We start from the raw sequence: 41,573 nt of genomic DNA, 5'->3' as shown, positions 1-41,573 counted from the left end.
GAGCCACCTCGTCGCGGGGGCCGCCCGCCGGGGTGGGGCTGTAGCTCGGCATGGCCGCAGCTTGGAGGACCGGACCCGCCGCTCCGTAGACTTTCGGCTCACGCCGAATCTTCGCAGGGGCCGCCGATGCCGTTCCATCTGCATTTCGAGGAGAGCGATCTGCTCCGCTGCCGGTTCGCCCTCTCCCCGCTCTGGGAGACGCAGGCCGCGGTGCGCACCGTTCTGCGCCCGGGGCAGCACGGCTACCACCAGCCCTGGCTGAGGCGCATCCGGAGCGCCGCCGCGGGCCTCGATCTCGCACCGCTCTGGTTGCTGATGCCGGAGAGCGGGCACAACCCGGACTTTCTCTGCCCGCCGCCGGCCGGGCCCTATACCTCGTTCGAGGAGGAGATCGCCGGTGTGCGCGCCATCGATCCGCTGCTCATCCGTGAGGACCTGGCGCTGGCCCTCACCGACCAGCCGGGGGCGCTGGACTCCCCCGCCGGGCGGGCGATGCTCGCCGATCCCGCGCGGACACTTCGGGAGCTGGCCGCACTGATGGAGCAGGCCTGGCAGGTGCTGGTCGAGCCGGACTGGCCGCGGCTGCGCGCGCTGCTGGAGGCGGATATCGCGTACCACTCGCGCCGCCTCGCCGAGGTCGGCTTCGCCCGGCTGCTGGGCGAGCTGAGCCCCCAGCTGAGCTGGACGGACTCGACGCTCTCGCTGGTCGGGATGAAGGGGCGGCACTCCCGGGTGCTCGGCGGGCAGGGCCTCGTCCTGATGCCGAGCGTCTTCGCCTGGCCGGATGTGGTGAGCGGGTACGAGCCGCCCTGGCAGCCCGCGGTGATCTATCCGGCGCGCGGAATCGGCAGTCTGTGGACGCGGCCCGCGGACCGTACGCCACAGGCGCTCGCGCGGCTGCTCGGGCGAGCGCGGGCCGATGTCCTGTGCGCGCTCGACGAACCGGCCGGGACGAGCGCCCTCGCGCACCGGCTGGGCCTCGCGCCCTCCTCCGTGTCGGAGCATCTGTCGGTGCTGCGCGCGGCGGGGCTGCTCACCTCGCGCCGGTACGGACACCAGGTGCTGTACGAGCGGACGCCGCTCGGGATCGCGCTGGCGGTACCGGAGCACCGCCCGTGGGAGTGACAGAAGCGGGACGAGCCCCCGGCCGTGGGCCGGGGGCTCGTCGGGTCACGCAGTCGGACGGAGCGTCAGTCCGTCTCGGCGAGATACCGCTCGACCGTCTCGACCTTGGAGGTCAGGCCGTCGGTGACGCCGGGGCGGATGTCGGCCTTCAGCACGAGGGAGACGCGTCCGGCGCGGGCCTCGACGGCGGCGACGGCCCGCTTGACGACGTCCATGACCTCGTCCCACTCCCCCTCGATGGAGGTGAACATGGCGTCCGTGCGGTTGGGCAGCCCGGACTCGCGGACGACCCGGACGGCGTCGGCGACGTACTCGCCGACATCCTCACCGACGCCCAGCGGACTGACCGAGAACGCGACGATCACGCGCTGACCACGCCTTCCCGGCGGGCGCGGGCGGCGATGACGCCGTCGGCCTCGTAGCGCTTGAGCACCTTGTCGCCGTACAGCCCGCCGAACGGCAGCAGCGCGAGCAGGAAGAAGAACGCGACGCGCTTCAGCGGCCACTTGGTCTTGGACCAGACATCGAGCAGCAGCACGGCGTAGATCACGAAGAGCACACCGTGGATGATGCCGAGCGGCATCATCAGGAAGTCGATGTCGGAGACCCGGCTGAGGATCGAGCCAAAGATGATCAGCGCAGGGAAGGAGAGCGCCTCGGGAATCGAGATGAGGCGCAGCCGGTGCAGGGCGGTAGCGGTCTTGATGTCCACGAGGGCACCTTCGGTGGGAGGATCGTGACGGCTTGTGAATACAGGCACAAGCGGAACCCATTGTGGCATCGGCACGGGCGGCGCCGGGTGCCGGGGCCCTATGTGTCCGGTCACGTGCCGCCGCCGGGCCCCGGCCCGTTCCGTCGTCGCCCCGTGCGGGATACGTCCCGATTGCGTACGGGTCCCGTACCGGATGCGTATCAGGGGCGGTTCAGGGGGCCCGTTCCTCCCCAGGGCCCTGTCCCGGCCGGGGTCCTGCCGATACCGTCGGTCCGTGGCAATGTTCCGACTCCAAGGCAGCAGAACGCTCGCCGTCGACCTGGCCGGTGACGCCGTCAAGGCGAAGAACGGCTCGATGGTCGCGTACGACGGCCGGATGACGTTCAAGAAGATGACCGGCGGCGGCGACGGCCTGCGCGGCATGGTGACCCGCCGGCTGACCGGCGAGCAGATGACCGTGATGGAGGTGACCGGGCAGGGCACCTGTTACTTCGCCGACCGGGCGAGCGAGATCAGCCTCGTCTCGCTGCACGGCGACAAGCTCTATGTCGAGGCGAGCAATCTGCTCTGCACCGACGCCGGGCTGCGCACCGGAACCACCTTCACCGGCCTGCGTGGCGGGGCGACGGGCAACGGCCTGTTCACCACCACCGTCGAGGGCACCGGGCAGGTGGCGATCATGTCGGACGGTTCGGCCGTGGCGCTGCGGGTCTCGGCCCAGTACCCGCTGTGCGTCGACCCCGGCGCCTACATCGCGCATCAGGGCAATCTGCAACAGCACTTCCAGTCCGGGGTGAACTTCCGGACGCTGATGGGCGAGGGCTCGGGCGAGTCCTTCCAGATCCGGTTCGAGGGCGAGGGACTCGTCTATGTGCAGCCGAGCGAGCGGAACACCATCGGGGGCGATGTCTGATGCCGTTCCGTGAGATCAACTCGAAGATGGTCGAGGCGACGGTGCTCCCCGGCCAGAAGATGTACAGCCAGCGCGGCGCGATGCTCGCCTACCGCGGCGAGGTGTCGTTCACGCCGAACATCCAGGGCGGCCAGGGCGGTGTGATGTCGATGATCGGCCGCCGGGTGGCGAACGAGGCGACGCCGCTGATGACGGTGGAGGGCAGCGGCACGGTGATGTTCGGCCACGGCGGCCATCACATCCAGGTGATCAACCTGTCCGGCGACACCCTGTACGTGGAGGCCGACCGACTACTCGCCTTCGACGGGACGCTGCAGCAGGGCACGATGTTCATGGGTTCGCAGGGCGGAGTGATGGGCATGGTGCGCGGCCAGGTGACCGGGCAGGGCCTGTTCACCACCACCCTCAAGGGGCATGGCGCGGTCGCGGTGATGGCCCACGGCGGGGTGATCGAGCTGCCGATCGCGCCGGGCCGCGAGGTGCATGTGGACCCGCAGGCGTATGTCGCCCACCACGGCGACGTACGCAACAAGCTCTCCACCGCGCTCGGCTGGCGCGACATGGTGGGGCGCGGCTCCGGCGAGGCGTTCCAGCTGGAGCTGAGCGGCAGTGGCGCGGTGTACGTCCAGGCCTCGGAGGAGAAGCTGTGAGCACGCCCGTGGTCTTCGACCCGATGACGCTGCCGTCGGACGACAACGTCAACTCGTACACCTTCTGCGTGGAGCTCAAGGGGAGCCAGTGGTTCCTGCAGAAGGGCAAGATGATCGCCTATTACGGGCGGATCGAGTTCAACGGCATCGGCCACGGCCGCTTCGAGCGGCTGATCCGTACGAGCTTCCACTCGCCGCTGCACGCGAGCGACTGGGTGGTGGCCGAAGGCAGCGGCAAGATGCTCCTCGCCGACCGCGCCTTCGACGTGAACTCGTACGACCTGGAGGACGGGAACCTGACGATCCGGTCCGGCAACCTCCTCGCGTACCAGCCGACCCTGGCACTCAAGCAGTCCATCGTGCCGGGCTTTCTGACACTGATCGGTACGGGAAAGTTCGTGGCCGCGTCCAACGGTCCGGTGGTGTTCATGGAGCCGCCGCTGCGGGTCGATCCACAGGCGCTGGTGGGCTGGGCGGACTGCCCCTCGCCGTGCCACCACTACGACCACGGCTACATGACGGGTGTGATGGGCGGGCTCAGGTCGCTGACCGGGATCGGCGGGACGTCGGGCGAGGAGCACCAGTTCGAGTTCGTCGGGGCGGGTACGGTGCTGCTCCAGTCGACCGAGATCCTGATGCCCGAGCAGCCGACGGGGGCGACGCCGGCGCAGGCCGGGGTGCCGGGTGGTGCGGGTCAACCTGGCTCCGCACCCCGTCTGCCCGGTCAGCTCGGGGACCTCCAACGCCGCTTCGGTTTGTGAACGGTAGTCTGCGGAGTGTGACGTCGAACCGTCTGCACCCCGCACCCGGACCCGTCCACGGGCGAGTGCCGGGCGTCACACTCCCCCACCTTCGTCCGGCTTTCAACTTCTTAGGTAGAATCCATACATGGAGACCGAGACGGCCACACGCTGGCTGAATGACGCGGAGCAGTGCGCCTGGCGCACCCACCTGGACGTCAGCAGGCTGCTGATGCACCAGCTGGAGAAGGATCTCCAGCCGTTCGGCCTGACCAACAACGACTACGAGATCCTGGTGAACCTCTCGGAGTCGGACGACCAGCGCATGCGGATGAGCGACCTCGCCGCCGCGACGCTGCAGTCCAAGAGCAGGCTCTCCCATCAGATCACCCGCATGGAGAACGCGGGACTGGTCCGCAGGGTGAACTGCGAGTCGGACCGCCGCGGACTGTTCGCGGTCCTCACCGATGAGGGTGCGGAGACGATGCGGAAGGTGGCGCCCCACCACGTGGCGTCGGTGCGCAAGCACTTCATGGACCTGTTGACGCCGGAGGCACTGGCGGACCTGCACGCGGCACTGGCGCCGGTCGCGGATCATCTGCGGGGGCGCCGCGGCAAGGTGTGATGCGCGACGGGGGCGGTGTTCAACCGGCGCTCGGCAGCCACAGCTCGAACCGCGCGCCGCCCTCCGGCGCACCGTCCACCGTCAGCCGGCCGCCGTGTCGGGCCGCGACGTCACGGGCGATGGCCAGGCCGAGACCGGCGCCGCCCTCGTCCCGCGTACGGGCGTCGTCCAGGCGCACGAATCGTTCGAAGATCCGCTCGCGCTCGTCCGGCGGCACCCCCGCCCCGTCGTCGGTGACCGCGACGACCACGCCGCCCCGCTCCGCACGCAGCGAGACCGCCACCGCGCGCTCAGCATGACGCTCGGCGTTGTCCAGCAGATTGCCGATCACCCGCGCCAACTGCCCACGCGAACCGGCCACTTCGAACGCACCGGAGTCCGGCACGGACACCGCCACCGGAATCCGGTCGCCGGTGCGCTGCGAGACCTCCTCATGGACCAGCGCGCCCAGATCCAGCGCCGTACGGCCCGGCCGCTCCCCCGCGTCCAGCCGGGCCAGCAGCAGCAGATCGGCCGCCAGCGCCTGCAACCGTACGGTGTCGGCGACGGCGCCCGGCACGTCCAGCAGCTCCGGGTGCGCCGCACCCACCTCCAGCTGGGTACGCAGGGAGGCGATCGGGCTGCGCAGTTCGTGCGAGGCGTCCGCCACGAAGCGCCGCTGCCGGTTCACCGACGCCTCCAGGGCCGTCAGGGTCTCGTTGGTGGTTCGGGCGAGCCGGGCGATCTCGTCGCGCGATCCGGGCTCCGGTACCCGCCGGCTCAGATCCTCGGACGCGGTGATCGCGGCCATCTCGCGCCGGATGCCCTCGACCGGGCGCAGCGCCCGCCGGGTCACCAGCCAGGTGACCCCGGCGACGACGAGCAGCAGCACCGGCAGCCCGATCAGCATCGCCCGGCGCACGGTGCCCACGGCCTCCTGCTCGGCGGCCAGCGGGGCGCCCGCGTGGACGGTCAGGGTCACCCCGGCCGAGGTGGTCGCCCGGACCGACGCGAAGCGGTAGTCGGCCGTGTCCCCGTCGATGGTGGCGGTGCCGTTGCTGAAGTCCGGGTCATCGGAGTCGACTTCACCCCGGCCCGGGATGCCGTGACCGCCGTGGTCGTCGCCGTTGTCGTCGTCGCGTCCGTTGTCATCGCGTCCGTCGTCGCTTCCGTCGTCGCCGGAACCGGTGGAACTTTCCGCGGCCGGTGACGGGGCCGGCCCGACCTGGTCCGTACCGGTGCCGGAGATCGCCCCCAGGTCCTTGGAGACGGCCACCACGCGCCCGTCGTCGTCGGTCACCTGGACCGGATGGTCCTCCTCCTCGCGCATCTCCAGCCGGTCGTACGGCACGTCGAGGGCCAGTTGCCCGGCCACCTCACGGGCCGCCACCTCGGCCTGCAGCCCCGCCTGGTCGGTGAGGTTGGCGCGCAGGACGAGGAGTACGGCGAGCCCGGCGCCGACCAGTGCGACCGCGACCACGACCGTGGCACCGAGTGCGGCCCTGGCCCGTACCGATCTCACAGCGCCTCCAGCCGGTATCCGGCGCCGCGCACCGTACGGATGGCGGCCGCGCCGAGCTTGCGCCGCAGCGCACTGACGTACACCTCGACGATGTTCGGGTCGCCGTCGTAGGCGAAGTCCCAGACGTGTTCCAGGATGTCCGCCTTGCTCACCACCTGCCCGGACCGCAGCGCAAGCTGTTCCAGCACCGCGAACTCCTTGGTGGTGAGGGCGATTTCGGCCGAGCCGAGGTGCACCCGGCGAGCGGCGGTGTCCATGCGCAGGGAGCCGACGGTGACCACCGGCGAGCCGGAACCGCCGCCCCGGCGCCGCAGCAACGCCCGGATCCTGGCCACCAGCACGACGTACGAGAAGGGCTTGGTCAGGTAGTCGTCGGCCCCGGTGTCGAGGCCCTCCGCCTCGTCGTACTCCCCGTCCTTCGCCGTCAGCATCAGGATCGGCACCTCATGGCCGGCGGCGCGCAGGGCGGCACAGACCCGGTAGCCGTTCATCCCGGGCAGCATGATGTCGAGGACGACGAGGTCGTACACGCCCTCGGCCGCCCGGTGCAGCCCTTCGAGACCGTCGTGCACGACATCCACGGCGAAGCCCTCGGCGGTGAGTCCCCCGGCCAGGGACATCGCCAGCCGCTTCTCGTCCTCCACGATCAACAGGCGCATGGGCACAGGGTCCCAAATGGAACCTGAAGACGGCTTCAGGTGGCTTCAGGCTGCGTTCAGCATCACCCCGGCAGTGTGGACCGTGTCGAAACCGGCCACCCGATCAGGGAGGAACCTCATGAAGCGCAAGATCGTCATCGCCGCCGTCACTGCGGCCGTGCTCGTCGGCGGCACAGCCGCCACGGCCGTCGCCTTCGCGGACGGCGACAGCCACGACCGCGGCACCAGGAGCGGCGCGGCGGGCGGCAGCACCGCCCGCGTCGGCGTCGGGGACGCGACCGCGGCCGCCGTCGGGGCCGTCCCGGGCACGGTCACCGAGGCCGAGCTGGACGACGAGGACGGCAGGCCGGTCTGGGAGCTCGATGTGTACGGCTCCGACAAGGTCTGGCACGACGTGACGGTGGACGCGGGCAACGGCAAGGTGCTCGGCAAGCACGTCTCCGACGACGACGGCGATCGCGACCGGCAGGCGCCCAGGTCGGCCCCCGTCTCACTGAAGGCGGCGGTCGACGCCGCGCTCAAGGCGGCACCCGGGACGGTGACATCGATCGAACTGGACGACAGCGACGGCCGGAGCGGCGGAGCGCTGCACTGGGAGGTCGATGTCCGGGGCAAGGACGGAAAGCGGCACGAGCTGAACGTCGACGCCAGGACGGCCGAGGTCACGGCGGACCGGTCGGACGACGGCCATGACCGTCATGACGACGACCACGGGGACGACCGGGACGACCACGACGAAGACTGACGCCCGGGTCCGCCGGACCGTCAGGGCGCGTAGGACAGGACCGTCCCGTCCTCGAAGGCCAGAAAGGCGACGTTCCCCCGCGCGACGAGCGAGACGTACGCCGGATCGACCGACTTGCCCTCGGGCCAGCCGGTCGACGGGTTGCCGGTCCAGCCCGGATCCCCCTCGGCGGCCATGTCGATGACCTCCACCTTGCCCCCGCCCACGACGAGGGCCCTGTCGCCGACCACGGACGGCCTGCCGACGGTTTCCATGCCCTGGCCGCCTTCGTACGTCGCCCAGTACTGCCGCCCGTCGGACAGGCCGAACGCGTACGTCCTCGTCCGGCTGCTCACCACGACCTTGCCGTCATGTGAGAGTGCGGGCCGGTAGGCGATGTCCACGCCCGCGGCGATCGACCGGCGGTTCTGCGGGGCCGTCACGTCGACGACCGTCAGGCCGTTCGAGCCGGAGCAGAGGAGGTCCTTTCCCTTCAGGACCGGCATACGGCACAAGACGTCACCAGCCGCGATGCCACTCAGCCGCGTGCCGTCCGCGCCCTTCAGGACGGTGATGCCGTCGCCTGCCGCGACGAGCCGGCCGTCGGCGAAGGCCAGTGCGGCCTCGGCGGCCGGGTCGTCCCACGTCTTGCGCCACTTGAGTGCGTGCTTGCCGGTGAGTTCACGGGCGAGGATCCGGGCGCCGCCCGTGCCGGTGGCCTTCGTCGCGTAGTAGAGAACTCCACCGGACTGGACGGAATCGGTCACCCGGGTGTCGCCGGGCAGCGGTTCCCGCCACTGCTCGGCCCCGTCGGCGAGGCCACGTGCCAGCAGGGCACCGTCCTGGAAGGCGTACACGGTTGTACCGATGACTGCGGCCACCGAGGCCGGGCCGGTCCCCGTCCTTCCCGGTGGGGTCTGCCAGCGCCGCTCTCCGTTCGCCGCGTCCAGCACGGTGATGCCGCGTGGACCGCCGCAGACCAGTGACGAGTCCGCGAGTACGCACTCCGCCGGACCGTCCTCGATGCTGGTCGCCCATGCCTTCCAGCCCGCCGGCCTGGTCGCGAGATCCGCGGCGGCCGCTCCGAAGTCGCCGGTGTGCCCCGCATCCGCGCCCGGAATGACGACGGGCCCGGCCTTGGTCCGCGCCGCGTCCGAGGCGGAAGCGGTCGGATTCGCCGCGCCACCGCCGGTTCCTCCCGCGTTGTCGTCGCCTCCGCCGTCCCCGCCGAAGAGCCCCGGCAGCAGTACCGCCCCGAGCACCACGCACACCGCGACGGCGGCTGCCGCCAGCCCGATCCACAGTCCCTTGTTCCCCCGACCGTCACCCGGCACGGCCACTGGCACAACGGGGGTCGGGGCGAGGGCGGGCCCACCGCGGTCCGGGGCATGGAACGGGACCGGTGGTGCGGCAAACGACGGCACAGCCGCCTCCGCGGCGGCGCGCGCCCCGGCCGCGTGCGCGGCGAGCAGTCCGCGTATCGATTCCGTCCAGGGAAACGGCCCGTCGGCGGCATCGCCCGCTCTGCCTCCCGGCAGCAGCATCTCCACCAGCTGCCGAGGAGTCGGCCGGGCCTCGGCGTCGCTGTTCAGACACTTCTCGATCACGGCACGCAACTGCGGCGGTACGCCGGACAGTTCGGCCTCGCCCTGGGCGATCCGGAAGATCACGGCCGCCATGTCCGAGTCGTCGAACGGCCCCCGTCCGGTCGCCGCGAAGGCAAGCACCGCGCCGAGACAGAACACATCGGACGCCGGTACGAGAGCGCGTGAGCCGTTGACGTGCTCGGGCGAGATGTAGCCGGGGCTGCCCACCACGACACCGGTCCGGGTCAGCTGGGTGGCGTCAAAGGCCTGGGCGATCCCGAAGTCGATCACCTTCGGACCGCCGGCGCCGAGCAGCACGTTGCCGGGCTTGAGGTCGCGGTGGAGTACGCGTACGGCGTGCATGTCGGCGAGCGCGCGGGCGAGGTCGGCGCCCATCTCCCGTACGACCTGCTCGGGCATCGGCCCGCCTCGGGTCACCGCCTCGGCGAGCGAGGGACCGGGGACGTACTCGGTCGCCAGCCAGGGCAGCCGACCGCTCGCGTCGCCGCCGACGAGGGCCGCGGTGTACGGACTGCGTACGGCACCCGCCGCGTCGATCTCCCTGCGGAAGCGGATCCGGAAGCCGTCGTCGAGGTCGAGATCGGGGCGCACGGTCTTCAGCGCGACCAGCCCGGCGAAGGTGTCCCGCGCACCGGCCGGCCGGGCCAGGTACACCTCGCCCATACCGCCCGCGCCCAGCAGTCCGAGAAGCTGGTACGGGCCGATCAGTGCGGCCCGGCCGGGTGGAAGCGGCTCGATCACTGCGCGGTCCCCTCCATCGTGCGACGGTTCACCTGGGCAGCGGCACCGAGACCGCGGTGCCGTCGTCGTACACGACATGCACGACACCGCCGACCGGCAGCACCTGCGGGTCGAGCAGTTCCTGCTCCAGATCGACGCCGTTGGTGACGGAGTCGTACGTCGGTGTCCTGGTCGGGCCCGGAGCGCCCGGAATCCGGGTCCTGATGAGTGAGCCCAGGGTGCCGTCGGAACGGATCGGGACCGTGTACAGCGTCGTGCTGTCCGCCCACACCACCGTGTCCGCGACGATCAGCGGGTCGGAGACCGGGTTGCTCATCCCCTGCGCCACCTTCCCGCCGAGCGGGAACCGGCCGAGTGCCCGGCCGCCGTCGTGGCCCACGACGACGAGCTCGTCCGGCACGTCCGACTCGTGCTCACTGCTGCGCCGCAATGTGATCACCCGGTCGCCGAGTGCCGTCAGCGTCGCGCCGGCGACGAGCGAGGAGTCCACCGGCACCCGCCCCTGCGCCTGAAGCGTCCCGGCTGCGAACCGCAGCACGGCCACGTCGTTGCCGAAGCGGGAAGGGTCGTCGTTGATGACGTACGTCGCGCAGAAGGCGAAACGACCCCGCACCCGGAGCGAACCGCATCCCGAGTTCGTCCTGTCACCGGCCCCCTGCACAGCCTCGCCTCCGGCCGTGCCCAGCACTGAGCCGTCCTTCGGCCGGAAGGCCTTCGGTGCGTCCTCGCCGACCGCGTACACCACTGTGCCGTCGGTGGCGACCGGCCAGAAGTTGCCCTTCTGGGCGCTGGAGATGTCCTGCGGGGCCAGCGGCTTCTGCCACGTGCGGGCGCCGGTCCTCAGGTCGTACGCGGCGAGCGCCGCGCCCTCGGGCGTCGATGTGGTGGCGGCGAAGACCAGGCCGTCGACGACGACCGGCGCGCTGTCCGGGTCGTGCGCGCCGCCGGACCGGGTCTCCCAACGGACCGTACCGGTCTTCGCGTCCAGCGACTGCAGCCGCCCACCCGCGGCGAGCAGCACGGTGTCGTCGTACACGGTGGGCCGGGTGGCATTGGCCGGCATGAAGAACTGGCCACGGGGGCCCCCAGCCCGCCTTGCCCGTGGTCTGCCCGGTGTCGAGCGTCCACATCCGATGACCGTCGGCCGCCGACACCGCCTCGTACGTACCGTCGACCAGTCGGCAGACCACCACGTCACGGCCCGCGGAACAGCCGAGCGGGGCCGCGGAAAACTTGCCCTGCCAGGACTTCTTCCACCCCGTCGGCCGGACCTCGCGTCCGTACGGGACCGTGCCCGAGCCGTCCGGGCCGCCGTTCTCGTCCACACCGGCCACGATCTCGGCGACCGCTGGTGAACCGCCGCCGGGAGAAGCCTCGTTGGGCGTGGTGCGGTTGTTGCGCCAGGCCAGGATGCCTCCGGTGGCCGCCCCCAGCACGATCAGCGCGGCGAGGACCGCGCCCAGGGCGCGGCGGGAGCGGCGCGGCGGCTGGGCGAGGCCGGGGCCCTGGGTGGGCGCGATGTGCAGTCCCGGGACGAAATCGGTTCCCTGGGTGGGCAGTTGGTGGGGCGCGGCATGGCTTCCGGCGGCCGCTTCGGTCGGTGTGTACCCGGGCAGAAGCGGGGCGCCCAGCGCCATGACCCGGACCAGTTCGCGCTCGTACTCGGCGATGTGCTGCTCCACCGGCTCCGGCCACCGTGCGGCCGCGTCGGGGGTGAGCCGTTGTGCGAGTTCCGCAGCGGTGGGGCGGGAGGCGGGGTCGGCGACCAGGCAGTCCGCCAGGACGGCACGGAGCGCCTCGGGCACATCGCCGAGATCGGCCTCGACGTACTTGACCCGGTAGAGCACGGCGGCGACCGGGCCGTCCCCGAAGGGATCGCGTCCCGTGGCCGCGTAACAGAGTACGGAGGCGAGGCAGAACACATCGGAGGCGGAGACGACGCGTCCGCTGCCCGCCACATGCTCCGGGGACATGAAGGCGGGGCTGCCGACCATGCGGCTGGTGGTGGTGAGCGGGGTCGCGCCCGCATCCCGGGCGATACCGAAGTCGATGAGCCGCGGACCGTCCGACGCGAGCATCACATTGCCGGGCTTCACATCGCGGTGGACGATCCCTGCCGCGTGGACGGCCGCCAGGGCCCGGGCGAGTCCGGCGCCGAGCATCCGGACCTCGGCCTCGTCCATCGCACCCGCCCTGCGGACGGCGGCGGACAGAGTCGGACCGGCCACGTATCCGGTGGCGAGCCAGGGCACTTCGGCATCGGCGTCCCCGTCGAGCAGCAGGGCGAGATGGGGGCCGGCGACGGACCGGGCGACGGTGATCTCCCGTCGGAAGCGGTTGCGGAAGCCGGGGTCCCGGGCCACGTCGCGGCGGACCGTCTTGACGGCGACCGGTTCGCCGCCTCCGTCCCGGGTGCCGAGGAAGACCTCTCCCATGCCGCCCGCGCCGAGCCGGGCCCGTATCCCGTAGGGACCCATCCGTCTGGGCGAGTCCTCCCGCAGCGGACCCAGCATGCGCCACTCCCCCCGTCGGCACGCATGAAACGCCGGACACTCAGTTCACGTATCCGGCCGCAATCCTGCCACGGACACGTCACCGATCGCAGCGCCGGCCGGCACCGAAAGCGCGCCCCCGGACCACAACTGACGCATCTTCAGCAGTGAGGGGCGGAGACACCTGGCGCGACGGTTCCGCACGGGCGACGTACAGACGTCTCCGGACGGTCCGGGAGCGGCCCGCACGCCGCTCCCGGACCCGTCCGGACGGGGATCAGGCCCCGGTGAGTCCTGCCACGAGCTCGTCCGCCGCCGCGTAGGGGTCGAGGCTCCCCGCCACGATGCGTTCGGCGAGCGCGCCGATATGGCGGTCGCCGTGCAGATCGCCGATGCGCTCACGCAGCCGCGTGACGGCGATCGTCTCGACCTCGCGGGCCGCACGGGCCATGCGCCGCTCGGCGAGCACTCCGTGCTCCTCCATCCACGCCCGGTGCTTCTCCAGCGCCTCGACGACCTCGTCGATGCCCTCGCCCCGGGCGGCGACCGTCTTCACGATCGGCGGCCGCCAGTCGCCCGGACCGCGGGACTCGCCGAGGCCCAGCATGTGGTTGAGCTCGCGCGCGGTGGCGTCCGCGCCGTCCCGGTCGGCCTTGTTGACGACGTATACATCGCCGATCTCCAGGATTCCGGCCTTCGCCGCCTGGATGCCGTCGCCCATGCCGGGCGCCATCAGGACGACGGAGGTGTCGGCCTGGGAGGCGATCTCCACCTCCGACTGGCCGACGCCGACCGTCTCCACCAGGATCACTTCGCAGCCCGCAGCGTCCAGCACCCGGATCGCCTGCGGTGCCGACCAGGCGAGACCGCCCAGGTGTCCGCGGGTGGCCATGGAGCGGATGTAGACGCCCGGGTCGGAGGCGTGCTCCGACATCCGGACCCGGTCGCCGAGGAGCGCCCCGCCGGAGAACGGCGAGGACGGGTCGACGGCCAGGACGCCGACCCGCTTGCCTGCCCGCCGGTACGCCGAGACCAGCGCCGACGTCGATGTCGATTTGCCGACACCGGGCGAGCCGGTCAGGCCGACGACGTACGCGTTGCCCGTCAGCGGCGCCAGGGCCGCCATCACCTCGCGCAGCTGCGGCGACGCCCCCTCCACCAGGGAGATGAGCCGGGCCACGGCCCGCGGCCGGCCCGCACGGGCCTGCTCGACCAGGGTGGGGACGTCCACCATCACCGCTCCGTTCACTCGCTGAGTGCTCTACGTGTAGTACGTACTGCTTGCCCGGGCCGTTCCTACTTCGGGACGCGGATGATCAGCGCGTCGCCCTGGCCGCCGCCGCCGCACAGCGCCGCCGCACCGGTGCCGCCGCCGCGCCGCTTCAGTTCCAGCGCGAGGTGCAGCACCACACGGGCGCCGGACATGCCGATCGGGTGACCCAGCGCGATGGCGCCGCCGTTGACGTTCACCTTTTCCGGGGTGACGCCGAGGTCCTTCATCGACTGGACGGCGACCGCGGCGAACGCCTCGTTGATCTCGATGAGGTCGAGGTCCGCGACCTCCAGCCCGTCCTTCTTCAGGGCGTGCTTGATGGCGTTGGACGGCTGCGACTGGAGCGAGTTGTCCGGGCCCGCCACATTGCCGTGGGCGCCGATCTCGGCGATCCAGTCCAGGCCCAGCTCCTCGGCCTTGGTCCTGCTCATGACGACGACCGCGGCGGCGCCGTCGGAGATCTGCGAGGAGGTGCCCGCGGTGATCGTGCCGTCCTTGGTGAAGGCCGGGCGCAGCTTGCCGAGGGACTCCGCGGTCGTCTCCGGGCGGATGCCCTCGTCCTTGGAGAAGAGGACCGGGTCGCCCTTGCGCTGCGGGATCTCGACCGGGGTGATCTCGGCCTCGAAGATGCCGTTCTTCTGGGCGGCCGCGGCGCGCTGGTGGGAGAGGGCGCCGATCTCGTCCTGGTCGGCGCGGTTCAGGCCGAGGCGGGTGTTGTGCTTCTCGGTGGATTCACCCATCGGGATGTTCTCGTAGGCGTCGGTCAGACCGTCGTACGCCATGGAGTCGAGCATCTCGATCGCGCCGTACTTGTAGCCCTCGCGGGACTTCGGGAGCAGGTGCGGGGCATTCGTCATGGACTCCTGGCCACCGGCGACGACGACATCGAACTCACCCGCGCGGATCAGCTGGTCGGCGAGCGCGATCGCGTCGAGCCCGGACAGACACACCTTGTTGACGGTGAGCGCGGGGACGTTCATCGGGATGCCCGCCTTGACCGCGGCCTGGCGGGCCGGGATCTGGCCCGCACCGGCCTGCAGGACCTGGCCCATGATCACGTACTCGACCTGGTCGCCGCCGATACCGGCGCGGTCCAGCGCGGCCTTGATGGCGATGCCGCCGAGATCGGCCCCGGAGAAGCTCTTCAGCGAGCCGAGAAGGCGGCCCATGGGCGTACGCGCGCCCGCGACGATCACTGAGGTGGTACCGGTCGTTCCTGACATGAGCCGCAGCCCCTTGGGATTAGGAGTGAACGAGGGTTTACATGAATGTACTGAGCGGTACCTCGCCCGTCATCCGGCAGCCGGTGTGATCGCGCGCACGTTGCGTAACCATCGGTGTCACGCTGCACTGGTTGCATGCTGACGCGAATCGACCACATCGGGATCGCCTGTTTCGACCTCGACAAGTCCGTCGAGTTCTACCGTTCGACCTACGGTTTCGAGGTGTTCCACTCCGAGATCAACGAGGAGCAGGGCGTCCGGGAGGCCATGCTCAAGATCAACGATACGTCCGACGGCGGTGCTTCCTACCTTCAGCTGCTGGAGCCGACCCGGGAGGACTCGGCCGTGGGCAAGTGGCTGGCGAAGAACGGGGAGGGTGTCCACCACATCGCCTTCGGCACCGCGGACGTCGACGCCGACGCGGCGGACATCCGGGAGAAGGGGGTCAGGGTGCTGTACGACGAGCCCAGGACCGGTTCGATGGGGTCCCGGATCACCTTCCTGCACCCCAAGGACTGCCACGGAGTCCTCACCGAACTCGTCACCTCCGCAGCGGAGCACTGACCTCCGGATACCTGGCCCGGTAGAGTGGGCTGTTCCGGGCCGGGGCCGGGTCGGGGCCGCGCCGCGTCCCCAGCCGTGATCTGTCACCATTCCCCGGGGGACCGTTCACCGGCGAACGGTACTCGCTGGAGAGTTGCGACCAGGGTTGGGGTCTCCCCTGCTCAATGGGGCATCCCCTGCTCGAACGAAGTTGAGAGCTTGGGGAAGAAGTTGAGAGCTCGGGGAAGGATGGGACCGCGCAGTGCGGGGCTACGAACGCCAGGAGAGCCACCGAGCTGAAGACGACCATCTCTCGCGGTTCGAAGCCGAGATGGACCGGCTGAAGACCGACCGGGAGAAGGCCGTTCAGCACGCCGAGGACCTCGGTTACCAGGTCGAGGTCTTGCGCGCCAAGCTGCACGAGGCTCGGCGCAATCTCGCGACCCGTCCCGCATACGACAGCGCGGACATCGGCTACCAGGCCGAACAGCTGCTCCGTAATGCCCAGATCCAGGCCGAGCAGCTGCGGACCGACGCGGAGCGGGAGCTCCGTGACGCCCGGGCGCAGACGCAGCGGATCCTGCAGGAGCATGCCGAGCACCAGGCGCGGCTCCAGGCCGACCTGCACAACGAGGCCGTGCAGCGGCGCCAGCAGCTCGACCAGGAGCTGGCCGAGCGCCGTCAGACCGTCGAGTCCCATGTCAACGAGAACGTCGCCTGGGCCGAGCAGCTCAGGGCCAGGACCGAGTCCCAGGCACGTCGGCTGCTGGAGGAGTCCAGGGCCGAGGCCGAGCAGTCCCTGGCGGCCGCGCGCGCCGAGGCGGGCCGGCTGGCGGACGAGACCCGGCAGCGGCTCGGCTCCGAGGCGGAGTCCGCCCGTGCCGAGGCGGAGTCGATCCTGCTGCGCGCCCGCAAGGACGTCGAGCGGATGCTGAACGCAGCCTCCAGCCAGGCGCAGGAGGCCACCAGCCACGCCGAGCAGCTGCGTACGTCGACGACTGCCGAGACCGAGCAGACCCGGCAGCAGACCGCCGAACTGAACCGGGCCGCCGAGCAGCGCATGCAGGAGGCCGAGACCCAGCTGCGCGAGGCCCGCCTCGCGGCCGAGAAGGTCACCAGCGAGGCGAAGGAGGCCGCCGTCAAGCGACTGGCCGCCGCCGAGTCGCAGAACGAGCAGCGCACCCGTACGGCCAAGTCGGAGATCGCCCGGCTGGTCGGGGAGGCCACCAAGGACGCCGAGTCGCTCAAGGCCGAGGCCGAGCAGGCGCTCGCCGATGCCCGCGCCGAGGCGGACCGGCTGAAGTCCGAGGCGGCCGAGAAGGCCCGCACGGCGGCCGCTGAGGACGCCGCTGCCCAGCTCGCCAAGGCCGCCAGGGCCGCCGAGGAGGTGCTGACCAAGGCATCCGAGGATGCGAAGTCCACCACCAGGGCGGCGAGCGAGGAGGCCGACCGGATCCGCGGCGAGGCGGAGGCCGAGGCGGACCGGCTGCGCGGCGAGGCCGCCGAGCAGGCCGATCAGCTCAAGGGCGCGGCCAAGGACGACACCAAGGAGTACCGGGCCAAGACGGTCGAGCTGCAGGAGGAGGCGCGCAGGCTGCGCGGCGAGGCCGAGCAGCTGCGCTCCGAGGCGGTCGCCGAGGGCGAGCGGATCCGTGGCGAGGCCCGCCGCGAGGCCGTCCAGCAGATCGAGGAAGGCGCGAAGACCGCCGAGGAGCTGCTGTCCAAGGCGAAGGCGGACGCGGAGGAGCTGCGCACCACCGCGGGCACGGAGAGCGAGCGGGTCCGCACCGAAGCGGCCGAGCGCGCCACCGCGCTGCGCAAGCAGGCCGAGGAGGCCCTGGAGCGCGCCCGCGGCGAGGCCGAGCAGCTGCGCACCGAGTCCGAGGAGCAGGCCCGGTCCACCACCACCGCGGCCGAGCAGGCGGCGGCGGAGCTGCGCGAGGAGACCGAGCGTGCGGTCGCGGCCCGGCAGGCGGAGGCGGCCGACGAGCTGACCCGGCTGCACACCGAGGCCGACACCAGGGTCACCACCGCCGAGCAGGCGCTCACGGACGCGCGCGCCGAGGCGGAGCGCATCCGGCGTGAGACGAACGAGGAGTCCGAGCGGCTGCGCGCGGAGGCCGCCGAACGGCTGCGAGCGCTGCAGGAGCAGGCGGAGACCGAGGCGGAGCGGCTGCGCGACGAGGCCGCGGCGGATGCGTCACGCTCGCGTGCGGAGGGCGAGTCCGCCGCCGTACGGCTGCGCAGCGAGGCGGCCGCCGAGGCGGAGCGGCTCAAGTCCGAGGCACAGGAGAGCGCCGACCGGGTGCGTTCCGAGGCAGCCGCTGCCGCGGAGCGGGTGGGCACGGAGGCCGCCGAGGCGCTGGCCGCCGCGCAGGAGGAGGCGAACCGGCGTCGCCGGGAGGCCGAGGAGACCCTCGACGGAGCACGCACCGAGGCGAACCAGGAGCGCGAGCGCGCCCGCGAGCAGAGCGAGGAGCTGCTCGCCTCCGCCCGCAAGCGGGTCGAGGAGGCGCAGGCCGAGGCGCAGCGTCTGGTCGAGGAGGCGGACAGCCGGGCGACGGAGCTGGTCTCCACGGCCGAGCAGACGGCCCAGCAGGTACGGGATTCGGTCAGCGGGCTGCAGGAGCAGGCCGAGGAGGAGATCGCCGGGCTGCGCTCCGCCGCCGAGCACGTCGCGGAACGGACGAAGTCCGAGGCGCAGGAGGAGGCGGACCGGGTCCGCGCCGATGCGCACGCGGAGCGGGAGCGGGCCGGCGAGGACGCGGCCCGGATCCGCCGGGAGGCGCAGGAGGAGTCCGAGGCCGCGAAGGCGATGGCCGAGCGGACCGTCTCCGACGCGATCACCGAGTCGGAGCGGCTGCGCGCGGACACCGCGGAGTACAGCCAGCGGATGCGTACCGAGGCCTCCGACGCGCTGGCCTCGGCCGAGCAGGACGCGGCCCGCAGCCGGGCCGAGGCCCGCGAGGACGCCAACCGGATGCGTTCCGATGCCGCGACCCAGGCCGACCGGCTGGTGGGCGAGGCGACGAGCGAGGCCGAGCGGATCCGTACGGAGTCGACGCAGCAGGCCCGCGAGCTCGTCGACGAGGCGACGCAGCAGGCGGCCCGGGTGGGCGACGAGGCCGCGGACGCGGCCGAGCGGATGCGCGCGGAGGCGGCGGCCACCGTCGGCGCCGCGCAGGAGCACGCGGCCCGCACCCGCGAGGAGTCGGAGCGGGTACGAGCCGACGCGGAGGCGGCGGCCGAGCAGATGCGTGCCGAGGCCCGTCAGGAGGCCGACCGGCTGCTCGACGAGGCGCGGGAGGCCGCGGCGAAGCGCCGTGCCGATGCCGCCGAGCAGGCGGACCAGCTCATCAACAAGGCCCAGGAGGAGGCGCTGCGCGCCGCCACCGAGGCCGAGGAACAGGCCGACACGATGGTCGGCGTGGCCCGCAAGGAGGCCGTGCGGATCACCTCGGAGGCGACCGTCGAGGGCAACTCCCTGGTGGAGCGCGCCCGTACGGACGCGGACGAGCTGCTGGTCGGCGCGCGCCGGGACGCCACGGCCATCCGGGAGCGTGCCGAGGAGCTCAGGACCCGGATCGAGAGCGAGATCGAGGAGCTGCACGACCGGGCCCGGCGGGAGACCTCCGAGCAGATGAAGACGGCGGGCGAGCGCGTCGACAACCTGATGAAGGCGGCGACCGAGCAGCGCGACGAGGCGGCGGCCAAGGCCAAGGAGCTGCTGGCGGACGCCAATTCGGAGGCGAGCAAGGTCCGGATCGCGGCGGTGAAGCGGGCCGAGGCGCTGCTGAAGGAGGCCGAGCAGAAGAAGGCCACGCTGGTCCGTGAGGCCGAGAAGCTGCGGGCCGACGCCGAGGTCGAGGCGAAGCGTACGGTGGACGAGGGCAAGCGCGAGCTCGATCTGCTGGTGCGTCGGCGCGAGGACATCAACACCGAAATCTCCCGTGTCCAGGACGTGCTGGAGGCATTGGAGTCGTTCGAGACGCCTGCGGCCGGCGGCAAGGGTGCGGGTGGCGGCTCCGCCGGTGGCGTCAAAGCCGGTGCCTCAGCAGGCACTCGATCGGGTGGCAAGTCGTCCGAGAGCTAGTCGCCCTGTCATCTCCCGTGCTTCGTCAAGGACGTTCAACCCTCCGAGTGGCAAGAGTTGCGGCGGTTAGCCACTCAAAAGGGGTGTCATTCTCCAGATCAAACGGGCATCCGCTCGATGACACGCCGCTCGGGCCCCTAGGATTCCCTCTAACACCTCACCGGTCTCATTCGACAGGAACCTCATGAGCGACCCTTCCTCCCCCTTCGGCTTCGAGCTCGTGCGACGTGGATACGACCGCGGTCAGGTGGATGACCGCATTACCAAGCTCGTCGCCGACCGTGATAGTGCTCTCGCCCGCATCACGTCTCTGGAAAAGCGCATCGAGGAGCTCCACCTCGAAACGCAGAACGCCCAGGCCCAGGTGAACGACGCGGAGCCGTCGTACGCCGGTCTCGGCGCGCGCGTGGAGAAGATTCTCCGCCTGGCCGAGGAGGAGGCGAAGGACCTGCGCGAGGAGGCCCGTCGCGCCGCCGAGCAGCACCGTGAGCTCGCCGAGTCGGCCGCCCAGCAGGTACGCAACGACGCCGAGTCGTTCGCCGCCGAGCGCAAGGCGAAGGCCGAGGACGAGGGCGTCCGCATCGTCGAGAAGGCCAAGGGTGAGGCCGGCTCGCTGCGTACGGAGGCCCAGAAGGACGCCGCTCAGAAGCGCGAGGAGGCGGACGCCCTCTTCGAGGAGACCCGTGCCAAGGCCGCCCAGGCCGCCGCGGACTTCGAGACCAACCTCGCCAAGCGCCGCGACCAGTCGGAGCGCGACCTCGCGTCCCGTCAGGCCAAGGCCGAGAAGCGCCTCGCCGAGATCGAGCACCGCGCCGAGCAGCTCCGCCTGGAGGCCGAGAAGCTCCGCACGGACGCCGAGCGCCGGGCCCGTCAGACGGTGGAGACCGCGCAGCGCCAGTCCGAGGACATCGTGGCCGACGCGAACGCGAAGGCCGACCGGATCCGCAGCGAGTCGGAGCGCGAGCTGGCGGCGCTCACCAACCGCCGCGACTCGATCAACGCTCAGCTGACCAACGTCCGCGAGATGCTGGCGACGCTGACCGGTGCCGCGGTGGCCGCCGCCGGCTCCCCCGCCGACGACGAGCCGGTCACCCGCGGCGTCCCGGCTCAGCAGACCCGCTGACCCCGCAGTACCGCAGTTGTACCTCTTGCGCGCCCGGTTCCGCCCTTGTGGTGGCGCCGGGCGCGCGGCCGTTCTAGCGTGAACGCATGATCGAGCTTGATGGTCTCACCAAGCGCTTCGGCAACAAGATTGCGGTCGACCGGCTTTCGTGCAGCGTCAGACCTGGAATGGTGACGGGCTTTCTGGGCCCCAACGGTGCGGGCAAATCCACGACAATGCGGATGATGCTCGATCTCGACAACCCGACCAGCGGTTCGGTGCGCATCGACGGCAAGCACTACCGCGACCTGGAAGAACCCCTCAAGTACATCGGGGCGCTGCTCGACGCGAAGTCGATGCACGGCGGGCGCAGCGCGTACAACAACCTGCTCTGTCTCGCGCAGAGCAATCGCATCCCGGAGAGCCGCGTCGCGGAGGTCCTGGACACCGTCGGTCTGAGCGCGGTGGCGAGGAAGAAGTCGAAGGGCTTCTCCCTCGGCATGAGCCAGCGGCTCGGCATCGCGGCGGCGCTGCTCGGCGACCCGCAGGTGCTGCTCTTCGACGAGCCCGTCAACGGTCTCGACCCCGAGGGCATTCACTGGATCCGCAATCTGATGAAGGCGCTCGCCGCGGAGGGCCGGACGATCTTCGTCTCCTCGCACCTGATGAGCGAAATGGCCCTCACCGCGGACCATTTGATCGTGATCGGCCAGGGCCGGCTCCTCGCCGACACCTCGATGGCCGACTTCATCCACCGGAACTCCCGCAGTTATGTACGTCTGCGCTCCCCGCAGCAGGAGCGGCTGCGCGATGCGCTGCACGAGGAGGGCCTGATCGTGGTCGAGACGGGCAACGGCACGCTGGAGATCGACGGCGCCACCACCGAGGCGCTGGGGGAGCTCGCCGCCCGGCATCAGATCGTGCTGCACGAACTGAGTTCCCAGCGGGCCTCCCTGGAGGAAGCGTTCATGCAGATGACGGCGGACTCCGTGGAGTACCACGCGCACTCGGAGCTCAGTGAGGCACCGCCGCCCGTGGCCCCGCACTGGGGTGACGAGTGGAACCAGCAGACCGCCGCCCGCACGGCCGGGAACGGCACGCCGGGCGTACCCGGCACCTCCGGCACCGGCAAGGGGGCGTGACGACGATGGCATCGGTACCCGCGGTCCTGACCTCCGAATGGACCAAGATCCGTACGGTTTCGTCGACCGTCTGGACCCTGATCTCCGCGTTCGTCGTCACCGTCGCGATGAGTGCGGCACTCTGCGCCCTGATGAACGCCCAGTTCGACGACCTCCCGCCCGCCGAGAGGGCCACCTTCGACCCGACCCTCATCAGCTTCTCCGGCATGGTCCTCGGCCAGCTGGCCATGGTCGTCTTCGGTGTGCTGGTGGTCGGTACGGAGTACAGCTCGGGCATGATCCGCACCTCGCTGGCGGCCGTGCCCCAGCGCGGTTCGTTCCTCTTCAGCAAGGTCGCGGTGGCCGGCGTACTGGCCCTGGTGGTCGGCATCGCCACCAGCTTCGTCTCGTTCTTCCTCGGGCAGTCCCTCCTCGGCGACCATCACACGGACATCGGTGCGGAGAATGTCCTGCGCGCGGTCGTCGGCGGCGGCATCTACATGGGCCTGATCGGGATCTTCTCCATGGGTGTGGCGACGATGCTGCGCAGCTCCATGCTGTCGCTCGGCATCCTGATGCCGTTCTTCTTCCTGGTCTCCCAGATCCTGTCGGCGGTCCCGGGTACGAAGAAGGTCGCTCGCTACTTCCCCGACCAGGCCGGATCCAAGATCATGCAGGTTGTTCCGGATGCCATGAACAGCAACCCCGCTCCGTACGGGCCGTGGGGCGGGCTCGGCATTCTGATCGCCTGGGTGGCTGCCGCGCTGGTAGGCGGCTATCTCGTGCTGAAGAAGCGGGACGCATGACCGGTGGACGGGACCCATGGCCGGTGGGTGGACGCAAGACCTGATCGTCCCGGAAGCGCTCCGTCCGCTCTGCCGGGAAGGCGATGCGCTCTCATGACTACTTGGCCGGAACCGTCAAGGCCTGGATATCCTCCTAACTCTTACGGGGGGCGTGCGGCCGGACGGCCTGGGCCCCGACGACAGACGAAGTCGATGGGGCTGAAGCATGATCGAGGCAGTCGGCCTGACCAAGCGCTACGGCGCGAAGACGGCCGTGTACAACCTTTCCTTCCAGGTGCGGCCGGGGGCCGTCACCGGATTCCTCGGTCCCAATGGGTCGGGCAAGTCCACCACCATGCGCATGATGCTGGGCCTGGACCGACCGACTTCCGGCCATGTCACGATCGGCGGCCACCCCTTCCGCAGTCTGCCGAACGCTCCGCGGCAGGTGGGTGCGCTGCTGGACGCGAAGGCGGTGCACGGCGGGCGCAGCGCCCGTAATCACCTCCTCTCGCTCGCCCAGCTCGCGGGCATCCCGGCCGCCCGCGTCGACGAGGTGCTCGGTGTCGTCGGTCTCCACGACGTCGCGCGGAAGCGGTCCAAGGGCTTCTCGCTCGGTATGGGCCAGCGGCTCGGCATCGCGGCGGCGCTGCTCGGCGACCCGCAGGTGCTGCTCTTCGACGAGCCCGTCAACGGTCTGGACCCCGAGGGCATCCTCTGGGTCCGCAATCTGATGAAGATGCTCGCGTCGGAGGGCCGTACGGTCTTCGTGTCCAGCCATCTGATGAGCGAAATGGCACTCACCGCCGACCATCTGATCGTGATCGGCCGCGGGCAGCTGCTCTCCGACATGAGCGTCAAGGACTTCATCTCCGCCAACTCGGCCGACTTCGCCCGGGTACGGGTCGCGGACGGTGCGCAGGAGCAGCGGGAGAAGCTGACCGCCTCGCTCACCGAGGCGGGCGGCCAGGTCATGTCGGAGCCGGACGGGGCCCTGCGGATCACCGGTCTGCGGCTGCCGCGGATCAGTGATCTGGCACACGAGTCGGACGTCCGGCTGTGGGAGCTCTCGCCGCACCAGGCCTCGCTCGAGGAGGCGTACATGCGGATGACGCAGGGCGCCGTGGACTACCGCTCGACGGTGGACCAGAAGGCCGGGCTGCAGCAGCCGGTGCACGGAGGGTACGGGCAGCAGCCCGGTCACGGGGCGCCGCAGCCGCCGGTGCCGGAGATGCCGCAGCAGGGCTGGTACGCCCCGCCGCCGCCCGGACAGAACCCGTACGCGGGAGCTCCGGCGGCGCCCGCCACCCCGGCCCCTGCAGCCCAGGCGGCGCCCGCCGCAGCCCCCGCAGACCTGACCAAGCGCGAGACCAGCGAGGACGCCCGATGACCACACCGCCGACCCCGCAGGCGCCGTACCAGCAGCAGGCCCCGGTCCCGCAGCAGACCCGGCAGGACGCCCCGGCCGGGCTCTACGCCTCACCGATCCCGGTGCGCCGCGCGACCCTCGGCGACGCCCTCGCCTCCGAGTGGACCAAGATCCGTTCGGTGCGTTCCACCATGTGGACGCTCGGCGTCATGATCGTGTTGCTCCTCGGCCTCGGCCTGCTTGCGGCGATCGCGGTCAATACCGCCGACGCCAACGTCGGCGACACGCCGGTGCTCAGCTTCGGCTTCTTCGGGGTGCTGCTCGGTTCGATCTGTGTGATCACGCTCGGCGTGATGACCATCGCCTCCGAGTACGGCACCGGCATGATCCGTACGACGCTGACGGCCTGCCCCAGCCGTGCTCGGGTGCTGACCGCGAAGGCGATCGTCTTCTTCCTGCTCACCTTCGTCATCACGACCGTGACGACCGCGGTGGTCGGCGCGTTGCACACGGCCATGCTCGACGGCAAGGCGCCCACCGGTGACGCCTGGCTGCGCGCCACTGTCGGCGTCGGCCTCTACATCGCGACGCTGGGCCTGCTCTCGCTCGCGATCGGCGCTCTCATCCGGCACTCCGCGGGTGCGATCACGATCATGATCGGGGTGGTACTGCTGCCGCTCGTGCTGGCCATGTTCATGTTCTCGGACTCGCTCAGCGACCTGCGGCAGGCGCTCTTCGAGTACTCCATTCCCAGCCAGCTCAGCGCGTTCTACGACACCTCGGTCACCGGGTCGGGGCCGTCCGGCTGGGATCCGCTGTGGATCATGCTCGGCGTCACGGCCGTGGCTCTGGCCGGTGCCTATGCGTCGCTGGAGAAGCGCGACGTCTGACCGGTCACCAGCAGCCGGAGCTCAGTAGCGAGGCGCGTTCCTGGACCGCTGCACCTGCGTGGTGCGGCGGTCCTTCGCGTTCCAGCAGGCCTTGTGCCAGTGCCTGCGGTCGTCGATCCCGCCGTACTCGGACCAGGCCACCATGTGCGGGACGCCGGACGGGATCTCCTGGTCGCAGCCGGGGCAGCGATACCGCTTGCCGGCCGCGCTCGCGCCGCTGACCGGGCGGACCGACCACTCCTCGCCCTGCCACTGTTCGGTGCGTCCACCGCCGCCGTAGCGGGCCCCCGGCTCCGTCGGGCTGTCGTGGGGACTCTCGCCGCCTCGGGGGCGGTTGCGGCGCGGGGACACGTGACACCTCACGGGGCAGGCTGGGCAGTTCCCGTCAAGCGTAGGGCCATTTGGCCGAGCGAGGTGTCCCGCACTGCACAGGACGGCGTCCCGGACGGGGTGAGTTACCGGAAAATCGCAACAACCTGCCCCCGGACCGTGCCTTTGGCACGTGTCAGGCGTTGTTGCCGGTAGGGGAGAGCCGCGTCGGCCGCAAGGAGGTAATTGGCGATGCGTGTGGGAACGTTCGTACTGGCAGCCCAGTTTCCGGGACAGGGGCCGGGAGAAGCGCTGCATCGCGCGATCCGGTCCACCGAGGTCGCGGAGGAATCCGGGCTCGACTCGGTCTGGCTGGCAGAACATCATTTCGTGCCGTACGGGGTCTGCCCGTCCGCCGTCACCCTGGCCGCGCTGCTGCTCGGCCGCACCCGGAGGATCCGGGTGGGTACGGCTGTGAGCGTGCTGCCGACCCAGCACCCGGTCGCGCTGGGCGAACAGGCCGCGCTGCTCCATCTCACCAGCGGCGGCAGGTTCACGCTCGGCGTCGGCCGGGGCGGCCCCTGGGTGGATCTGGAGGTGTTCGGAGGAGGCCTGGAGGCGTACGAGAAGGGCTTCCCGGAGTCCCTGGAACTGCTGCTCGACTGGCTGGGCAAACCCCGCGTGGCGGGGAGCGGGGAGCGGTACGGCTTCCGCGAGGTGGCGGTGGTCCCCCGGGCCGACGAGCTGCTCGACGTGGACGGCGGCGAGAGCCCCGGCGGTCCCGAGGTCATCGTCGCGTGCACCTCGCCGAAGACGGTGCGGCTCGCCGCACAGAACGGTCTGCCGATGCTGCTCGGTATGCATTGCGGGGACGAGGAGAAGGCCGAGATGGTCGCCCTGTGGCGCTCCGCCGCCCTCGCCGCGGGCCGCTCGCCCGAGAGCGTCCGGGAGGCCGGACACGTGTCTGCCGGAGTGGCCCAGATCGCCGACCGTGCCGAGGACGCCGTGGAGACGCTCGTGAAGGCGATGCCGGGCTGGCTGCGACAGGGCCTGGACGCCCATGTGACGGTCGACGGCCGACACCGGGTGATGCGCGACCCGGTCGCCTATACGGAGCTGCTGTGCGGCCTTCACCCGGTGGGACCGCCCCGGCTCGCGGCCGACCGGCTCGCCGCCACCGCCGAGCGGACAGGCATCACCCGCTTCGCGCTCCTGGTGGAGGGTTCGGGAGATCTGGCGGCCACGGAGGAGAACGTAGCGCGGCTGGGCACCGAAGTACTGCCGCTGCTCACACAAGCAGTCGTAAGAGGTACGGGGGCTGCCGTCCCGGAGCCAGTTGCACCTCCTGCGGCCCGGAACGGCAGCAGAAGCGTTTAGCAGTCCCGTAGTTCGGGCGACTGATTGAGCAACTGGCCCCTCACCGAGGTGAAGCGGGCCAGACGCTCGTCGACCGAGGCGTCCAGCGGGAACACCGCGACGCGGTGGCAGTTCTGGAATGCCAGACGCACCCCGAAGTGCCGCTGCAGAGCGCCACGTATCGCATCACTCGCGAGCGCGCGCAGCAGCTGACCACGTGCCTGCTCGTCCGGCGGGGGCGTCTGGTTGTCGGCGAACTGTCCGCCGTCGACCTTCAGCTGAGCCACCAGAGAGCTGATCATCTCCCATGCGTAGGGCAGGGAGGTCCGGACGCAGTCGACGAAGTCGGCTTCGTCGACCTCGCCTCGCTCGGCCTGTTCCAACAGCGCCGGTGAGACGTCGAGCGACATGGGTTCTCCTCTCGCGACCCCGACGCCGGGCCGGGGCCTTACGGGCAGGGAAGGAGGACGGCGACGCAGCGTGCACAGACGGCGACCTCCTGCTTCCACGGTAAGGGTGCAGTCCTGGCCGCACCAGGAGATTGGGAACACAACCGGCCAATAACGAAGGGGAGCAAAGAGGGGCAAGCCCCTGGGACCCCGGTCCGGGGCCCGGAAGGGCGGCGGAGGGAGAATCGCGTGGAGCACCCGTCGTCGAGTAGCGTTGCCGACCATGCGTCTCGTCATCGCCCGCTGCTCCGTGGACTACGCCGGCCGGCTCACGGCCCACCTGCCCTCCGCTCCCCGTCTGATCCTGGTGAAGGCGGACGGGAGCGTGTCGATCCACGCCGACGACAGGGCGTACAAACCCCTCAACTGGATGTCACCGCCCTGCACCCTCAAGGAGGGCGCCGACGACACCGCGGGCGTCTGGACCGTGGTCAACAAAGCGGGCGAGAAACTGATCATCACGATGGAGGAAATCCTCCATGACTCGTCCCATGAGCTGGGTGTCGACCCGGGCCTCATCAAGGACGGCGTCGAAGCACATCTGCAGGAACTCCTCGCTGACCGGATCGAGACACTCGGCGAGGGCTACACCCTCATCCGCCGTGAGTACTTCACCGCCATCGGACCGGTCGACATCCTGTGCCGGGACGCCGACGGCCAGACCGTGGCCGTGGAGCTGAAGCGGCGCGGCGACATCGACGGCGTGGAGCAGCTGACCCGCTATCTGGAGCTGCTCAACCGCGATCCCCACCTCGCCCCCGTGAAGGGCATCTTCGCGGCGCAGGAGATCAAGCCGCAGGCGCGGGTGCTGGCGACGGACCGCGGGATCGGCTGTGTGGTGCTCGACTACGACGCGCTGCGCGGCATCGAGGACGACAAGCTGCGCCTGTTCTGACGTTCGGCGGGCGCCGGACGTGCATGGCCCGTCCGGCGCCCGCAGTGCTCCGTTCAGGCCACGGTCGGACTGCTGTCCGCACTGGCCGCCGCTGACGACGAAGAAGGCCCGCTCGCCGAGTCGGAGGTGTTCGGCGACGTAGGCGGGGTCTCGGTTGCCGAGTCCGTCGGGTCCGGGGAGTCGGTCTCCGTCGGAGTGGGGCTCGGGCTGCTCGACTTCGTCGGCGTGGACGACTTCGTCGGGCTGGACGACTTGGTCGGCTTGCCCGACGACGGCTTGTCGCTGGACGGTGTGTCCGACGACGGCGTGTTGCTCGGCCCCGTCGAGTCCGTGGACGGCGTACCGCTCGCGCCTGGCGTGGCCTGGCTGCCCGACGGACCCGGCGTCACCGCGCTGCCGCCGGACGCCGTGTCTCCGGGGGTCGAGCCGTCCGTCGGTCCGTCGGCCGGGCCCCCGTCCACGCTGTCGTCCTGGCCCGCCGGCTGCTCGGTCGTGACACCCGGATTCCCCTGGGCGTCGCCCGATGGCATCCCCAGCACCACCACGGTGCCGAGCACACCGGCCAGGAGGACGCCCACGCCCGCCGCGACCAGATTGCGCCGGGCCCCGCCCAGCGCTCCGAAACGGCCTCCCCGCGCACCTGAGGCGGCTGCGGGGGCGCCCTGCCGGGATATCACCGCGGTGGCGTCCTCGTACGGCCGTGACAGCGTCTGCGTCACGGCCGCCGTCGGGCCGACGGGCGGCGGCACCGGCTCCTCGTACCGCGCGGCCGGCACGTCATCGCCCACCGGGACAGGTCCGCCGGGCAGCGGACCGCCGGAGCGGTCCTCGACCAGGGCGAGCGCGCGTCGTCCGGCCACCGCGCCCGACTTGTCGGCGAGCGCCCCGCGCATGCTGATCGAGGTCTCCAGCTCCGCCCTGGCCCGGTCCGGATTGCCGGTGCAGAGTGCGAGGACGCCCAACTCATGGTGGAAGTACGCCTCTTCGGCGACCTCTCCGGCGATCCTGGCCGCCTCCTGGCCGATCCGCAGGACCCTCTCCCAGGCACCCCAGTGGAGTCCTGCCGCGAAGGCCGGGGAGGCGCTGCGGGCCAGCAGCACGGCCACGCTGGTCTGCCCCGCCCCGTCGCCGGGGACGAGCTGTGCCATCGCCGCGACGACCGCGTCGGCCTCTGCGGTCGCCCGTGCGGGGGTGACCGAGGGGTGCCCGGTCCACCAGGCATAGTGCTGGGCCGCCGTCCGGGCCCGGTCGATGCTGTCGTCGCCGTATCCGGCGGCCTCCAGCTGGGCGAGGACTCCGGCGGCCAGCCGGTAGCGGGGACCGGCCGGGGACAGCAGTCCGCAGCCGGCCAGTTCACCGAGCGCGGCATCGGCGTGGGTGTCCCCCACGAGCGCGGGCAGATGTGCCTGGTGCGGCACCTCGCCGCCGAGCGCGACCGCGAAGCGCAGGGTGTCGCGGGCGGGCCCGCTCAGCCGTGAGGCGAGCAGCGCTGCGGGCGCCGCGCCCTCGCCGAGGCTGGGCAGCGGTATATGGACTCCGTCGACGTCCTCGTCGTGCCCGAAGGGTGCGTCGAGGGACCGGATTTCGAGGCCGCTGTACGCGTCGGGGTCGGTGCGCAGCATGTCGCGCTGGCGCAGCAGGGCGCCCGCCTGGACGAAGCGCAGCGGCAGCCCTTCGGACTCGAACCAGAGGTCTCCCGCCCAGTTCGCCTCCTCCTCGGTGAGCGGACGCTCGACGACCCGCTCCAGCAGGTCGACGGAGGAGCTGCGGCCGAGGCCCGCGAGGAAGACCTCTTCGAGGTGCGAGTCCGGGGTGGGTGCGGCGACATCCGGAGTCGTCGCGAACAGGAAGGCGCACTCCGGAGTGGCGTCGAGCAGCTCGTCCAGGGCGGCCCCGCCGAATTCCAGGTCGTCGAGTACGACGACGGCGCCGATGCTCCGGACCTTTTCGAGGAGACCCGCGCGGTCGGGCCGGTGCAGCTGCGCGTCATGGACGGCCTCGAAGAGCCCGTACAGCAGGTCGGTGACGGTCCGCTTGTAGCCGGAGAGCCGTACGACTCCGTCCGGTGCGAGGTCCGCGCAGTCGGCGGCGACGGCGTTCAGCAGTGCCGTACGGCCGGATCCGGCCGGTCCGGTGAGCCGCACCGAGCGGCCGCGGGCCAGCAGGCGTGCCAGCCGTTCACGCTCTTCCGCCCGCTCCAGGAGGGGCAGCTGGGGGCGGGCGGCCCCGGCGGCACGGGCGGTGCGGTGGCGCGTTCGCGGTCGGCGCGCTCGGCCGCGGTGCGCCGGACCGGCGGATCGGGCTGCTCCCCCGGCGGGCACAGCTCGACCTCGCTGCCGTCGACCGGGTTGACGGTGAGGAGGTAGTCACCCGATATGAGCCGGACGACGCGCGCCTGTTGTGACGTCTGCTGACCGAACTCCGGAGTGATGGGGCCTCCCCTGCTCGAACGGAGCTGAGAGCTCGGGGACGGGTCGCTGGACGGCCGCCGTCGGCCGGTTCCCTCACCGAAGCTGTCGTTGTCCCGGCCGTACTCTTCCGGCCCCCGGTGTGTCGGGTCCATCGCCAAAGCCCCCAGACGCGTCGCGCACGATTGCCCCTCCCGGCCTCGCACGCCCCGCTGTCGCTTCTGGTCCGGTGTCCGCCTGGTGGGATCGTCAATCGGCGGACGGCCGAACCCTAGACCGTCGCGCGGTGCCCGCACACAGTCGGGGGGCCAAGCCGTCCGAAGCGCACTTTCTCGTGCGGATTGTGCACCTTCGGCCGCGCCACACGGTCAGAGCCCGCCCACCGGGTCGGGGCCGGACAAGCCCTACACGCGCGGCAGGGAATCTGCGGCGATTCCGCCCTCGATGGCCAGAATGCGGTGCAGCCGGGTCGCCACCAGCAGGCGCTGCATCTGCGGCGGCACGCCACGGAGGACCAGCCGCCGCCCGGCCCGACCGGCCCTGCGGTGTGCACCCATGATGACGCCGAGCCCGGTGGCGTCCCAGGAATCCAGCTCGGTCAGGTCGAGCACCAGGTCACCGACGCCGTTGTCGAGGGCCGCGTGCAGGGCCGTACGGGCGTCCGCCGCGCTTCGGACGTCGAGGCGGCCCCCGACGACCAGCTCGGCGTGGTCGCCCCTGATGTGCATATGCGCTCCCCGGAATCGCTCCGTAGCAAGGTTCGTCTGTCTGTTCTGTCTCTCCCACAACTGACTGCGGCAGAGACAGGGAAGTTGCCGTCTGTAAGCGAACCGATACCGAAATCACCCCGCGGAGTGACCAAGGCCCGGCCAGGACCCATACGGATCCACCGATTCCGGGAGACTCCCCCCGGGCCTCCCGGCCTGACCGACGACAGATCAGGCAACCGGAGGTCCGAAAAACGATCAGTACGTGTAGAAGCCCTGCCCGCTCTTGCGGCCGATGTCACCTGCATCCACCATCCGGCGCATCAGCTCCGGAGCGGCGAACTTCTCGTCCTGGGACTCGGTGTAGATGTTGCTCGTGGCGTGCAGCAGGATGTCGACACCGGTCAGGTCCGCCGTGGCCAGCGGCCCCATGGCGTGCCCGAAGCCCAGCTTGCAGGCGATGTCGATGTCCTCGGCCGTGGCGACGCCCGACTCGTACAGCTTGGCGGCCTCGACGACGAGCGCCGAGATCAGCCGGGTGGTGACGAAGCCGGCCACGTCACGGTTGACGACGATGCAGGTCTTGCCGACGGACTCGGCGAACTCCCGTGCGGTGGCGAGGGTTTCGTCACTGGTCTTGTAGCCGCGCACGAGTTCGCAGAGCTGCATCATCGGGACCGGCGAGAAGAAATGCACACCGACGACGCGCTCGGGGCGCTCCGTCACGGCCGCGATCTTGGTGATCGGGATCGCGGAGGTGTTGGAGGCGAGGACGGCGTCATCCCGGACGATCTTGTCGAGGGCCCGGAAGATCTCGTGCTTGACCTCGAGCTTCTCGAAGACGGCCTCGACGACCACATCCGCGTCGGCAACCGCGTCGAGGTCGGTGGTGGTGATGATGCGGGCCAGCGCGGCATCGGCATCGGCCGCCTCCAGCTTCCCCTTGGAGACGAACTTGTCGTACGAGGCCTTGATGCCGTCACGACCACGGGTCAGGGCCTCGTCGGTGACATCACGCAGCACGACGTCCCAGCCCGCCTGGGCGGAGACCTGCGCAATGCCGGATCCCATGAGTCCGGCTCCGATGACGGCGAGCTTCCTGGCCACGTCTGCACCCCTTGGTTTCTGTTCGCCTCTGCAGCTGGTCCCTGCACGGCCGGTCCTAACGGTTGTTCACATGCTCTCCGGCGGAGATTAGTACCCGTGAGGGGCCCTGTGACCGCGAAGAGATGCGCGTCACGTCTCACATGACGGACATCACACCGCCGACAGCACTCGCGTGCCCGTACGACTCACCCGTCGCCGCGCAGGGCGTAGTTGAGGACCTTCTCACTCAAGAGGTCCTCCATGTCGTCGAGTAGGCCGAGGGCCTCGCGGGAGACCTCGTCGAGGGGACGGCCGGCCATCACCTCGCGCCCGATGAGTGCCAGAAGGGTGGTGTGGACCCAGTTGATCTGCCCGGCCATCAGCGACGGCAGCGGGTCGTCCGGCGGCGCGCCGGTCTCCTCGCGCAGGGTCTCCTCAAGGAGCACCAGGCTCTCCTGCTGCATGTGCCACAGCCGGGCCCGGAGCCCGGCCGCCCCCTCCACGACCTTCATGAAGCGGTCGTAGCCGTCGATGAGGCCCACCTGGGCCGACACCGCCTCCACCTCGCCCCGCAGCTCGCGCAGCACCGCGACGGCCGCGGATTCGCCCTTGTCGCGGGCGCGTACGAAGCGCGAGAGGCGGGCGACGCCGCCCTTGGCCCGGTCGAGGAAGAGGTCCTCCTTGGCCTGGAAGTAGTTGTAGACCGTGTTGACGGAGACATCGGCCGCCTCGGCGACCTCGGCGATCGTCACCGCGTCGAACCCGCGCTCCAGGAACAGCCCCGTGGCCACATCCGAGATGTGCTGTCTGGCCTGCCGCTTCTTTCGCTCCCTGAGCCCCTCTGCCATGGCCACATCGTAGGCGGCGCGGGCTCATTTTGGCGTGACTGAATTTTTGGTGTCATTGCAAAATTTCAGTCACTCTGTTTTTCTGGGCGCATGACCATCATCAGTACGGCCGGTCTGGCCCGTACCTTCCAGACGAAACGCGGCCCGGTCGAGGCGGTGCGCGGCATCGACCTGACCGTCGCGCCGGGCGAGATCCTCGGCTTCCTCGGCCCGAACGGGGCCGGAAAGACCACGACCCTGCGCATGCTCGCGACCCTGCTGCCGCCCACCGGCGGCGCGGCCACCGTGGCCGGCTGCGATCTGGCCGCCGACCCCGTCGGAGTGCGTCGAGCCGTCGGCTACGTGGCGCAGTCCGGAGGTGTCGACCCGAATGTGACCGTGCGGGAGGAACTGGTCACCCAAGGGCGGCTCTACCGCCTGACAAAGCCCCGAGCGATCGAGCGTGCCGAGGAGTTGGCACGCGACCTGGATCTGGCGGACCTGCTGGACCGCAGGACCGCGGCGCTCTCCGGCGGCCAGCGGCGCCGCCTCGACATCGCCCTGGGGCTCACGCACCGCCCCAGGGTCCTGTTCCTCGACGAGCCGACGACGGGTCTGGACCCGGCGAGCCGGGCGGACCTCTGGGACCTGGTCCGCCGACTGCGCGACGAGCACGGCACCACGGTCTTCCTGACCACGCACTACCTCGACGAGGCGGACGTGCTCTCCGACCGGCTCGTGATCGTCGACAGGGGCGTCGTGGTGGCCGAGGGCACGTCGAGCGCGCTGAAGCTGGCGCACGGCGGCTCGATCGACGCGACCCTCCAGGACACGTTCCTTGCCATCACCGGCCGCGGCCCGGCGCCGGTGGACTCCACCCCCGTAGCCGTATAGGACGTTGAGAGACATGCTTCTGCAGGACACCGCGCTGATCTTCGGGCGCTACGCCCGCCAGACCCTGCGCTCCAGGTTCCAGATCCTCTTCGGCGTGCTGATGCCGCTGCTCTACCTCCTGCTGTTCGGACCGCTCCTGACCAACCTGCCCTTGGGATCGCGCGGCAGTTCCTGGCAGGTGCTCGTGCCGGGGCTGCTGCTTCAACTCAGCTTGTTCGGCGCCCTGTTCTCGGGGTTCTCGATCATCATCGAGAAGAACTACGGGGTCGTGGAACGGATGCGCGTCACGCCCGTCAGCCGCCTCGCGCTGCTGCTGGGCCGGGTGCTGCGGGATGCCGCTCTGTTCGTCTTCCAGGCGGTGCTGCTGGTTCTTGCCGCGCTGCTCATGGGTCTGCGGGCGCCGCTTGCCGGAGTGCTCGTCGGGTTCGCGTTCGTCGCCCTGCTGACCATCTCCCTCGGCTCCCTCTCGTACGCGATGGCGCTGAAGGTCGAGCGGCCGCAGGAATTCGGCCCGATCGTGAATTCGGTCTCCATGCCGTCGATGCTGCTGTCGGGCCTGATGCTGCCGATGGCCCTCGCGCCCGGCTGGTTGGACGTCCTCTCCCACTTCATGCCGCTGCGCTATCCGGCGGACGCGATCCGGGACGCGTACATCGGTCGGTACGCCACCGCCTCCATGCTGTACGGCGTCCTGGTCGCCCTCGGCTTCGCGGCACTCGCCGTGACGGTGGGCACACGTGTATTCCGCAGGGCCGGTGCATAACTAGGCTGGCCACATGGTCCATCTGACACGTATCTACACCCGCACCGGCGATCAGGGCACCACCGCCCTCGGCGACATGAGCCGGACCGCCAAGACCGATCTGCGGATCTCCGCGTACGCCGACACCAATGAGGCCAATGCCGTCATCGGTACGGCGATCGCGCTCGGGCAGCTCTCCGAGGAGGTCGTGAAGGTCCTCGTCCGCGTGCAGAACGACCTGTTCGACGTGGGCGCGGATCTGTCGACACCGGTCGTCGAGGACCCGAAATATCCACCGCTGCGGGTCGAGCAGAGTTACGTCGACAAGCTGGAGGCGGACTGCGACCACTTCCTGGAGCAGCTGGAGAAGCTGCGCAGCTTCATCCTGCCGGGCGGTACGCCCGGGGCGGCGCTGCTGCACCAGGCGTGCACGGTGGTCCGGCGTGCGGAGCGGTCCACGTGGGCGGCCCTGGAGGTGCACGGCGAGGTGATGAACGCGCTGACGGCGACGTATCTCAACCGCCTCTCCGACCTGCTGTTCATCCTCGCGAGGACGGCGAACAAGGAGGTCGGCGACGTGCTGTGGGTACCTGGCGGCGAGCGGTAGCGGTTGTTGCCCTCAGACGGCGGACGGGCTTGAAGATCAAGCCCGTCCGGCTTCTCAGCGCCCCGCCCCCTCCCGCTTCGGGAACACCGTGTAGCTCCCCGCGATGACCACGTTGATCCCGATCACGAACAGCATCTTCTGCTGCCACGACTGCAGTGACGTCACATCCCCGTCCCCGCCCACGTACCAGATCGCCGCCTGCAGCAACGCCAGCGCCGTCACGGCCGCGACCGTCCAGCGCGCCGCGACCTTCCACTCGTGCGCCGCGCGCTCCATGCCGTACTTGGGCGGCTTCACCGGCGGCGGCCCGCCCGCGAAGCGGTGGGCGACCCGGGCGTCGACCCAGCGGATCGTGGAGTGGCCGAGCCCCACCGTGAAACCGATGTAGACCGCCGCGAGACCGTGCTTCCAGTCCGGCTCGGCCCCGTTCTTCAGGTCGATGGCCGTCACCACCAGCAGCACGACCTCCAGCAGCGGCTCGCACAGCAGCACGGCCGCACCCAGCCGCGGCCTCCTCGCCGGGTACCGCAGGGCGAGCCCCGCGGCCAGCAGCACCCAGAAGGCGACTTCGCAGAGCACGATCAGCGTGACGATCACGACACCTCTCCTTCCCGTTCCCTCCAGCCTCCCGGCCGATGCGCCCGGGATCGTCGTCGCCAGTGACGAACCGTGACTGCATACTTCGATGTACTCGTACCTCGCCCCCGGTACGGAGGTCCGCAGGGAAGCCGCCGTGTTGGATAGGGGGGTGCTCCCCAACGCCCGCCCGCACCGCCACGACGTGCTCATCGCTGCCATCGGTCTCTGCGGCGGTCTTTCCCTGTGGCTGCTCGGGCTGCACACGCAGGGCAACCGGACCTTCGTCGCCCCCTGGCTCTCCCTGCTGCCGCTCGCCGTCGTCTCGGTGCTCGAACTGGTCCGCCGGACCGCCCCGCAGACGGCGCTGGTCATCGGCACACTCGCCCTGGTCGCCGACCAGTTCACGGTCGGGAATCTGGCGACGGTCCTGATGTTCACGGATCTGATGTACGCGGCCGTGCTGTACGGGACACCGGCAGCCGCCCGCCGCATCCCGGTGACCACCTTCCTGATCACGGTCGCGGTCACGATCGGGTTCCTGGCGTGGTTCCGCAATCCCCAGGCGCTGCTCATCGGCGTCATCACCGGCGTGGTCTCGTTCGGGCCCGCCATCACCGGGGTCAGCGTCCGCAACCACCGCGACGCCGCCGAGACCGCCAGGCTGCGCGCCGATCAGACCGCGCTGCTGGCCGAGATGGACCGCACCCAGGCGGTGACCGCCGAACGCACCCGGATGGCCCGTGAGCTGCACGACATGGTGGCGAACCACCTCTCTGCGATCGCCATCCACTCCACCGCCGCCCTCTCCATCGACGACCCGGACACCTCGCGCGAGGCTCTGGCGGTGATCCGGGAGAACAGCGTCGACGGCCTCGCCGAGATGCGCCGGCTGATCGGGCTGCTCCGCACCGGCGGCGCCAACCCGGAGCCGACCGCCTCGCCGACGCTCGCCTCGCTGGACGCACTGGTCGAGCAGACCCGCACGAACGCCGCGTCGAGCGGACTGACCTGCACCTTCGAGGACAGCCGCGGCGATCAGGGCCCGCTGCCCGCGCCGGTCGAGCTGGCCACCTTCCGGATCGTCCAGGAATCCTTGACGAACGCGCTCAAGCATGCCGCGCCCGGCCCGGTCGTGGTACGGCTCGGGCGGGCCGGGCCATTGCTCACCGTGGAGGTCAGCAGTGTGCTCGGCGACCGTCCCGGGCCGCGCGCACCCGGGTCGGGGGCCGGCCTGGTGGGGATGCGGGAGCGGGTGGCACTGCTGGGCGGAGAGATCGAGGCGGGCCCGGTCTGCGCCGGCGACGGGACGAAGATCTGGCGGGTACGGGCCGAACTGCCCGTGAAGGAAGGAACCGTGAGGGCATGACGATTCGGGTTGTGGTCGCCGAGGACCAGTCGGCCGTCCGTGCGGGGCTGGTGCTCATTCTGCGCAGCGCGCCGGACATCGAGGTCGTCGGCGAGGCCGGGGACGGCGAGGAGGTGGTGCGCCTGGCCCGCGAACTGCGGCCGGATCTGGTGCTGATGGATATTCAGATGCCGCGTCTCGACGGGGTTTCGGCGACCGGGCAGGTGGTGGCCGAACAACTCGCGGATGTGCTGGTGCTGACGACGTTCGATCTGGACGAGTACGTCTTCGGCGCACTGCGGGCCGGAGCGGCGGGCTTTCTGCTGAAGAACACCGATGCGCACGATCTGCTCGAAGCAGTACGTACGGTGGCGCGCGGCGAGGGGCTGATCGCCCCGGCCGTGACGCGCCGTCTGATCGCGGAGTTCGCCGGGACCACTCCCGTACGGCCTGCGAACGCGCCCGACCCTGCGGTACTCCATGCACTCACCCGGCGAGAGCGGGAGGTGCTCGGCTGCCTCGGCGCGGGGCTGTCGAATGCCGAGATCGCGGTACGGCTCTCGATGGCCGAGGCAACCGTCAAGACGCACGTCAGCAGGTTGCTGGGCAAGCTGGACCTGCGCAGCCGGGTCCAGGCGGCAGTACTTGCACAGGAGTTGGGCATCTGAGGTTTAGCTCCGAACTTTGGTCTGGACCTCTTGACGATTGGTCCAGACCTTCCTAATCTCACCGAGCACACTGCGGTGAGCGCGCCATGACAAGGCGTGCTCAGGGCGGCGCAGGGTTTGCAGTCCACGGACCACCCCCGTTTGTCCGGACCTCACCCGAGGAGCACCGTTGAGCACTGAAACCCCCCTACGCCGGCCCCGATTCAGACTCGGGACCGGAAGAGCCACCAGATCCAGAGCGGTCGCGGGCCTCACCGCACTGCTTCTCCCCCTGGCCGCGATGGTCGGCCTGGCCTCCCCCGCCGAAGCCGCCACCTCGGCAACCGCCACGTACCTCAAGAAGTCCGACTGGGGCAGCGGCTTCGAGGGCCAGTGGACGGTGAAGAACACCGGCACCACCGCCCTCTCCTCCTGGACCATCGAGTGGGACTTCCCCTCGGGCACCGCGGTCAGCTCCGCCTGGGACGCCACCGTCACCAGCTCCGGAACCCACTGGACCGCCAAGAACGTCGGCTGGAACGGCTCGGTCGCACCGGGCGCCAGCGTCTCCTTCGGCTTCAACGGCACCGGCTCCGGCGCCCCCACCGGCTGCAAGCTGAACGGCGCCTCCTGCGACGGCGGCAGCGTCCCCGGCGACAACGCCCCCTCGGCGCCGGGCACCCCCACCGCGAGCTCCATCACCGACACCTCGGTCAAGCTGAGCTGGACCGCCGCGACCGACGACAACGGCATCAAGAACTACGACGTCCTGCGCGACGGCGCCGTCGTCGCCACGGTCACCGGTACGACGTACACCAACACCGGTCTCACCGCGGGCACCGACTACTCGTACACCGTGCAGGCCCGTGACACCGCCGACCAGACCGGTCCGGTCAGCGGCGCGGTCAAGGTCCACACCACCGGTGGCGGCGGCAACCCCGACCCCGGCACCGGCGGCAAGGTCAACCTCGGGTACTTCACCGACTGGGGCGTCTACGGCCGGAATTACCACGTCAAGAACCTGGACACCTCGGGTTCGGCCGCGAAGATCACGCACATCAACTACGCCTTCGGCAATGTGACCGGCGGCAAGTGCGCGATCGGTGACGCCTACGCCGACTACGACATGGCGTACACCGCCGACAAATCCGTCGACGGCGTCGCCGACACCTGGGACCAGCCGCTGCGCGGCAGCTTCAACCAGCTGCGCAAGCTCAAGGCGAAGTACCCGAACATCAAGGTCCTGTGGTCCTTCGGCGGCTGGACCTGGTCCGGCGGCTTCGGTGAGGCCGCGAAGAACCCGGCCGCGTTCGCCCAGTCCTGCTACGACCTGGTCGAGGACCCCCGATGGGCCGATGTCTTCGACGGCATCGACATCGACTGGGAGTACCCCAACGCCTGCGGTCTGACCTGCGACACCAGCGGCCCGGCCGCCCTGAAGGGCATCACCTCCGCGCTGCGCACGAAGTTCGGCAGCAACAACCTGGTGACGGCCGCCATCACCGCCGACGCCTCCGCCGGTGGCAAGATCGACGCCACCGACTACGCAGGCGCCGCCCAGTCCCTGAACTGGTACAACGTGATGACATACGACTTCTTCGGGGCCTGGGCCGCGAAGGGCCCGACCGCTCCGCACTCCCCGCTCACCTCCTACAGCGGCATCCCGCAGGCCGGCTTCAACTCCGCCGACGCCATCGCCAAGCTGAAGGCCCAGGGCGTACCCGCCTCGAAGCTGCTGCTCGGCATCGGCTTCTACGGCCGCGGCTGGACCGGTGTCACCCAGGACGCGCCCGGCGGCACCGCCACCGGAGCAGCCCCCGGTACGTACGAAGCGGGCATCGAGGACTACAAGGTCCTGAAGACCAGTTGCCCGGCCACCGGCACGATCGCCGGAACGGCGTACGCACACTGCGGCACCAACTGGTGGAGCTACGACACCCCGGCCACGATCGCGTCCAAGATGACCTGGGCGAAGGGCCAGGGCCTGGGAGGCGCGTTCTTCTGGGAGTTCAGCGGTGACACCGCCAACGGCGAACTCGTCGGCGCGATCAACAACGGTCTGAAGTAACCCCCACTCAGTACCGCGCACAACCCCGGAAAGCAGCCGGGGAGACAGGTCCGCCCCCTGTCTCCCCGGTTTTTCGTCGACTGCGACACGGGCCGAACGGACTTCGGGCTCAGGCCACGTTCACCCTCTGCCCGGGCGGGGCCGCCTCCAGCCAGGCGAGGAACCCGGTCAGCGCGTCCTCGCTCATGGCCAGCTCCAGGCGGGTCCCACGATGGAGACAGCCGAGCACCACGGCGTCGGACAGGAGCGCCAGTTCCTCCTCGCCCTCGGGCAGCCGACGAGCGACCACCTCGATCGCGGAACGCTCCAGGACCCGGCGTGGGCGGAGAGCATACGAGAAGACCCGGAACCAGTCGATACGGTCGCCGCTGTACCGGGCGACCCCGTACACCCAGCCCTTGCCCGAGAGATCGGGCTCCTCCGGCACATTCCATCGCAGGCTGCAGTCGAAGGTCCCACCGGAGCGCTGAATCAGCCGCCGGCGCAGACCGAAGACGAAGAGACCAACCGCGATCAGTGCGACGACCAGCCCGCCCACCCACAGCGCGAGGTACATCTCCACCGACCTCCTCGCGTCGTCGAGTAACGGATACCGCCAGAACCGCACCTGCACCTGCATCGCCTCAGCCGCGGCACGGTCTGGAGAGGTCTCCAGCTCGGGCCGCGGCTGAGGGTAAAGCTACGTTGTCGCGGTGCGCTAGCGCACCGCCACCGCACGCAGTCGCACTTCGGCGCGCCGCTCGGAGGCGGCGTCCGTGTCCGACTTCGCACGCTCCAGCGCACGCTCGGCGCGCTGGACATCGATCTCGTCCGCCAGCTCCGCGATCTCCGCGAGCAGCGAGAGCTTGTCGTCCGCGAACGAGATGAAACCGCCGTGCACAGCGGCGACCACGGTCCCGCCATCGCTCGTACGGATCGTCACCGGGCCCGATTCCAGCACACCCAGAAGCGGCTGGTGACCGGGCATGACGCCGATGTCGCCGGACGTGGTGCGCGCGACGACCAGGGTGGCCTCGCCGGACCAGACACTGCGGTCCGCGGCGACCAGCTCGACGTGCAGCTCAGCAGCCAAGGGTGGCTCCTCGGGTCACCACCCGGCCGTTCATGCCGGGTGTTGGGTCAATTCTACGGGGCGTGGTGAGGGGGACGGGACGCACCCCGCCCCCCTCGGTGAGCCATGGGCTCAGGAGACGCCGAGCTCCTTGGCGTTGGCCTTGAGGTCCTCGATGCCACCGCACATGAAGAACGCCTGCTCCGGGAAGTGGTCGTACTCACCGTCGGCGATCGCGTTGAACGCGGCGATCGACTCGTCGAGCGGAACGTCCGAACCGTCCACGCCGGTGAACTGCTTGGCGACGTGGGTGTTCTGGGACAGGAAGCGCTCGATGCGACGGGCGCGGAAGACCGTGAGCTTGTCCTCCTCGCCGAGCTCGTCCATACCGAGAATGGCGATGATGTCCTGGAGGTCCTTGTACTTCTGCAGGATTCCCTTGACCCGCATGGCGGTGTCGTAGTGGTCCTGCGCGATGTAACGCGGGTCCAGGATCCGGGACGTGGAGTCCAGCGGGTCCACGGCCGGGTAGATGCCCTTCTCGGAGATCGGACGGGAGAGAACCGTCGTCGCGTCGAGGTGGGCGAAGGTGGTGGCCGGGGCCGGGTCGGTCAGGTCGTCCGCGGGGACGTAGATCGCCTGCATCGAGGTGATCGAGTGACCGCGGGTCGACGTGATGCGCTCCTGCAGCAGACCCATCTCGTCGGCCAGGTTC

At 70.5% G+C, this 41,573-nt stretch carries 36 protein-coding genes and 5 pseudogenes; 21 read left to right on the top strand and 20 right to left on the bottom strand.

Annotated elements, in window-relative coordinates; translation table 11 throughout:
• Nucleotides 1-126: 126 nt before the first annotated feature.
• Entirely contained in the window at nt 127-1,125 is a 999-nt protein-coding gene (locus GA0115254_RS30840; RefSeq protein WP_093898566.1) for an ArsR/SmtB family transcription factor, read from the top strand.
• Nucleotides 1,126-1,190: 65 nt separating this feature from the next.
• Here GA0115254_RS30840 and GA0115254_RS30835 read toward each other — a convergent pair whose 3' ends face one another.
• Both GA0115254_RS30835 and GA0115254_RS30830 read right to left on the bottom strand, forming a co-directional pair.
• On the bottom strand, nt 1,191-1,490 hold the full coding sequence (locus tag GA0115254_RS30835; protein ID WP_093898565.1) for an MTH1187 family thiamine-binding protein: 300 nt from the start codon (nt 1,488-1,490) through the stop codon (nt 1,191-1,193).
• Nucleotides 1,487-1,837, bottom strand: coding sequence for a DUF3817 domain-containing protein (locus tag GA0115254_RS30830; protein ID WP_093898564.1), 351 nt, complete (start codon nt 1,835-1,837; stop codon nt 1,487-1,489). Before GA0115254_RS30830 ends, GA0115254_RS30835 begins: the two co-directional genes overlap by 4 nt.
• 280 nt (nt 1,838-2,117) lie before the next feature.
• On the opposite strand from GA0115254_RS30830, the gene GA0115254_RS30825 reads away from it, so the two are divergent.
• The 4 genes from GA0115254_RS30825 (at nt 2,118) to GA0115254_RS30810 (ending at nt 4,765) form a co-directional block, all read left to right on the top strand.
• Complete coding sequence (locus tag GA0115254_RS30825; protein WP_093898563.1) at nt 2,118-2,750, top strand: AIM24 family protein; 633 nt, start codon at nt 2,118-2,120, stop codon at nt 2,748-2,750.
• Nucleotides 2,750-3,400 (top strand): AIM24 family protein, encoded by a 651-nt coding sequence (locus GA0115254_RS30820; protein WP_093898562.1) that lies wholly within the window; start codon nt 2,750-2,752, stop codon nt 3,398-3,400. Before GA0115254_RS30825 ends, GA0115254_RS30820 begins: the two co-directional genes overlap by 1 nt.
• Nucleotides 3,397-4,161, top strand: a complete 765-nt coding sequence (locus GA0115254_RS30815) for an AIM24 family protein (RefSeq protein WP_093898561.1) — start codon at nt 3,397-3,399, stop codon at nt 4,159-4,161. The genes GA0115254_RS30820 and GA0115254_RS30815 overlap by 4 nt, the downstream gene beginning before the upstream one ends.
• A 127-nt stretch (nt 4,162-4,288) precedes the next feature.
• Complete coding sequence (locus GA0115254_RS30810; RefSeq protein WP_093898560.1) at nt 4,289-4,765, top strand: MarR family winged helix-turn-helix transcriptional regulator; 477 nt, start codon at nt 4,289-4,291, stop codon at nt 4,763-4,765.
• A 19-nt stretch (nt 4,766-4,784) separates the two neighbouring features.
• On the opposite strand, the gene GA0115254_RS30805 is transcribed toward GA0115254_RS30810, so the two are convergent.
• Complete coding sequence (locus GA0115254_RS30805; RefSeq protein WP_093898559.1) at nt 4,785-6,266, bottom strand: sensor histidine kinase; 1,482 nt, start codon at nt 6,264-6,266, stop codon at nt 4,785-4,787.
• Nucleotides 6,263-6,925: a response regulator transcription factor gene (locus tag GA0115254_RS30800; RefSeq protein ID WP_093898558.1), complete on the bottom strand. Its 663-nt coding sequence runs from the start codon at nt 6,923-6,925 to the stop codon at nt 6,263-6,265. Before GA0115254_RS30800 ends, GA0115254_RS30805 begins: the two co-directional genes overlap by 4 nt.
• A 118-nt stretch (nt 6,926-7,043) precedes the next feature.
• Between GA0115254_RS30800 and GA0115254_RS30795 the strand changes: the two genes are divergently transcribed.
• Nucleotides 7,044-7,670 (top strand): PepSY domain-containing protein, encoded by a 627-nt coding sequence (locus GA0115254_RS30795; RefSeq protein WP_093898557.1) that lies wholly within the window; start codon nt 7,044-7,046, stop codon nt 7,668-7,670.
• Nucleotides 7,671-7,690: 20 nt separating this feature from the next.
• Here the strand turns inward: GA0115254_RS30795 and GA0115254_RS30790 are convergent, their stop codons facing one another.
• From GA0115254_RS30790 to GA0115254_RS30770, 6 genes and pseudogenes are all read right to left on the bottom strand, one after another.
• Nucleotides 7,691-9,997: a protein kinase domain-containing protein gene (locus GA0115254_RS30790; RefSeq protein WP_093898556.1), complete on the bottom strand. Its 2,307-nt coding sequence runs from the start codon at nt 9,995-9,997 to the stop codon at nt 7,691-7,693.
• 28 nt (nt 9,998-10,025) lie between these two features.
• Nucleotides 10,026-10,610: a hypothetical protein gene (locus GA0115254_RS30785; protein ID WP_141720943.1), complete on the bottom strand. Its 585-nt coding sequence runs from the start codon at nt 10,608-10,610 to the stop codon at nt 10,026-10,028.
• A gap of 174 nt (nt 10,611-10,784) precedes the next feature.
• Nucleotides 10,785-11,060: pseudogene (locus tag GA0115254_RS46720) on the bottom strand (PQQ-binding-like beta-propeller repeat protein); the annotation flags it as partial.
• A gap of 664 nt (nt 11,061-11,724) precedes the next feature.
• A pseudogene (locus GA0115254_RS46715) lies at nt 11,725-12,474 on the bottom strand (serine/threonine-protein kinase); the annotation flags it as partial.
• 292 nt (nt 12,475-12,766) lie between these two features.
• Nucleotides 12,767-13,723: a methylmalonyl Co-A mutase-associated GTPase MeaB gene (gene meaB, locus GA0115254_RS30775; protein WP_176740366.1), complete on the bottom strand. Its 957-nt coding sequence runs from the start codon at nt 13,721-13,723 to the stop codon at nt 12,767-12,769.
• Nucleotides 13,724-13,785: 62 nt separating this feature from the next.
• Nucleotides 13,786-14,985 carry an acetyl-CoA C-acetyltransferase gene (locus GA0115254_RS30770; RefSeq protein ID WP_093898552.1) on the bottom strand — a complete coding sequence of 400 codons (1,200 nt, stop codon included), beginning with the start codon at nt 14,983-14,985 and terminating at the stop codon, nt 13,786-13,788.
• 135 nt (nt 14,986-15,120) lie between these two features.
• On the opposite strand from GA0115254_RS30770, the gene mce reads away from it, so the two are divergent.
• The 7 genes from mce (at nt 15,121) to GA0115254_RS30735 (ending at nt 24,888) form a co-directional block, all read left to right on the top strand.
• Nucleotides 15,121-15,549, top strand: coding sequence for a methylmalonyl-CoA epimerase (mce, locus tag GA0115254_RS30765; RefSeq protein ID WP_093898551.1), 429 nt, complete (start codon nt 15,121-15,123; stop codon nt 15,547-15,549).
• A gap of 241 nt (nt 15,550-15,790) precedes the next feature.
• Nucleotides 15,791-19,621, top strand: a complete 3,831-nt coding sequence (gene scy, locus GA0115254_RS30760) for a polarized growth protein Scy (protein WP_093898550.1) — start codon at nt 15,791-15,793, stop codon at nt 19,619-19,621.
• A 184-nt stretch (nt 19,622-19,805) separates the two neighbouring features.
• Complete coding sequence (locus tag GA0115254_RS30755) at nt 19,806-20,744, top strand: coiled-coil domain-containing protein (RefSeq protein WP_093898549.1); 939 nt, start codon at nt 19,806-19,808, stop codon at nt 20,742-20,744.
• 86 nt (nt 20,745-20,830) lie between these two features.
• Nucleotides 20,831-21,865, top strand: a complete 1,035-nt coding sequence (locus GA0115254_RS30750; RefSeq protein WP_093898548.1) for an ABC transporter ATP-binding protein — start codon at nt 20,831-20,833, stop codon at nt 21,863-21,865.
• A gap of 5 nt (nt 21,866-21,870) precedes the next feature.
• Nucleotides 21,871-22,650 carry an ABC transporter permease gene (locus GA0115254_RS30745; RefSeq protein WP_093898547.1) on the top strand — a complete coding sequence of 260 codons (780 nt, stop codon included), beginning with the start codon at nt 21,871-21,873 and terminating at the stop codon, nt 22,648-22,650.
• Between the two features lie 205 nt (nt 22,651-22,855).
• Nucleotides 22,856-24,019: an ABC transporter ATP-binding protein gene (locus GA0115254_RS30740; RefSeq protein ID WP_093898546.1), complete on the top strand. Its 1,164-nt coding sequence runs from the start codon at nt 22,856-22,858 to the stop codon at nt 24,017-24,019.
• Nucleotides 24,016-24,888, top strand: coding sequence for an ABC transporter permease subunit (locus GA0115254_RS30735; RefSeq protein ID WP_093898545.1), 873 nt, complete (start codon nt 24,016-24,018; stop codon nt 24,886-24,888). Before GA0115254_RS30740 ends, GA0115254_RS30735 begins: the two co-directional genes overlap by 4 nt.
• A 21-nt stretch (nt 24,889-24,909) precedes the next feature.
• Here the strand turns inward: GA0115254_RS30735 and GA0115254_RS30730 are convergent, their stop codons facing one another.
• Nucleotides 24,910-25,239 carry an ATP/GTP-binding protein gene (locus GA0115254_RS30730; protein WP_093898544.1) on the bottom strand — a complete coding sequence of 110 codons (330 nt, stop codon included), beginning with the start codon at nt 25,237-25,239 and terminating at the stop codon, nt 24,910-24,912.
• A 210-nt stretch (nt 25,240-25,449) separates the two neighbouring features.
• Here GA0115254_RS30730 and GA0115254_RS30725 point away from each other — a divergent pair.
• Nucleotides 25,450-26,487, top strand: a pseudogene (locus tag GA0115254_RS30725) (LLM class flavin-dependent oxidoreductase); the annotation flags it as partial.
• Nucleotides 26,488-26,570: 83 nt separating this feature from the next.
• Here GA0115254_RS30725 and GA0115254_RS30720 read toward each other — a convergent pair.
• Nucleotides 26,571-26,963 (bottom strand): SCO5389 family protein, encoded by a 393-nt coding sequence (locus GA0115254_RS30720; protein ID WP_014154035.1) that lies wholly within the window; start codon nt 26,961-26,963, stop codon nt 26,571-26,573.
• A gap of 262 nt (nt 26,964-27,225) precedes the next feature.
• On the opposite strand from GA0115254_RS30720, the gene nucS reads away from it, so the two are divergent.
• A complete protein-coding gene (nucS, locus tag GA0115254_RS30715) occupies nt 27,226-27,897 on the top strand; it encodes an endonuclease NucS (protein WP_093898543.1) in 672 nt (223 codons plus the stop codon).
• A 53-nt stretch (nt 27,898-27,950) separates the two neighbouring features.
• Here nucS and GA0115254_RS30710 read toward each other — a convergent pair.
• From GA0115254_RS30710 to GA0115254_RS30695, 4 genes and pseudogenes are all read right to left on the bottom strand, one after another.
• Nucleotides 27,951-30,460, bottom strand: a pseudogene (locus GA0115254_RS30710) (ATP-binding protein).
• 249 nt (nt 30,461-30,709) lie between these two features.
• Nucleotides 30,710-31,033 carry an STAS domain-containing protein gene (locus tag GA0115254_RS30705; protein WP_093898542.1) on the bottom strand — a complete coding sequence of 108 codons (324 nt, stop codon included), beginning with the start codon at nt 31,031-31,033 and terminating at the stop codon, nt 30,710-30,712.
• Nucleotides 31,034-31,270: 237 nt separating this feature from the next.
• Nucleotides 31,271-32,119, bottom strand: a complete 849-nt coding sequence (locus GA0115254_RS30700) for a 3-hydroxyacyl-CoA dehydrogenase family protein (protein WP_093898541.1) — start codon at nt 32,117-32,119, stop codon at nt 31,271-31,273.
• Nucleotides 32,120-32,304: 185 nt separating this feature from the next.
• Nucleotides 32,305-32,946, bottom strand: coding sequence for a TetR/AcrR family transcriptional regulator (locus tag GA0115254_RS30695; RefSeq protein WP_093898540.1), 642 nt, complete (start codon nt 32,944-32,946; stop codon nt 32,305-32,307).
• A gap of 90 nt (nt 32,947-33,036) precedes the next feature.
• Between GA0115254_RS30695 and GA0115254_RS30690 the strand changes: the two genes are divergently transcribed.
• The 3 genes from GA0115254_RS30690 to GA0115254_RS30680 are packed head-to-tail and all read left to right on the top strand — an operon-like array spanning nt 33,037 to nt 35,168.
• Nucleotides 33,037-33,819, top strand: a complete 783-nt coding sequence (locus tag GA0115254_RS30690) for an ABC transporter ATP-binding protein (RefSeq protein ID WP_093898539.1) — start codon at nt 33,037-33,039, stop codon at nt 33,817-33,819.
• A gap of 13 nt (nt 33,820-33,832) precedes the next feature.
• Nucleotides 33,833-34,582 (top strand): ABC transporter permease, encoded by a 750-nt coding sequence (locus GA0115254_RS30685; protein WP_093898538.1) that lies wholly within the window; start codon nt 33,833-33,835, stop codon nt 34,580-34,582.
• Nucleotides 34,583-34,595: 13 nt separating this feature from the next.
• Nucleotides 34,596-35,168: a cob(I)yrinic acid a,c-diamide adenosyltransferase gene (locus GA0115254_RS30680; RefSeq protein WP_093898537.1), complete on the top strand. Its 573-nt coding sequence runs from the start codon at nt 34,596-34,598 to the stop codon at nt 35,166-35,168.
• 54 nt (nt 35,169-35,222) lie between these two features.
• Here the strand turns inward: GA0115254_RS30680 and GA0115254_RS30675 are convergent, their stop codons facing one another.
• Nucleotides 35,223-35,765: a hypothetical protein gene (locus GA0115254_RS30675; RefSeq protein WP_093898536.1), complete on the bottom strand. Its 543-nt coding sequence runs from the start codon at nt 35,763-35,765 to the stop codon at nt 35,223-35,225.
• Between the two features lie 151 nt (nt 35,766-35,916).
• Between GA0115254_RS30675 and GA0115254_RS30670 the strand changes: the two genes are divergently transcribed.
• From GA0115254_RS30670 to GA0115254_RS30660, 3 genes are all read left to right on the top strand, one after another.
• Nucleotides 35,917-37,113, top strand: a complete 1,197-nt coding sequence (locus tag GA0115254_RS30670; RefSeq protein WP_093898535.1) for a sensor histidine kinase — start codon at nt 35,917-35,919, stop codon at nt 37,111-37,113.
• Entirely contained in the window at nt 37,110-37,760 is a 651-nt protein-coding gene (locus GA0115254_RS30665) for a response regulator (protein ID WP_093898534.1), read from the top strand. Before GA0115254_RS30670 ends, GA0115254_RS30665 begins: the two co-directional genes overlap by 4 nt.
• A gap of 169 nt (nt 37,761-37,929) precedes the next feature.
• Nucleotides 37,930-39,807 (top strand): glycoside hydrolase family 18 chitinase, encoded by a 1,878-nt coding sequence (locus tag GA0115254_RS30660; RefSeq protein WP_093898533.1) that lies wholly within the window; start codon nt 37,930-37,932, stop codon nt 39,805-39,807.
• A 109-nt stretch (nt 39,808-39,916) separates the two neighbouring features.
• Here GA0115254_RS30660 and GA0115254_RS30655 read toward each other — a convergent pair whose 3' ends face one another.
• From GA0115254_RS30655 to GA0115254_RS30645, 3 genes and pseudogenes are all read right to left on the bottom strand, one after another.
• Nucleotides 39,917-40,363, bottom strand: a complete 447-nt coding sequence (locus GA0115254_RS30655; protein WP_093898567.1) for a DUF2550 domain-containing protein — start codon at nt 40,361-40,363, stop codon at nt 39,917-39,919.
• 141 nt (nt 40,364-40,504) lie between these two features.
• On the bottom strand, nt 40,505-40,879 hold the full coding sequence (locus tag GA0115254_RS30650) for a F0F1 ATP synthase subunit epsilon (protein WP_093898532.1): 375 nt from the start codon (nt 40,877-40,879) through the stop codon (nt 40,505-40,507).
• Nucleotides 40,880-40,990: 111 nt separating this feature from the next.
• Nucleotides 40,991-41,573, bottom strand: a pseudogene (locus GA0115254_RS30645) (F0F1 ATP synthase subunit beta); the annotation flags it as partial.

The sequence above is a fragment of the Streptomyces sp. Ncost-T10-10d genome (genome assembly GCF_900091955.1).
Lineage (GTDB): Bacteria > Actinomycetota > Actinomycetes > Streptomycetales > Streptomycetaceae > Streptomyces.
The sequence above is the reverse complement of the archived record's forward strand: the minus strand, read 5'-3'. Positions and strand labels throughout refer to the sequence as shown.

Bases quoted from the DNA above. Each gene is read 5' to 3' on its own strand.
- GA0115254_RS30770 (WP_093898552.1), bottom strand. From the start codon at position 14,985: ATGTCAGGAACGACCGGTACCACCTCAGTGATCGTCGCGGGCGCGCGT.
- GA0115254_RS30750 (WP_093898548.1), top strand. From the start codon at position 20,831: ATGATCGAGCTTGATGGTCTCACCAAGCGCTTCGGCAACAAGATTGCG.
- GA0115254_RS30810 (WP_093898560.1), top strand. From the start codon at position 4,289: ATGGAGACCGAGACGGCCACACGCTGGCTGAATGACGCGGAGCAGTGC.
- GA0115254_RS30795 (WP_093898557.1), top strand. From the start codon at position 7,044: ATGAAGCGCAAGATCGTCATCGCCGCCGTCACTGCGGCCGTGCTCGTC.
- GA0115254_RS30690 (WP_093898539.1), top strand. From the start codon at position 33,037: ATGACCATCATCAGTACGGCCGGTCTGGCCCGTACCTTCCAGACGAAA.
- GA0115254_RS30840 (WP_093898566.1), top strand. From the start codon at position 127: ATGCCGTTCCATCTGCATTTCGAGGAGAGCGATCTGCTCCGCTGCCGG.
- GA0115254_RS30680 (WP_093898537.1), top strand. From the start codon at position 34,596: ATGGTCCATCTGACACGTATCTACACCCGCACCGGCGATCAGGGCACC.
- GA0115254_RS30705 (WP_093898542.1), bottom strand. From the start codon at position 31,033: ATGCACATCAGGGGCGACCACGCCGAGCTGGTCGTCGGGGGCCGCCTC.
- GA0115254_RS30825 (WP_093898563.1), top strand. From the start codon at position 2,118: ATGTTCCGACTCCAAGGCAGCAGAACGCTCGCCGTCGACCTGGCCGGT.
- mce (WP_093898551.1), top strand. From the start codon at position 15,121: ATGCTGACGCGAATCGACCACATCGGGATCGCCTGTTTCGACCTCGAC.
- GA0115254_RS30755 (WP_093898549.1), top strand. From the start codon at position 19,806: ATGAGCGACCCTTCCTCCCCCTTCGGCTTCGAGCTCGTGCGACGTGGA.
- GA0115254_RS30655 (WP_093898567.1), bottom strand. From the start codon at position 40,363: ATGTACCTCGCGCTGTGGGTGGGCGGGCTGGTCGTCGCACTGATCGCG.
- GA0115254_RS30695 (WP_093898540.1), bottom strand. From the start codon at position 32,946: ATGGCAGAGGGGCTCAGGGAGCGAAAGAAGCGGCAGGCCAGACAGCAC.
- GA0115254_RS30665 (WP_093898534.1), top strand. From the start codon at position 37,110: ATGACGATTCGGGTTGTGGTCGCCGAGGACCAGTCGGCCGTCCGTGCG.
- GA0115254_RS30800 (WP_093898558.1), bottom strand. From the start codon at position 6,925: ATGCGCCTGTTGATCGTGGAGGACGAGAAGCGGCTGGCGATGTCCCTG.
- GA0115254_RS30720 (WP_014154035.1), bottom strand. From the start codon at position 26,963: ATGTCGCTCGACGTCTCACCGGCGCTGTTGGAACAGGCCGAGCGAGGC.
- GA0115254_RS30735 (WP_093898545.1), top strand. From the start codon at position 24,016: ATGACCACACCGCCGACCCCGCAGGCGCCGTACCAGCAGCAGGCCCCG.
- meaB (WP_176740366.1), bottom strand. From the start codon at position 13,723: ATGGTGGACGTCCCCACCCTGGTCGAGCAGGCCCGTGCGGGCCGGCCG.
- GA0115254_RS30740 (WP_093898546.1), top strand. From the start codon at position 22,856: ATGATCGAGGCAGTCGGCCTGACCAAGCGCTACGGCGCGAAGACGGCC.
- GA0115254_RS30820 (WP_093898562.1), top strand. From the start codon at position 2,750: ATGCCGTTCCGTGAGATCAACTCGAAGATGGTCGAGGCGACGGTGCTC.
- GA0115254_RS30745 (WP_093898547.1), top strand. From the start codon at position 21,871: ATGGCATCGGTACCCGCGGTCCTGACCTCCGAATGGACCAAGATCCGT.
- GA0115254_RS30685 (WP_093898538.1), top strand. From the start codon at position 33,833: ATGCTTCTGCAGGACACCGCGCTGATCTTCGGGCGCTACGCCCGCCAG.
- nucS (WP_093898543.1), top strand. From the start codon at position 27,226: ATGCGTCTCGTCATCGCCCGCTGCTCCGTGGACTACGCCGGCCGGCTC.